This window comes from Thalassospira lohafexi, from assembly GCF_002844275.1.
In the GTDB taxonomy this organism is placed as follows: Bacteria; Pseudomonadota; Alphaproteobacteria; order Rhodospirillales; family Thalassospiraceae; genus Thalassospira; species Thalassospira lohafexi.
Genome location: NZ_NXGX01000005.1, coordinates 115,344 through 173,014, shown reverse-complemented (window position 1 = coordinate 173,014; position 57,671 = coordinate 115,344). Strand labels below are relative to the sequence as shown.

The following is a 57,671-nucleotide window of genomic DNA, read 5'->3' as shown; positions in this document are numbered from 1 at the left end:
CATTTCCTCTACGGTGGCGTTCAGGCCCTGTCCTTCGTCAAGGCCACGTGATTCAACCATATAGACCGGTTGTTGCGGGCCAAGGGCGCGGGCGAGTTCCTGATAACACAGGATGTTGCCGCCAACCGGATGGAAGCAAACCATCGGAATGTCTTTACCTTCGGGGTTGACCGAGACAATCGGGTTTTTGGCCTTGTCATCGCGCAGACGGCCTTCAATGCGGGCGGCAATTCTGCCAACAGTTGCGCCGGCAAACAAATCGCTGAGCGGGATTTTGACATCAACCGATTGAGTGAGTTTGGACAAGAATTGAACCGCCAGAACACTGTGGCCGCCAAGCTCGAAGAAATCGGCATTGGCATCATCGACCGAACAATCAAGCACATCGCCCATCAGCGCGGCGACGGTGCGTTCGAGATCGGACTGCAACGGTGCTTTTGGCTTGTCGGCTACAGTTGATTGGGTGGTCGACGGGGCCGGGAGTTTTGATTTATCGACCTTGCCGTTTGAGGTCAGCGGGATTTGATCAAGACAGATGATGTAGCCCGGAACCATATAGGGCGGTAGCGATTGTTCGAGTTGTATGCGGCAAGAGGCAATGTCAAAACCGGCATCGGTGGTGAGATAGGCGACAATATTTTCGGCCCCCTGACCAACTGCTTTGTGCAGGATCACCGTAGCGTGGCGCACGAGCGGGTGTTTGGTGATGGTGTTTTCAATTTCGGCCAATTCAACCCGGTTGCCACGCACTTTGACTTGACCGTCTTCGCGCCCGACAAAGACGATTTCGCCATCATTGCGCCGACGGCCGATATCACCACTGCGATACCAGCGCGTTCCGTCGGGGCGGGTGATGAAGCTTTGATTGGTTTGAGCATCGTCATTGAGATACCCCCGCGCAACGCCAGCCCCGCCAATCAGGATTTCACCCGGAACGCCGTCAGGAAGGGGACGGTTTTTATCATCGCAGATGTTGATTGTGACACCATTGATCGGTGATCCAATCGGTGGCGGCAGGATTTGGCGGAAGTTGTTGGACGTCATGACATATTGGGCGGCTGAAACGCAGCATTCGGTTGGGCCATATGCATTGACCAGCTTAATGTTGCCATGACCGGGTAAGGCAAAAAACCGTTCGACCAAATCCGATGCAACCGGTTCACCGCCAAGCACCACCATCTGTGCGGGGCAGGATTGGCCGGTTTGCTGCCAATGGTTGACCAGCAGGAAAAACAAGCTTGGCGTGGCATCAAGCTGATCAATTTTGTGGTCAGCGATAAAGCCCTGCAGGGCTTCGGGATCGGTTCGGGTTTCGAGGCTGGGAATGTGCAGGCTGTGACCGTGCAAAAGGGCAGCAAAAATCTGAACGACCGATCCGTCAAAGGCAAAGGGTGCAACACAGGTCAGGTTCAGGCAGGTATCGGAATTATCTGCACCGATCAATTTGAGCTGCGTCTCAAGAACCGACTGGGCAAGATTGACCACCGATCCATGTTCGATCATGACCCCTTTGGGCATGCCGGTCGTGCCGCTGGTGAACAGAACGTAGGCAAGGTCCGAGGTGTTGGTGGAGACTGCCGGTGCGTCATCCGATATGGCCGTAAGACTGGAAAGGTCATGGCGCATGCGAGTACCCGAAGACGATGTGACGTCGTTATCTGGCGACAGCACAAGATCAAAGGTGTAGGGGGCCGGATCAAAGCCGGGGGCATCGATGGCGGACCGGGTTACCTTGAACCCGCCATGTTCAAAAGCCCAGTCGGTCAGGAAGGCCTCAGGGACAAACAGGTCTTCGAGGAAATCAAGCCGGGTGTCATATCCCATACCGACATTATCAGACGCAAATTGCGCGAGATCGCGAAGATAGGCATCGCGGCGGTCCGCATCCCAGATGTTGCCAAGATATATCGCGCCACCGGGGGCCAGAAGTTTTGCCGCCTTGGCCAGAACCTGACGCAAATAGCCGAAGCCCGGGAAGTTTTCAATCACACTGTTAAGGATGATCAGGTCAAAGGAGCCTTCCTCAAACACGTCAATGTCATGGGCGGCAAGCTGACGGCCCATCACATGTGTCATGCCCGAATGAATTGCCAGTGCTTCGGTGCGTTCGACGTTGCGACGAGACAGGTCGGTTGCGACATAATGCCCGACAACCGGGGCAATATGTTTCATCGTGAAACCAGATGCGCAGCCGATTTCAAGGACATTGGCGTCCTTTGAAACAAGGCTGGACACCTTGGTCCGCGCATTGTTGCCAAACGCATCCATTGCCGTTGGGGCAATCGGCTGACCGGTAAAGGCGCTTTTCCAGCCACCGGCGAGCACGTTATCGGCCGTATCCCCGGCAAGGTGATCCCAAAGTTCGGTCGACATCAGGGAGCCGGGCATTTCGGAGATGCTGTCAATCGCATCATGATCAAGACACATGACATGTTTGACGCAATCACACCGCCACTGCATTTGATGAAGATCGCCAACATGTTTGGCATCAGCCAAAATAAGCGGGGTCACGGCATTGCGCGCAATGGCAATGCGCCGTATTAACGGAACATTGGGATCAAGGGGCACAAAGGCATGGCCGGATTTCAAAACACCAAGAATGGCAGCAATATAATGGCGGTTGCGCCCGGTCATCACACCAATCATTGCCGCGTCTGGCAATTTTAGCCCAACGATGAAATTGGCAATCTGATTGCTTTGGCGATCAAGCAGACCGAAGGAGACGCTGTCCTCCTCGTCCTCAATCGCAATGCGGTTGGGATACTCAGACGCAATGGTCGCAAACTGTGCAACGATACTGCCAAGGGATGCCGTGGACGCAGTTTCGCCGTTGGGATTGGGCGTTTCCAAACTGTCGAAGTCAAAGTCGGCGATTTTCATTTATGCATCCCTTTGGGCGTTTTTGTTCGTGTGGTTTTGTGCCGCTGCTGCGGCAAATTTTGTCAGGAAGCCAAGCCATTTCTGCATTGTTTCCGCCCCGAAAAGATCGGTGTCGTATTCCAGTGTAAAACGGGCCTGATCGCCGTCCTCGGTCAGGAACAGGATAACGTCATGCTTTGCCGTCGTGTTATCGACAAAGGCATCCATGTTGTCAGGCAGGAGGCTGTCATGATCGGCATTTGCGATTGGCAGCCCGCCGCTGGTGTCATCCGTACTGGTCAATGCGCCGAACCGCTGATATTCGAAAACGACATTCACAAGTGGCTGGCGGTTGGCGTTGCGTTTGGGGGCTACGGCACGCACAAGTTCGTCAAACGGATAGTCTTGACGATCAAGGGCGGCGGTAACATCGCGATGGATTTCGTCAATCAATGTATCGAGTTCGGTATCGGCATCAAGTTTGACCCGGATCGGCAGAACATTGACGAAGAAACCAATCAGGCCCTCCGTTTCGGTTTTCTCGCGACCGGCAACACCCATGCCGATGACCATGTCATCCTGTCGGGTAAGACGATATAGCATGGCGGAAAACAGCGCCATACCAACAGATGATAATGTTGCTTTGTGAGCGCGTGCCAGCGCGTGCAATCCGCGCAGGACATCATCGTCGATCATCATATGGGCATGTGCCCCGCGATAGGATTGCACAGCGGGTGGCTGATAATCTGTGGGCAGCATGATTTGGTCCGGCGCGTTTCTAAGCTTTTCACGCCAGTAGGTTGCGGCATCGGTCCAGTCTTGTTGCGACTGCCAATGGGCAAAGTCCTTATAGGTGATGGGCAAGGCGGCCAGATCGGGCGATGTTTGAGTGAGGGCCGCCTGATACAGAACGCCCAGTTCTTGGGTCAGAATACGCGATGACCAGCCATCGCCGACAATGTGGTGGGTTGCGATCAACAGCAAACATTCGTCATCAGTAACCTTGATCATGTGGGCGCGGATCAGTGGCGGTTGGTCCAGTTTGACCGGCTTTGCCGCTTCCTCACGGGTTAGGCGCAGAGCTTCACGTGCCGGATCAGCAAGGGTCGACACATCACTGTTGATGATGTCGGGAGTCGATGTCGGGTGAACGCGCTGTTTGATAACACCGTCATGTTCTTCGAATGCGGTGCGCAGCGGTTCATGGCGATCAACAAGATTTCGAAGTGCTGTTTCCAAGATTGGACGTTGTAATGAACCGCTACAGCGCAGCACAAACAACATGCCATATGCGCCGGTATCGCCGGCCATCTGTGACAGAAGATAAAGGCGTTTTTGCGCGTGGCTGGCCGGATAAAGATCCAGTTCGGGCGCGGATGGTATTGTCGTATTTTGTGTCGTTGTGTCGGTTGTCAGCGTTTGGTCGATCAGTCTTGCCAACCCGGCGATGGTTGGAGTGGCAAAGAAATCAGCCATGCTGATGCGTGTGCCGGTTTTGTCGGCAAGACGGTTCACAATGCGGATCGCCAGCAAACTATGTCCACCAAGAGTAACGAAGCTGGTGGCAGGATCACTGATCGGCTTTTTGAAAACCTCGGTAAAGATGTCCGCAACGACAATTTCTGTACCAGACGGTTCCGCCGACTGGGAGCTAGAAACCTCGGTCGATGCTTTCGGTTTGGCCGCATCATGATGCCAGTGTTTAAGCGCTTCAATTGGGGTGCCAGATAGAAGGTCAATGCCGCCAATGGGCTGCGTTCCCGATTGTATCAGGCGTTCAAGGGTGGCGGCAAAGACCTGACCAAGGGCGTCGATCGATGCGCGATCAAACATGTCGGCGTAATAGTCAAAGGCGACCGTCATTTTACCCGGCAGGTCGCGTATGAAGATACCGAGATCATTTTTACAATGATGGCGGTCGACGATCACCGGTTGCGGCGCCTGGTCGTTCAGGCCAGCCGCATGTGTGGTTGCTTCGTAGTTCATGTAGGAAAGTGATACTTCCGAAAGCAATGTGCGATCTGGTGACGCAGGTGGCGTGAGATCATCAAGCAATTGATCAAGGAAGTAAGCGCGGTGGCGCATGGCGCTGACATGATGTTCTTGCATGCGTGCCAGAAGGTTTGAGACGGTTTCATCGCCATCAAGGTGCATGCGCAAGGGTAGAAGCGAAACCATCATCCCGGCGACATCGCGGAAACCGCCGGCATCGCGGGCACTGACCGGGACACTAATGACGAGATCATCGGTCTTTGCCATCCGGCCCAGCACGGTAAACCACGTTGCCATGACAAGTGTGAACATGGTGACACGGTTACTGGCAGCGAACTTGCGCGCGTTGCCAAGCAGTTCTGCGTCAACAGCGAATGATGTAATCTCACCATTGAAGGTGTGATAGGCGGGTCGCGGACGGTTTGATGGCAAGTCAAGCTTTGGGAGGTGATCAGTGTAAAGTGATTGCCAATAGTTCCGGGCCGCCGCCAGACGTTGGCGGCTGTCGTCGGTCTGGCTCCACCATGCATAGTCTTTTAACTGATATTTAAGTGGCGGCAATTCGGTGCCGGTATAAAGTCCAAAGAGTTCCCCAAGAAGACGTTCGGTGGTGAAACCATCGGCCAGCACATGGTGAATATCAAAGAACAATAATGTTTTCCCAAATTGATCTTGCAGCAACGCCCAGCGGACAGGGAATTCAGTATCAAGATCGAAGGGCGCCACCAGTGCAGTGCTGGCATCTTCAAGTGATCCGGCGATGGTGCGCACGGTCAAATCCGGGAGCGCTTGATCCACGGGCAAGATTTCCATCTGCCAGCTTTCCGTGGTGCTGTCGGAAATAATCCGGGTCCGCAGAAGATCATAGCGCTCGGTCAGTTTTCTGATTGCAGCAGCAAGCTTGTCGATATCGAACTGCGGACTAAGGATATAGGCATGGGGCAGGTTGAAGGCGGTTCCCATGTTGCCTTTCTGCGCGGCGTTCAAGACCGAAGTTTGTTCAGCTGCAAGCGGATAGCGGTCAAGCGTTGGCGCGCGGCGCGGGTCATCCGTCGGACCGGCAGGAGCTGTTTTCGGCTCTGGTGTGAAGTGGGATGAGGCCTCGTTTAATCCTGTGGCTGGTTTGGGTGTCAGGTGCAATTTTTGGGCGAGCTTTTCGACGCTGGAATGTTCAAACAGGTCGGTTAGCGTGAGATTGTGCCCAAGTTCACTGGTCATGCGATCAATGATTTGCATGCCGGTAATGGAATCACCGCCGAGTGCATAGAAATCGTCATCCGGTTCAACAGCGGTATATCCAAGCGTTTCTGCCCAGATTTTACAGATGGTTGTTTTCGGATCGCTGACATCGATAGAGATGTCGGTACGTGCCGTTGTCGTCGGGGGGATTGAGGTGGGTACCAGTTTTGAGGCCGGTTGGAGATCGGCCAGTTCGACAATGGATGCGACGTTTGGTGCGGAAAACAGGTCCGAGATGGTCAGGGAAACGCCAAGATCATTGTTCACCCGGTCTACGATTTGCATGCCGGTGATGGAGTCACCGCCAAGGGCAAAGAAATCATCATCGTGGCTGATATGTTCATAGCCCAAGGTTTCGGCCCAGATTGACGCGATAATTTCGCTGGCCGTTTGGGCATTGGGGGCATCTACCTTCGTTTGATTCTTGGAAGCTGCTGCAATGTCATTGCTGTTGGCCACAGAGGACGGCGCCTTGTGCAGGACCGCGGGATCCAGAACGGTCAGCTGTGCGGTGGCATGCGAAATTGCCGAACGCCACAATGGGATGGCGTCTTTGGGAGAAATCCATGAACCGTCTTCAAGCCGGACCTTATGGCGTGCGGCCATGCCCTGTTCGCTCAACGCACACCAGTCGATAGTCAGCGCCGGGCGTGTGTTTGCCGCACGATAATGGGCAAGCCCATCGAGGAATGCATTTGCCGCACAATAGGCCGTTTGACCGGGGGCACCCGTGATGGCGGTCAGGCTGCCAAACATGACGAAGGCCTCGAGGGGATCATCGCGGGTAAGTTGATCAAGATTGCGCGCCCCGATCATCTTTGCCGCAAGGACGGCATCAAAATCCGCCATATCGCGCCGTGCAAGGAAGCCGCCATCAGCAATACCCGCAGCATGAACGATGGCCGTGATCGGTCCCATCCGGTTTCGTATGTCGTCAAGGGTCGTGCTGAGTGATGCGCGATCTGTGATATCGCAGGGGAGCACCGATAGCGTGAAGCCCTGATCGCGCAGGGCCGCGATCTCGGACTTGGTGGCGTCATCAAGCATGGTTTCGCCGCGCCGGCCGAGCAAGGCCAACTGCACCTTTCCGTTCGAAGCGAATTCTTTGGCCAGTGCGATGGCAAAGCCACCTGTTCCGCCGGTGACAACGCAAACACCGTGATCTGGCCATGTGCCCGCCGGGCTTTGTTGGTCGATTATCGGGGTGGCAAGGTCACGCACATGGCGCGCGCCATTGCGATAGACGCTGACTGGATCCTGTGCGGCACTGTTGGACAGTTCTGCGCCAAGGTGTTCGAGGGCCTCATGGGCGGGCAGATCGACAAAGCTGATATCAAGCTGCGGTTCTTCCTTGGCAATCGCAAGGATGAGCCCCGCCACCGCCGATTGATCCGGGTTTGGCGTGATCGGATCGGAGGCAATGGTAAAGGCGCCGCTGCCAACAACAACCAACCGTAACCGACCCTGCATGTTGTGCAGAATGGTGCGCAGGGTATCGGCGGTTCGGCGTGCGCTGTTTTCATCTGCGGACAGGGCCAATACAGCATGTGATCGCGTTGCCAGATCATCCTTGGACAAGGCGTTGGGGTGGATGTGTTTACATCCATCGGGGAGAGGCCAGAAGTCAGTGTTGCTGATGAACAGGCTGTCCGATGGAATGGGGGCAGCGGGCAAGGGGGATTGTTGCCAAACAGTGGCAAGAAGTTCGGGGCGACCCTGCGTTTGGGCCTGCCCGGTTTTGACGAAGTTAACACCGGTGGCCAACAGAACAAGCTGACTGGTTTTGGCGTCATACAGGGCAATTTCAAAGATGCCATCAGCGCGTTCTTCGCTGCAGGCATAAACGTCACCGGTTGGAATTCCGTGGAGGGTTATCTGATCAATGTCGACCGGGACATATCCGGTTCCCAGTTTCATCAAGGGCATGCTGCACGCAACATCACCAAGTGCAGGATGCAAAAGCCAGTCGTTGATATCGTGCAGATAGGCGGGCTTAAGTTGCAGGTGCTTCAGTGCGACTGTTTCGGTGCTGTCGAACTGTAGCGACAGGGTGCAATCCCAACGGTCACTGACGTTGATCGCGCCAAACTGATTGGAAAATGATAAATCAGGCACGCTATTGATGGTGCGAAGGCGAATGTCCTCAAGCGATGATGTGGGTGCCATTGTTATGGCAGGGGCCGCATGCCAAGAGGCGGTGGCAAAGACGCGCCAAGTACCATTTTTAAGGCGTCCTGCGAGCTCAACCTTACCATCATCGTCAAACGACAGGGTCACTTTGCCGTCTGGTAAACTGTTTTCAACCAGTGCCGAGTGCCAGACAAGGTTGGACAGACAGATTGGTTGATTTGGCGTGGAGGCAAGGCTGGCCGCGGCCTTTGCCATCAGAGCCGGAACAGCCATGCCGACCAGTGTCGGATGGCCATTGAGTTTGTGTTCGTGCAAAGGCCAGAAAGCAGGATCATTGATGGCGATGCTAAAGACGCGCGTGGTTGGTGTTTCGACCGGCCCCTGCAGGATGCCTTGTGATGTGGTTTGGGGGCGTGTTTCGAAAACAGGTTTGCATGTCTTACGGACAAACGGGGCCGGAGGCAGCGAAACGCGCCGTGCCTTGGCATCGGCGGGCCATAGCAAGTTTCCACCGTTAAGGTAGCAATCAATTTGGCTTTGTGCCGTCGCCGGGTTGTTAAGTACGACCTCGCAATTGTCGTCTGTTGGGGTTTTGACACTGCTTGGCGTTTCAATCCCGGTGGCCAGTCCAAGCAAATGATCAAGAAGCTCTGTACGGGTTTGCGCGATAAAGGCAAAGCGATGTTTTAACGCATCACGCCCGGATGCGAGTGTCAGGGCAATGTCACATAGGGCCAATGACGGATCGTTGCTGATACGGTGATGAAGGTTTGCGGCATATTGGCGCAGGGCATCAACGCTACCTGCCGACAGGGCAAAGACAAACACCGTATCGGGTTTGAATTCTGATTGCGGACGGTTCGTCCGCTCTGGTGCGGTTTCGATCACTATATGCGCGTTAATGCCACTAAGCCCGAACGAACTGATGCCAGCCCGGCGCGCAGTACCCTGATCGGGAAGTTTCGCGCGTTTTTGCGCGACCTGAACCGGGGCACGGTCAAAATTGATCTTGGGATTTGGGGTTTCAAAATAGGGCTGTGGTGGGGCTTGATCATGGCGCAGGGCCATGATGGCGCGGGCCAGACCAAGTGCGCCTGCGGTGCCGTCAAGATGACCATAATTGCCCTTGCCCGATCCGATAAAGGCGAGATATTTTTGACCCGATATTCCCGCAAAGGCGCGTGTCAGGCCATCAATCTCAATCGGGTCACCAAGGGATGTGCCGGTTCCGTGGGCTTCAAAATACGACACACTGGCAAGATCAATGTCGGCGGAACGTGCCGCGTCCTTGATAACTTCGGCCTGCATCACCGGATTGGGGGCGGCAGCCCCGCTTGAGGTGCCGTCCTGATTGACCGCACTGCCGCGAATAACCGCGTGGATAGGGTCGCCATCCTTTAGTGCGTTGCTAAGCGGTTTGAGCACGAAGATAACGCTGCCTTCGCCCATGCCAGTACCGTCGGCCCCAGCATCAAAGGCACGGGTGCGGGCGGTGGAAGAGTCGATGGTAAAGCCGTTATAGGCATCCGGCGGACAGGGCAGGAGTTTGGCCCCACCGGCAATGGCCACCGTGCAACTGCCATTGCGCAGGTTCTGGCAAGCGTGATGGACGACAACCAGTGAAGACGAACAGGCGGTATCAATGACATTGGCCGGACCGTGCCAATCCTTTAAGAACGACAGGCGGGTGACAATGTTTGACGGCACGTTCAATGCAAAGGCCTGTTCGGCCTTGGCGGGCGGGATGCGATCCATGGCCATACGCCAAACCGGATTGGTGCCACCACCGGCAAACACACCGACCTTTTGGCCCTTAAGTGCTGCACCGCCATAGCCGGCATCTTCCATCGCCATTAAGGCTGTTTCGATGAACAGGCGTTGATCGGGATCAAGCAGTCCGGCATCTATTGGGGCAAGGCGGAAGCGTTGCGCATCAAATTCAAACAGGGTGTCGAGATAGGCGACTTCGCGGAAGCGTGCCGGGACGGGTTTGCCGATTGCGCTATAGAGTTCGCGCGCATCTGCTTCGCGGGCGGCGGGCAATGGGCGGACAAGATCACGCCCGGCGGCGACATCGGTCCAGAATTGTTCTGGCGTGTCTGCACCGGCAACCTGAAGCGCCATGCCAATCACTGCAATCGGTTCATCATTGGCAAGAATGGCACTTTCGGATTTGGTCAATCCGCTGTCGGTCGGGATGTTTGCATCACGGGTAATCAGGCCGGCCTGACCGGCAATCGACGGATTGGCAAACAGATCGACAATCGCGATTTTGCCGGGCCAGCGGGCATCAATTTTTTCAAACAGACGAAGTAGCAACAGCGAGTTACCACCAACGTCAAAGAACCCGTCGTCCCGCGTCGGGGTCACGTCGGGCAGAACTTCTGCCCACAACCGCGTAATGTCGGCTTCGATGGTGCGGGTTGCAGCCTGGGTCTTTTGGGCGGGCTGCGCAGCAGATTTTGCAGGTGCGGTGCTTTTGGCCAAATTGGCGCGGATCGGTTTACCGGCAAGAGCCTTACGGTCAACCTTGCCGCTGCTGGTCAGAGGCAGATGATCAATCGCAAAAAAACGTGCGGGGATCATGTATTCGGGCAGGCATTTGCGCAGGTGTTCGCGCAATGTTGCAACGTCAAGATCCGTCGTGCCCAGAACAAACGCATGCAGTTCATCAAGGCCCGCGACCTTGACGGCCTTGATCGGTGCGCGTTCGACATTCGGGTGGCTTTCAAGGGCGGCTTCGACTTCGCCGCACTCAATCCGGTATCCACGAATTTTGACCTGATGATCAATGCGGCCCAGATATTCGACGGTGCCATCTCGACGCCAGCGCCCCAGATCGCCGGTGCGATACAGGCGGCTTCCCGGTGATGTTGGATCGCTCGGGAATTTTTCTGCACTGAGTTCAGGGCGGTTGCGGTACCGAAGTGCGATTTGCGGGCCGCCCAGAATGATTTCACCGGCAACCCCGATGGGAAGCGGTTTGAAATCGCCAGACAGAATATGCACCGTGGTATTGGCAATCGGTTTGCCAATCGGAACGACACTACCTGTGTGATGAGGCGAACATGCCTGCCAGGTGACATCAACCGTGGCCTCTGTCGGGCCATAAAGGTTGTGAAGTTCGGTGCCGAATTTATCGAATAGCAAAGCGTTGAACCGTTGCACAACAGCCGCGTCAAGGGCCTCGCCACTGGCGAAAACACGCCTGAGCGTTGCCAGCTTTTCGATATCAACCATCCCGCTTTCGATGGCAAACAGGAACGTTGCCAGCATCGACGGCACAAAGTGCATTGTCGTTACACGGTTTTGGCAAATGGCATCGGCAATTTGCCGGGGATCGCGTTCAGCACCGGGGGCGGGCAAGACAACTTGCGCACCCGTCCATGACCACCAGAAAAGTTCCCAGACCGATACATCAAAGGTGATCGGTGTCTTTTGCAAGATCACGTCATCGGGACCCAGCGGGAAGGCATCCTGCATCCAAAGGATACGGTTCAGAACCCCACGATGGGCGATCTCGACCCCCTTGGGGCGGCCGGTTGAACCGGATGTAAATAAGACATAGGCCAGATCATCCGGGCCGCTTGTCAGGGCGGGAACATCGGCATCTTCATTGCCATCAAGAACAATGGTCTTGGCTGGGTCAAACAGATCGGTCAGATCGGGCGTTGTGATTACGAACCCGTCGCCAAGATCATCAAGCATGTCTTTGCGGCGTTGTTCGGGATGATCGGGATCAAGCGGGCTATAGGCCGCACCGGCCAGAAGAATCCCGTGAATGGCGGCCAGCATGTTAACCGAACGGCGCACCGCAACGCCGACGACATCGCCGGGTTTGATTGATTTACCACGCAGTATTTCGGCGATCCCGGCTGCACGTCGGGCAAACTGTTGGTAACTGAGCGCATCAGTATCGTCGCGAACGGCGATGGTATCGGGCGTTGCTGCAACCTGATCAAGGAACGGTTCGGAAATGCTGCGATCTATCGGCAGGTGTTTTTGGGTGGCATTGAACTGGTCAATCCGGGCGTGTTCTGCATCAGGCAGGATCGACAGAGCTGATAGCGGCGCATTTACCATCCCAGACAGAGCAGCATGGCACAGCGTTTCAAGCCGTTCGACAAAGGCGACGATCGTTGCGCGGTCAAACAGTGCGGTATCAAACTCGATATGGCCGGAAAGCTTTGCGTTTTTGCGGAAAAAATAGAAACCCAGATCAAATTTGGCAAAGGGGAATTCGGTTTCGCGCAGCGAGATTTCCATGTCGCCAAAGGTGCGGATTTCGGGCATGTCGTCCTGCCAGGCAACCAGCACGTCAAACAGCGGATTGCGTGACAAATCACGCGGCGCATTGACGGCATTGACGACGTCCTCAAACGGCACAGCCTGATCGGACAGGGCCTGCATGATGGTTTTTGTGGTGGTGGCCAGATGGTCGTCAAACAGCGCATCCGGATCGACCTTCTGTCGAAGAACGACCGTATTGACGAAGAAGCCAATGACATTGTCCAGCGACGCATTATCCCGCCCGGCGACCAGCATACCCATCGGGATATCGGTCTGCCCGCAGTGACGATAAAGCAGAACCTGTGTGAGGGCGGTCAGGATGCTAAAGGCTGTTGTGCCATACCGTTCGGCGGCTTGGTCAATCAGTTGCGATGTCGTGTTGCTAAATGCGACGGCCTGAAAATCACCGGCAAAGCGCCGTTCGGCCGGACGCGGATAATCTGTTGGCAGGTTTAGGGGCTCTGCCAGCGGAAGAAGGCGATCTTTGCAGCGCGTCAGGGCAGCTTTGCCGGCGTCCGTTGCAAGATAGGCACGTTGCCAGCTTACGAAATCCTCATAATGATGGGTAATCGGGGGCAGTGACGGGGTGCCGCCATTGAGTTCGGCTTGGTAAAAGGCGGTCAATTCGCCGAGCAATACCGGCATCGACCAGCCATCGCATATGGCGTGATGCAGCGATATCATCAACAGGTGATGGTCCGGGGTAAGCGTGATCAGATCAGCACGTGCCAGCGGCTGATCCTCAAGATCAAACGGGCGAGCGGTTTCGGCTGCGACAAAGTTGTTGGCCGTTGCTTCATCCATATGATGATGGCGCAACACCCATGATCCGGATGGTGCAAGGACCTGAACAACGCCGTCCGGGTGGTCCGGGTCGGATGTAAAGCGTAAACGCAAAGCATGCTGGCGGTCTTCAAGGTGGTTGAATGCGCGCTGTAACGCGGATGCGTCGATTGTGCCGGTCAACTCAAACGTGATCGGAACCGAGTAAACGGCCAGTTCGGGCTGCATGCGTTGCAAGACCCACAAGCGCGCCTGTCCACTTGAAAGGGCAAAGCGGTCTGCGTTTGTCCGGGGCAGGATTTCCTGTGCAGACGCATATTTTACATCCCCGACCAGTGTGGCGATACTTGCGACCGTGCGTGCGGTAAAGATGTCTTGAATTTTCGGGCGCTGGCCTGTGTGGGTTTCGATCATGCCAGCAAGACGCATGGCAAGAAGACTATGACCACCAAGGGCAAAGAAATCAGACGATGGCGTAATTGCCTTGCCGGGGAACAGTGTTTCAAAATGGCCCGCGATCAGGTCTTCGGATGCAGTGCTTTGCGTTTTTTCGACAGCACGAACATGATCGGCTTGGGCAATGGCCGCTTGCAGATTTTTACGGTCGACCTTGCCATTTGCGTTCACGGGAAGATGCGGGAAAACAACGAAACGTTCGGGGACCATATAGTCGGGGAAATCGCGTGCAAGGGCGGATACCCAAGCGTCCCTGTCATCATTGTCCGCGGCAATGGCGGCACCGAGAAACGCGTTTGCACCGGTACCAATCGGTAAGACACAGACGTTGCGAATGCCCGCAAGGCTTGAGAGTTTCTGTTCAATGGCTGTCAGTTCAATGCGGTGGCCGCGGATTTTGACCTGTCCATCCCGGCGCCCGCCAAATTCGATGGTGCCATCCTGGCGCCAACGTACCCGGTCCCCGGTTTTGTAAAGGCGCTCTTCGTCAATGCCATCAATCTTTACAAATGATTTTTCGGTGCGTTCGGGGGCACCGGTATAGCCAAGTGCAAGCCCGTCGCCAGAGGTGTAAAGTTCACCCCAGACATCGACCGGGGCCAGTTGGCCCTCGCCATCGACAACATAGATGCGGGTATTGCCAATCGGCTTCCCAATCGGAATGTGACCTGTTCTAAGATCACTTTCAGTGATCAAGTGTGTACAGGTAAATGTTGTGTTTTCGGTTGGGCCATAGCCGTTGATAAGCATGACGTCAGGGCAGGCCGCACGGACCTTGCGCAAATGGGCAGGGCTCAGGGCCTCGCCACCGCTCATCAAACGTTTGAGCGATTTGAACGATTCTGGTGTTTCGTCAGAAATGAGGTTGAACAGGCTGGCTGTCATCCACATTGTCGTGACACCGGCATCGGCAAGCGTGGTGCTCAGTGTCGAGAGGTTAAACAGGGCCTCATTGTCAAGGACATGTAAGCGCCCGCCGTTCAAAAGCGGTGCCCAGATTTCAAGTGTAGCGGCGTCAAAGCCAAGAGAAGCTGCCTGTGCAATTACGTCGTTTTCATCAAACGGAAGGGCGGGGTTGTTCAAAACAAGGCGTGCAACGGCCCGATTGGGTACAAGAACGCCTTTTGGTTTGCCCGTTGATCCGGATGTGAACATGACATAGGCAAGATCATCACCTGACCGTTTCGCAGGGGATTTGAATTTGGCGGTGGCCCCATTGGTCTGTGCGGTTGGCAAAGGCGCAACATTAAAACGTGCAGCCAGTTCCGCCAGACGATCCTGCTCGTGGGGGCTACAAAGAAGCGTATTTGCGCCGCATTCGTCCATCAAATCGGCAATTGCATTTGCCGGTAGGGATTTGTCGATTGGCAGGTAGGCATTGCCATGCCAGACCAAACTCAGAATGGCGATAATCGCATCGGTATTTCGCTCTGTGGCAAGGGCGACGGTTTGGCCGGGTTGGACACCAATCTCGTCGAGTTTGGTTGATTGTTCTGACAGCAAGACGCCAAGGTCGCGGTAACTGATTCTGGTTTTGCCATCGCTAATTGCAATGCGATTGGCACAGGCGGGATCTTGAATGCGCAACGCAAGTAATTCACCAAGCCCCGTGTCGCGCGGGTATTGGGAATGTGTTGCGTTAAGGTCTTCGATTAAAAACTGCCGTTCGTCACTTGGCAGAATATCAATCTCACCCAGTGGTTTATCCGGTTCTGTGGCCAAGCTGCCAAGGAAGGAGAGCAAGCGTTCGGCAAAGCGCTCCGCCCAGTGGGGGCCATAAATTGATGTTTTATATTCAATTGCGATAAATGTTCCGGCACCGCATTTGAGAAGTGTTGCCATCAGCGGGAATTTTCCCGCACCGAAATCAATATCGTTGATGTCGTTAATATCTTCGTTGATTTCGATCGTGCTGACCGCATCAAACGGCAGGTCGACCGGCGCTTTTGCCATCTGTGACAGATCTTTGATCAAACGCGATAACGGATAATCCTGGATATCGAGCATCGATAGTATTTCGTGGGCGACAGTGCCGACCAAGACGTCAAAGCCTGCCTGCAGGTCGACCTTGATCGCGATTGGCAAAACGTTGGCAAAACAACCGATGATATGTTGGTTGTCGCGACCATGTCGCCCGGAAAACGGTTGCCCGAGAACCGCGACGCCATGTTCCTTGTGGCGTGCAATCACAGCCAGAATGAGTGCGTTCCAGATGGCGGTCGGCGTCGCGGTTTTAATATGGCGCGATAGCGTCGTAAAGGCGTCAACCTGCTGGCTGCTCAGCTTCTTAAACAGGCGTGTGGAACGACCAGGATGTGTCGCATCTGATCCGGCAGGCAATGGTGTTGCTAGCAGCAATTCACTGCGTTCTTTCCAGAAATTATTTCCTGTTTTCCCACGGTTACCAGCCAAATCCTCATGCCCGCGCCTCGCAATGGATTCTGCCGTTTCGGGACGGGGTGTCTTGATACCATGTAGGGCGTCGAGAAACGCGCGTTCGAGGGTGGGGGCGGATTGTCCGTCAAAGCAAATGTGATCAATGGCAAGTGCAAGGATCGGCGGACGGGAGCTATTTTGCGCAACATAGCCAGCTCGGGCCAGCGGACCGTTTCGCAAATCAAACAGGCCAATTCGGATGTCTTCAACGCGATCAAGTTCTCTAACCGGGACCGGCATAGTGGCGTGAACGCGATGCTGCAGCTGACCTTGGTGCTCGTCAAATGTGGAACGCAGGGCGTCATGGCGCTCTATGACTTGTTCAATGGCGCGTTTGGCGTCTTTAAAGTCGGTGTTTTGAGGCAAGCGGAAGCTGACAATAATGTGATGGCTGTTGTCTGCTGGCTGATCGCGACGGGCCAGCCATTGCCCCTCGACTGCAGGATGGGCCGGAAACGCAGACACGATGGGGCCGGGTTTTAGATCTTCCTCGTCATTTGAGGTTTGAGCCGGTTTCTGTTGTGTTTCTGCGGAGCCGGTTGTTTCAGAGCGAAACGCAAGCTGTGCGCCATGTGCCCACATGGTTGCCAGGCCATGGGCGAGTGCATCCTGTCCCCGAAGCGTTTTCTCTAATGTGCTTTCGGGCGGTGAGGCAGATTGCAGGGCAATGCAGTGTTCTGCCTTGACCCCGTTCACCGCTGCCAGACGGGTTGCCGTCTGGCCCGGGCCGCATTCAATAAACAGACCTGTGGGGGCGGATGACAACAGGCCATGAATATTGTCGGCAAACCGGACACCATGACGCAAATGGCGCACCCAATAATCCGGGTTTGTCGCGTCTTCATCGGTCAGCCATTTTCCGGTCAAGTTCGACTGGATCGGGATGTTTGGTGCGTGCAGGCTAACTGTGGCAACTTCATCACGGAATGCCGCAAGGATAGGATCCATCAGATCAGAATGGAAGGCGCGTGAGACCACCAGACGCCTGCCAGATTTACCCGTCGCTTTCAGATGACTTTCAAGGCGATCAATAGACGCGATATCACCTGCAACCACATGCTGGCGCGGTCCGTTTTTCGCCGCCAAGGACAGCTTGGAGCCAAAATGCGTCAGAATATCGGTAACGTCGTCTTCGGGCATGGAAAGGGCGTACATCGCACCGGGGGCGGTTTGGCGCATGAGTTTGCCGCGCATCACAACAAGGCGCAGGGCATCTTCAAAGGACATGACGCCTGCGATGCAAGCTGCGACATATTCACCGATACTATGTCCAGCCAAACCTGATGGCGTGACGCCATACCGCATCAACCAGGTCGCAAGTGTATACTCAAAGATAAACAAAGCCGGTTGAGCATAGTCGGTGTTGGCAAGTTGTTCTGTTTCGGCATGCGTGGGGGCGGTCGATAAAAGCAAATCCCGCAGGTCAATCGGGCCGGAAAAGCCGATAACTTCTTTACAGGCGCGATTGATCAGTTCGGCGGACTCCGGGTCCGCATCAAACAGGGCACGGGCCATCCCCGGACGTTGCGATCCTTGGCCGGGAAATAGCAATAAGGTTTCGATTGGATCGCCCGAAAGGGTTGCGTCGATGCGCATTGGCGAATGGTTAGACGTAAGTGCGTCAATGGCTGATGCCGTATCGTGCGCGAGGATCACGGCACGTTCTGAATGAGGTTCGGCTACTGCCAGTTCCGTCGCCAGAAGGGAGAGATGGTTAGCTGAGCCATCATAGCTTAGTTGCGCGGAAGCATGTGCGGTAATTGCGTCGAGTTCGCTACGGGTCGGGGCGCTGAACGGCAATATGTGAAGGCCATTTTGCCAGATAACCGGGATTTCTTTTGGTAAAGATCGAACGGGGGCACTTGTTTCTTCTGACAAGGGGGGGGTGGTGATTGCGTTTTCATGCACCGTCTTGAAATTGGGGCAGGTTTCGCAGATACGGTCAGCAAGGGCATTGATTGATGCACACTCGGCAATCTCAAGCAGGGACATATCAATCCCGAAGAGTTCCGAAAACTCGTACTGCACGCGGGGCAGTAGCAGCGAATGAGAACCCGCTTCGATCAGATTTTCATTCGGCCCGATATCGTCATTTTCAAGCAACACGGCCCAGATACGGGTGATGTTAGCGACGATCTGTTGTCTATCCTGAACGATCGGCTCAGGAGTGCCTTGGTGCGTCCCGACAACGGTGTTTGTGTCTGGTGCGCCGTCGATACCTTGACCGTGGTTAGCCGAGGCCACCTTAACATTGGGAAAGGTATCGCAGATATGACGTGTGAGGCCATTTATGGTTGGGTGTTCAAAAATCTCAAGCAGGGAAAGATCATGACCTACAAGTCGCGACAGTGCATATTGCGCGCGGGGCAGCAGCAGCGAATGCGCGCCAGCTTCAATCAGGTTGTCATCTGGCCCAATATCGTCATTCTGGATCAACCCGGTCCAGATGCGGGTGATGTCTGTTGCAAGTTGCTTTTCATCTTCTGATGCGAGAACCGGGACTTCATGCGAGCTGGCGGACAGTTTTTGGCTATTTGGCGTGTTCTTGTTCAGACCGAGGCTTTCTTGGTCAATCGTCACAAGATTGCCAAGGGCCACGATATCCTGATCGGGATTGGCCAAAACTGCTTTAAGAAGCAGTTCAAACTGATCTGCAATTTGTCTGACGGCAGGCTCATCAATGCGATTGGCGTCAAATTGCCAGATCAGTTCTGCTCTTGATTGCGTGGGGGATATTGCTTCGCTGAAAAATGCCAGACTAAGGTCGTTGGCCGGGCCAACCTGAATGTTGATGCGTCGGGTTAAAAGGCCGGAAAATGCAATCGGTGTTGCAGAATCAAGACTGTTGAAATTAGCACCTGACGCCGAAAGGCTTTTTGCGCCAATACTGGCCATCCGTAAACGCAGCGGGGTTATGCGGGCATGACGCACGTCTCGGCGGGATGTGGCAAAGATGTTTTTGCCCAGTTCCGATATGCTTTTATGTTCACTTAAACTTGTATCGTAGGGGGCGACGCATGTGAATGTGCCGGGTGTGTTTCGCTCAGCTTTACCAAGCCGATTGAGCATCGGCATATTCCAGACCGGATGATTTTGATGTGTAATCCGCCCGAGCAGGATGGCAAAAATGCTCGTTGTCATCGCGGTTGCTGACATGCCGCATGCGCGTGATACGCTTTGTAATGACTTTAGCGTCGCGTCATCAAGTGTGTCGGTAAATTGTGCGCTTTTCTGTGCCTCTCCAACCGGGTAGGCCGAAAACGTGGATGGTGGCCTGTCGGGTGTAAGGCGTTCGCGCCAATAGACCAGATCATTTTGATATGCAGGCCCATCAGAATAGGAAGCGTCGGCTTTAATAAACGCGCGGTAGGAATGGAATGGGCATTCGGGAATATCGGTTTTTGCGCTTAGCGCGTTATAGATCGATGCTGTCCGTTCGGCGATCAAGTGACCCGCGTATCCGTCACACACAAGATGGTGATAAACACGGACCCACCAGAAAAGGTCGTCGTTTAGCTGCAGGACCTGATGACGACAGTTCTCGCCAACCTCAAATGCAAGAGGGCGGGTTTGAAGGGCTTTGGCTTCGACGAAGGCGGCTGCCTTTGGATCGTCCTCAGAGCGCAGATCAATGACACCAAAGTCTGTTGGTCGGCATTCATCAACAAAGAACTGAGTGACCTCGCCTTGATGACTTGAAAAATGCAGGCGCAGGGCATCATTTTCACCGTCACACTGGACAATGGCCCGGTGCAAAAGGTCTATATCGAGTTTTCCAGCGAACTCAATAACATTACAGATATTATATTGTACGGGATCACGGCCTTTGGCCAGATCCAGCCAAATAGCTGCTTGTGGCGATGTAAGAGGATAATGGTCCTTATCCTTCCCAGCCATAATATTTGCTTGTTCTTTTTGCAACGTCTGGCCCTTCAAACGTTGGTGCTGAAATCAAAATGCTCGCTCAAGAAACGTGTCTTTGGGTGTTTTTTTGCGTTGAACTTTTTGATTTCCCCCGAAACCTTGAGGTTGGAATATGACGTTGTTTAAGCATGGTTTTCAAGTGGTACATGAAAAAAAAACTGTTAAAGTTTAATGGTGTTATGCAATTTTTGGTTGGGCGGTAATTTCGCTGAAAGGAAGGGACCTTCTGCGCGCCGGATTTATGTTTGTTGTGAGTGATTTCGCGCTTGAGCGATAACCGATCATTCTAAATTCAAGGTTGATCGAATTTCGCTCTTTATAACGCAATTTTTCCCGGTTTCCCTTGTTGTTTTCTTGGCATGTTAGTTGCCCATCCTTGAGTCCTTATCAACTTAGGGAGGAAACAATGCAGAAATCAAAAATCCTGATCGCAGCGTCGGTTATTCTGGGCATGGCCTGTGCCAATGCTGTTCATGCCGAAGGCCGGTTTGCCTCAAAATTTGGTCCGAATGACCAGATCGGGGCGGCCAATAATCTAAGTGCAGAAACAACCCTGGCGGCGATCAAGCTGATCTCAACGGGAAAGGTCTATTCACTGGGGATGGAAATATCACGCGAAACACCGGCCTTTGCGCCGCGTGGTGTTGCGGTAACAGTATTCTCGCCCAGTCAAAGCGGGAATAAAACCATCGGCAGCAATTCCGGAACATATAACGACGATATGTTCACGGGCTGGCTCGGCGTTGGGACCCAGATTGATGGCCTTGGTCATCTTGGCGATCATCACACCTATTATAACAACAACCATGCCGAGGACTTTGTCATGGCCACCGGCTTGACAAAGCTCGGCATTGAAAATGTGCCACCGATTGCGACGCGGGGGGTGTTGCTTGATATCGCAGCGATCAAGGGAACAGATCGTCTTGACGGCGGGTATGTGATTACCCTTGATGATTTGATGAAAGCGCAAAAAGCGGCTGGAACGGAAATCCGCAAAGGCGATGTGGCCCTGATCCATACCGGGTGGCTTGATCTGGTGGGCAAGGATGATGGGCTTTATGGCCGTACCGAACCGGGTCTTGGGCTTGCCGCCGCGTCCTGGCTGGCTGATCAGGGTGTCGTCGCCGTTGGGGCCGATACATGGGGGCTTGAAGCCGTCCCGCATGAAGACCCGGACGCGTTTTTCCCGGTTCACGTCAAACTTCTGGCCGAAAACGGGGTTTATATCCTTGAAAACATTGTCACCCGCGACCTTGCGGCGGATCGTGCGCATGAGTTCCTGTTTGTACTGGGTCAGGCCAAGCTTAAAGGTGCGGTACAGATGATCATTAATCCGGTGGCTGTCCGTTGAACTGACAATCGGCTTTGATGTTAAACATAGAAACCGGCGGTCCATCAGGATCGCCGGTTTCTGTCAGCCTGCGTTAAGTCAGGTACTTGTTGAACCAGTCGATGGTGCGTTGCCATGCCAGTTCGGCCGCGTCTTTGTCGTAGCGCGGGGTGGTATCGTTGTGGAACCCGTGATTGGCACCGGGATAGATGTGGGCCTCATAGACCTTATCATTGGCTTTGAGCGCCGCTTCATAGTCGGGCCAACCGGCATTGATGCGTTCATCAAGCTCGCCGTATTGCAGCAATATTGGGGCCTGAATGCGTGGCACGTCTGCGGCGTCTGCCTGACGGCCATAAAACGGTACAGCAGCCCCCAGTTCCGGGTAGGCCACCGCCGCGGCGTTGGCAACCCCGCCGCCATAGCAAAAGCCGGTAATGCCGATTTTGTCAGTGGTGGCATCATGGGCGGTAAGGAATTCAATGGCGGCGAAAAAGTCGTTCATCAGCTTGGTCGGGTCGACTTCGCGTTGCAGTTCGCGGCCTTTGTCATCATTGCCGGGATAGCCGCCGACCGATGTCAGGCCATCGGGGGCAAGGGCGATAAAACCCGCCTTGGCAACGCGGCGCGCGACGTCTTCGATATAGGGGTTCAAACCGCGGTTTTCATGCACCACGACAACGCCGGGAAGTTTGCCGGTCGCGTTGGCGGGCTTGACCATATACCCGCGCACATCCCCGTGGCCGTTGGGCGATGGATAGGTGATGTATTCGGGGACGATATCGGGATCGGTAAATTCAACCTGATTGGCAAGCGCGTAATCCGGGCTCATGGCACTTAGAACCGCCGCAGCGGTAATGCCACCCACCATGTAACGCCCGGCTCGGTCAAGGAACTCGCGCCGGGAAATAATCCCGTGGGCGTAAAAATCATAAAGCTCCAGAAGCTTTGGCGAAAAATCCTTGGCAGTCAAACGTTTCATCGTGTGCTCCTTGTCGGCATGACGTAGGCGGTAGCAAAGATGGTGACGACGATTGAAATCAGACGTTAGAAATTTCGCAGACAAGCCACTGGTCCGTCTGCTTTGGAGCCGTGATTTGAGCGATCCTTGACGGTGGGCGAAGATTGCACATATAGCAAGCTCCTTTGGCGATCGTGCCGCCAAACTGTGAGCATGATTACATCAGCCGACATGTGTTTTTAGAAAGGTGAGGCTCCTTCAAGACTTCGATGTGATGGAATTTGCAGGCGGGCATTAGGCCGTAATCACACGGACCGGTTTTCCCGCAAGCCATGCGAGGATGGCCTCAACCGTTTCGCCGTAAAACACATCCCACGTATGGCGTGTGACATAGCCAAGATGCGGGGTCAATAAAAGACCATCGCATGTGCGTAGCGGGTGGGATGCAGGAAGGGGTTCGATGTCATAGACATCCAGTCCGGCTCCGGCAATCTCGCCATTGTTAACCGCCTCAATCAGGGCCGCGTCATCGACAATCGGGCCACGAGATGTGTTGATCAGATAAGCGGTTTTTTTCATGCATTTGAATTCATCGGTGCTCATCATGCCAGCGGTTCGCTCGGACAGGCGTTGATGAATGGTGACGAAATCGGCATCTGCCAAAAGGTCATCCTTACTTGGCATATATTCGACGCCAAGTTCGGCACAGCGTTCCTTGGTTAAATTCTGGCTCCAGGCGGTGATGCGCATGTCAAAGGCCTTGGCGATGGTTGCAACCTTTGCACCCAGCCGACCAAGCCCGATGATGCCAAGGGTCGATCCGGCAAGGTCCTGCCCAAGCCCGACCTGCCAGCCGCCGGTGCGCATGGACGTGTTTTCCGGCACAACTCCGCGCGCGAGACCCAGCATAAGCGAGAATGTCAGTTCCGGTGTTGCGGTAGAGGGTGAATTGGTGCCGCAGACTGTTATGCTATGACAGTTGGCATAGGTCACATCAATCGCATCGTTGCGTTTGCCGGTGGTGACAATCAGTTTGAGGTTGGGAAGGTTTTCCAGCAGGGATGCGGGCAAGGGTGTTCTTTCGCGCATAACACAGAGAACATCAAACGGTTCAAGGCGTTTTGCCAAAGCCGCGCCATTGGTAAGCGTGTCATGAAACACGGTAATGTCGCCATGCGATTTGACACCGGACCAGTCGGCAGAGGCCAGGGCAAGGTTTTGATAGTCATCAAGGATCGCAATGCGCATTGTCAGGCGTTTCCCGTGAGGTGAGGGCTGGTGGTTGAGGCCTATGGCAGCGTGAAAATCAGCGATGTGTTGATGCCGCCAAAGGCGAAATTGTTGCTCATCATATATCGGGCCGACAGGCTGCGCGCGGTGTCCTTGATATAATCAAGCTCCGCACAGGCCGGGTCGGGCGTTTTAAGGTTTGCGGTCGGAACAAACTTTCCGTCGCGCATCATTTCCAGTCCCAGCCATGCCTCAATCGCACCACAGGCACCGAGCGTATGGCCAAAGTGGCCCTTAAGGGTATGGATCGGAATGGCGCGGTCAAACACGGCACGGGTGGCCTTGCTTTCGGCGAGATCGCCGTGGTCGGTGGCGGTGCCATGGCCATTGACGATATCGATGTCAGATGGGCTCAGGCCCGCATCCTCAAGCGATTTACGCAGTGCAATTTCCATTTTGCCGGCTTGTGGCTGGGTGATATGGGCGCCATCGGAATTCGACGCAAACCCGACGATTTCACCATAAATGGTCGCCCCGCGCGCCTTGGCATGTTCGTATTCTTCCAGGATCAACGTCCCAGCCCCTTCGCCAATCACCAGCCCGTCCCGATTGGCATCATAGGGACGTGGGGTGATTTCAGGGTGGTCGTTATTGTCGCTGGTGGCAAACAGGGTATCGAACACCGCGACCATGGTTGGGCAAAGTTCCTCGGCCCCGCCGGCAATCATCAAATCCTGCATGCCGTATTTGATGGCTTCATAGGCATAACCGATCCCCATGCTGCCCGATGTGCAGGCGGTCGATGTTGGGATGATGCGCCCGCAAATGCCGTATAAAACGCCGATGTTGACCGCCGAGGTGTGGCTCATCATCTGAATATAGCTGGTCGCGGTGATGGCGTTGCTATCGCCAGTTTCCATCAGTTTGGTAAAGCCCATCACCGGCGGGGTGCTGCCAAAAGATGACCCATAGGCAATGCCAAGGCGACCGCCCTGCAAGGTGGCGGTATCATCACGAAGCCCCGCCATTTCAAGCGCCTTGTCGGTGGCGGCAACCGACATCTGGGCAACGCGGCCCATGCTGCGCAATTGTTTGCGGGTAAGCTTGCCCTTAAGCGTGAAATCCTCGACCGGGCCCGCAAGGCGGGTGCGCAGATCATAGCGCCCATCCCAGTCATCCATGCGGCGAATGCCGGTCTCGCCCGCATACATCCGCGCTGAAATGGTGGGCCAATCATCGCCCAAGGCCGTAATTCCGGCCATGCCGGTAACAACGACGCGCCGGGTCATAGCATGCCCCCGTTTACACTGATGACCTGACGGGTGATATAGGCCGCATCATTCCCACACAAAAACGCAATGGTCGCGGCAACTTCATCGGCCGTACCGTAGCGGCGCATCGGGATCATTTTTTTGACCTCATCGGCGGGCAATTCATCGGTCATCTGGGTTTCAATCACCCCCGGCGCGACGGCATTGACGGTGATTTTGCGTTTAGCCAGTTCAAGTGCCAGCGATTTGACCGCGCCAATGATCCCGGCCTTGGACGCAGCATAATTGACCTGCCCGCGGTTGCCAGCCAATCCGGCGATGGAGGTCAGTGCGACAATACGACCGCCCTTGCGCCGTTGGATCATCGGCATGATGAGGGGCTTTATGACGTTATAAAACCCGTCCAGATTGGTATGCAGTACGGCATCCCAGTCATCATCTTCAAGGGCGGGAAAGGCGGCATCGCGAGTCAGGCCCGCATTCAGCACCACACCAAACGGCGCGCCATGTTCAGCAATGTTGGCTTCAAGTGCGGTGCGGGTGGCATCGCGGTCAGCAATGTCAAAGCGGATAAGACGCCCGGTGCGTCCCATTGCAGTGACGTCATCAAGGACCCTTTGCGCGCCATCGCGGTCGGAATGATAATGAACGATGACATCATATCCATCGCGCGCAAGGCGTTTGGCGGTGGCGGCCCCGATGCCCTTGCTGGCACCTGTTACCAGAATGGTTTCTGTCATGGCGTTGTCGTTTCTTGGTTGTGGGTCGTGTGGGATGTGGCAAGAGTGGCGTCTGTGTCACCGGGTTGAAAGACGTTGATCTGGGCAGCGACAATCACATCATTTCCATCGCGAATTTCGCCTTTGAAGACGCCCATTTCGCCATCTTCGAAAACATTTTCGACATATATGTTTAATCGGGTGCCCGGTTCAAACCAGTCGCGGGTCATGGTCATTTTGCGGGTGCCAAGCAAATAGCCGATGCGCGGAGCTGCGGCAGGATCGGCAGATTTGGCACGCCAGCCACCATAGGCGGCGACAGCCTGTGCGATATATTCAATCCCGACATAGGCGGGCACACCGTGGTCTTTTTCAAAGAACATACTTGTTTGTTGAATTGTGATTTCAGCCCGAAGGTGATCAGGCCCGGCATCGCAGACCCGATCAATCAACAGCATCGGGGCGGCATGCAGGACCAGTTCAGCAATGGCGGGCATGGTTGTGATCTGCGTATGGGATGCCTTGGTCATGAAGGTGTCCCTGCAGGGATAAAACCACGTCCGAGAATGACTGATACGTTGCTGCCGCCAAAGGCGAAGGAATTGCTGATCATGGCAAGCCTATCGTTCGTTGCAAGTCGCTGCCCCGTTTGTTCGACGAGATTCATTTTGGCAACAGCCGGGTCAGTAACACCATCCCAATGATGGCGGGGCAATGGCGCGCCATCATGCGACTGTTGTAGTGAAAGCCAAAGAATGGCGGCCTCAATCGCGCCTGCCGCACCCAATGTGTGACCGGTCATGGGTTTGGTTGAGCTGACCGCGACGGATGGGCCAAATATCTGTGCGATGGCGGTGCTTTCCATGCTGTCATTAAGTGGCGTCGCGGTGCCGTGCATGTTGATATAGCCGATATCATCAGGTGTCAGACCGGCATGTACCAGTGCGGATTTCATCGCGGCGATTGCCCCGGTCCCATCGGGGTGCGGGGCATTGGGATGATGGGCATCGGATGTTTCGCCAACCCCCATCAGGGCAATGTCGCCTGCGTCCCGGCGCAGCGTGAACAGCGCACAACCTTCACCGATATTGATGCCGTCACGGTTTTTGCTGAGCGGATTGCAGACGCCCTCGGAGATGGAATTAAGCGCATCAAATCCGCGCACGGTCAGACGGCACAGACTGTCGACCCCGCCAACAATCACGGCATCACACATGCCCGCATCCATCAATCGCAGGGCGGATGCGAAGGCCTTACCGCTTGAGGAGCAGGCGGTCGAAATCACATATGCCGGACCCGACAGACCCAGCGCATCGCGCAAAAACGCGGCAGGCGATCCGATTTCCTGATGCTCATAGCGAAAACCGGGGGCCCATGTGCCGGTTTGCAGCATGTCCTGATACCCGGTGGTGCCTTCTTCGATGCCCGAGGTGCTGGTGCCCAGAATGATGCCGATGCGGTCTTTGCCAAAGGTTGCGATCATATCGTTAATTTCAGAGGTAATCTGAGCCGTGGCAGTCCATAGCAGGCGGTTGTTGCGGGTATCATATTGCGTAAGATGATCGGGCACGGGGGCAAGCGGCCCGGTTACGGTGCCAAGCATGGTGGTGCGATCAATCAGAAAATCGTCATGGGAAATCATGTCCGCCGGGCGGTCGCCAAACAGGGTGCGCGATGTTTGCTCTATCCCCTGTCCAAGGGCGGAGACAATACCAAGGGCCGACAGAAAGGTCGAAGTCACCGACATCATCAGGACCCCAGTCTTTGCGATCTGATGGTCAGGGTATAGCCCAGTTTCATATTGCGCAGGGTTGCCACACCCTGCCACGGGTCGCGGATCGGTTTTTCAATCGTAACAAACACCAATCCATCACCGTTGGTGCGGATGGTGCGTTGACCCATGGTTTCCTCGACGGTCATGGATTGGTCGACCACGTCACTGACAACATCGTCGGGCCAATAGGTCATGACGATATCGCCAAGCAACCGTTCAGGGTCAAGGGCATCTGGCACCCAGTCGGCCTTGACGATGTTGAGCCCATCAAGGGTCCAGTCAATGGTCATGGCCCGGCGACCGAGATCATCAAGCACGGCAATCCTGACCTGACCGGGCTGGGCCGAAATTCGGGCGAGGAAAGTGGCCGTGCTCGGCTGACCGTTTTGGGGGCGCCATTGTGCAGTGACCTGTTGGGTTGCCTCAAGGCTTTGGGCCGTTTCCCACGGGTTTTCCGGTAACTCGATGGCGATATCCGGTGTCAGTGCAACCGTATACGCAGGATTGGACGCAAACGGGTTCGGGACCGACAAGTCGGCAAGATCCGTAACACAGGCGTTCAGAGACAGGGTCATGAATAGGATCAGGATGGATCGCATAGGTCGTGCAACATCTCCAGATAACGGTCAGTTTTGCTTACCAGCGGATTGTCGAGGTTCCAAGCGTATCCTGCAAGGATCGAAACAACCATACGTTTGAGTTTTGTATCATCATCGGGCTGATTGAAAATAATCGTTTGTAGACGTCCGTCATACCATGCATCGACATATGAACGGAACGTTTCCACACCCCGGTTAAGCGGAATGGCGTAATCCGCATCCCAATCGACGGCCTTACCATTGTGACGCGCAATAAGCGCCTTTGCCGCCAGTTCGGCGGAATGCATGGCAATGGTCACTCCCGATGAAAAAACCGGGTCAAGAAAACCGGCAGAATTGCCCAGAAGGACATAACCGTCACCAAAAAGGGTGTCCGATTGTGCGCTGTATCCGGCAATGGCATTAAGAGGCCGGGTCGGTTCGGCCTTGGCCAGAAGGGGACCAAGGCCGGTATCACCAATCAACCGATCAAAGATGGCCTGATCATCAAGACCATCAAATTCCGGGTCCAGATCGGGATAAATCACCCCGACAGAGGACGTGCCATCGGAAAACGGAATCAGCCAGTACCAGATTTCGGAACGGGTCGGGTGGACCGTGATCAGGATTTTTTCCCGGTCATAATTGGGGTCGGAGATGTGGTCGCGCAGATGGGTAAACAGGGCGCGCCGTTCGGCCGATTGGCTTGATTTTACAATGCCGAGCATTCGGGGCAGGACCCGGCCATAACCACTGGCGTCGAGAACAAACGTCGATCTTATCCGACCGGTTTGACCCGCATCATTTTCATAGTCGAGAGTACAGTCACCATCGCATAAGACCGCATCGGTGACCTTATGCCCAAAACGGATATCGACCCCGGCATCGATGGTGGTTTGGGCCAGGATGTGATCAAACCGGCTGCGTTGAACCTGAAAGGTGGTGCCCCATCCGCTGTCTTCGAAATTTTCGCGAAAATCAATGGATTGATAAAGTGATCCGCGTTCAAAGACGGCCCCGTTTTTGTGCTGGAAACCGGCCTTTTCAACCGCATCAACCAAACCGGCCCGCTCAAGCACATTCATGCAGTGAGGCAGAAGGCTTTCGCCAATGACAAAGCGCGGGAAGGTTTGCGCTTCGAGCACAATCACGCTTAATCCCGCATCACGAAGAAATTTGGCGGCAACCGTTCCGGCCGGTCCGGCACCGATAATGGCGATGTCACAATCGGTCATGAGGTGGCTTTCAGAATGATTGTCAGGCATCGGATTGGTCGGCTTTCACAGATGTGGGGCACATGGCATAGGAAAGCACCCATGCAGTTGGAAGTCCAATGGCCATGATGGTTCCGATGGCACTGACCACGGGAACAGAACTGCTGGCGAGCAGGCCAAAGGCCAAAATGCTGCTGATCAGCGATAAGAACACGGCAAACCGGGTCGCATCCTGTTGGCCGTGCTTTTGGCTTTCGGAAAAGAAGATCACGTAATCGGCCCCGATGGCAAACACCAGAAACAGTGCCATGATGGTAAAGAAATTGATTGTGATCCCGATTGCAGCCGCCCCGCCAAGGGCAACAAGCATCGCCCCTGCTGGCGTTCCTAAAACACATAGCCCACGGATCACGCCATAGCGTGCCATGGCAAGAATCCCGGCAATCAACAAGGCAATCGCCAATCCCGCGGTTGCCCAGTTGCGATAATGGGCGAACTGGTCGGTGATGGTGGCGCGCGGGTTGATTAAACGGGCGGCGTCGATGTCGGCAATTGCCGTGGCAACGGCATTGGCATCGGTCACGGCGTTTAGCCGGACGATATCGGTCATGCCATCATGCAGGTTTGCCAGTTCCGGGAACTGGGCAAAAGCATCTGCGTCGGCGTGTAAATAAGGGGCGTCGGGGTTGGGCGTTTGAATGTTAATCGGAAGCAGCGGTGCCAGTTTTGGTGCGTAAGTTTCAAAGAGCTGATCTTTGATCAGGGTACGGTTTTCGTCCTGCCGTTTGATTGATGGGATCATGTCCGACAAGCCAAAGCCAGACCCGACAGTGCCGTCTTTGATCAGGGGGCGGAGTGCGTTTTGTACGGCCTCGCCCGTTTGAAGGCGGGTTTGGCTGTCTGCGCCATCAATCCGGATAAAGACGGGGTTACCGCCCATGCCCATGGTGTCGCCGATCAGGCGCGCCTGCGTTGTCAGGGTGTCGTTGCCATGCCCGAGATGGCGGATGTCATCATCGGTTGGTATGAACAGAACGCAGACCGCAAATCCACCAAGGATGGCAAGCGCACCCACCCCCCGGACCAACCGGGGCAGTTGTAGGCGGCGCAAGGTATCATCAAATTTCTGATACGCACGCGGGATGAGCGACCGGTGCTTGACGCTTCGCACCGGCAAAAGTGGGAGGATGAAAAGCACGGTGACATAGGCCGCGATAAGCCCGGCGATGGAATAAACCGCGATTTGGGCCAGAAGGATGGCCGGGCTGATGGCCAAAACCGCAAAGCCGCAAACCGAGGTCAAAAGGCCAAGGCTTAGGCCGGAACGGATCGTCGCAACCCGGGCCGTTGGTGATTTCCCATCGGCGGGTAGCACCAGATAATGCAGCGCATAATCGACCGATATCCCGATCAGACTGGCCCCGAAGACCAGCGCAATGGCATGAATGCCATCGAAAATCAGGGTGACGGCAGCAATACCGGCGATCAAGCCGCTGCCGACCGTGATCAAGGTGCCGATCAGGGGGAGTGGGGAGAAAAACACACTGAGCACCATGGCAAAAATGCCAAGGGTCGCAATGATGGCGATGCGCTGGACATCGGATTTCGCCGCAGTTGCCTCGGCCACGGCGAAAAAGACTTGCCCGGTTTTCGCGATGGTGAGTCCGTCAGATTGATCTGCGGTGCTTTGGGCGTTGGCGATGGCGTCATTGACCTTGCCCACCCATGCGATGTCCGGTCCTTGACGCCGAAGGTCCGGGGACAGGGATATGATGATCGGGGTGTGGAAGTGGTTGTCTCTCTGCACGATCCCGGAAGAGCCAAGTTTGTTGCCCAGCTCGGCCAGAAAAACGGGAAGCAGGGAAAACGGATCAGCACGGAGCGATGCCGCACTGAGCATTGAAGCCGGCGCATACAGCGTTTTGACAGCGTTTTGATAAACCGCTTCACCGTTGCCGTCACGCAAAAGTGCCCGGTCCCTGTCCGACAGCAGGCTTTGAGCATGGGGCAGGTAAAAATCTGAAAGCCGCGCAAGGTTTCCCGCGTCATATCCCGGTAGTGAAACCGACTTTGTGCCCGGAATGTTTGTGATGTCAGAAGCCAACGCACGGGTTGCCGTTTCAAGCATATCTTGCTGGTTGGCCGACACCATGATGATAGCCTGATTGGCATCATTTGCCAGTAAGTCGCGCACGGTTTCGATATCGGGTTTGCGGGCAGTGTCGTCGGTTTTTTCCAACCCGATCAGGGACAGGACATCACCATCAATCCGGGCTTTGCCCGATGTGACCTGCCAGATGGCAAAGGTCGCCATGATCAAAAGCAAAATGCCCCATATGCCCCCGCGTACTGCCATCAATCAGAGTTTCCCGAAAGCAGATTGGCAAGATCATCGGGAAGTGGCAGGTCGTGGCGTTTTTGATTTCTCAACGTGATTTCGTCGCGATCACTCGATGATTTATGCAGGGTAACGTGGCTGACAAACTCATCGCCCTTAATAACGATCTGGCTGACCTGTTCGGACAATCCATTGTTGTCTTTTGGCGCCAGTGTGACCTGCCAGCCCGGGTCGTCTTGTGCGGTCTTGGTTTTGGTAGGCGTTACTGTGAATTGATCAGACAGCGGGTCCCAGTTTCCGGCAAGAACGGCTGAAATCAGCGCGATGAACTGATGAAACCGGGCACCAGATGCAATGGTTTCAAATGTGCCGTCATCATGTTTGCGGGTGATCCCCTGATCGTTCATCACGGTGGTATCGGGAAACGGTTTCAGGTTTTGCCATATCAGACCTTTGCGGGGCGACAGGGCAAATTCACCGGTCGAGGTGAGCGGGGCGTCAAAGCCGTCCAGATGGCGTTCAAGGGTGAAGCTGCCGGTCAGATATTGCTGATCGCTGATCGGGGTCGGCGTGGCGGCGGACGGCAAATCTGCCTTGGGCGCGGTTCCGTCGGCGCGTGCTGGAATTACCGACAGCATTGCGACTAGGAACAGGGTCAAGGCGGATACTGCCAATGATGCAAACCAGCGGTGGGTCATTGCGTCATGGCCTCCAGCCTCTCAATCAGGAAGTCGGGACTGCGAAACAGCATTTCGCCGGTGTCTTTTTCCACGGCGACCTGAATGGTAAAGCCCTTGGTCAGTTTGGTGCCGGTTTTTGCATCCGTGATCAGATAATCAATTTTCAGGCGATTTTCGAATTCGCGTAAGGTTGCTGTGATGGTGATTTTTTGCCCAAAGGTGCACGGGCCAACATATTTGACCCGCATGTCAACAATCGGCCAGACATAGCCCGATGCATCCATTTGCGGATAGTTGTAGTCAATCTTTTCCAAAAGCGCACAGCGCGCATTTTCAAAGAACTGCACGTAGTTGCCATGCCAGACGACATTCATCGGATCAAGATGATAAAACTGGATCGTTTCGGTGACAGATGCACTGATCATGATGCGATTTCTTCATCATAGAGCGCCCAGTGGCGGTTCTGAATGCGCGACACCAGAAGGCGCAAGGTGCCTTCAAGCGGTTGGTCTTCGGCGATGAAAGGAATGTCTTCCTTTAGGTTGTCGATAAAGGCCGAAACCTTGGGGCCGAGTTGTTCCTTGGTTAATTCACCAGATTTTTCGCGCAACGCGATGGCCTGACCAACCGCCAAAAGGTTTGCCGCCACGACCTGTTCGGTCAGTTGCAGGACGCGCAGGCAATCGCGTGCGGCAATCGTGCCCATGCTGACCTTGTCCTGATTGTGACATTCGGTGGAACGCGAAAAAACACTGGCGGGCATGGTTTGTTTCAATGCCTCGGCCGTCCAGGCGGACGCGCCGATTTGCACGGCCTTAAGTCCGTGATTAATCGATGCGCGGTCGGGATCAGCCCCCGAAAGGTTCGATGCCAGACCATGGTTGAATTTGGTATCGACCAGAAGCGCCATCTGGCGATCCATCAAATCAGCCAGATTGGCCACCAGCGTTTTCATGCCATCGGCCACAAAGGCGACATGCCCACCATAGAAATGCCCGCCGTGCAGGATTGTGTTTTCCGTGACATCCAGAAGCGGGTTGTCATTGGCACTATTGAGCTCAATTTCGAGCGTTTTGCGGAAGGTCTGCATCATGTCGGCCAGAACCCCGATCACATGCGGTGCGCAGCGTAGCGAATAGCGATCCTGAAGCCGGGCTGGTTGATAGTCATCGCCCAGTGATGACAGATCGTCTTCGATCCATGCGGCGATTTGGGCCTGTCCGGGGTGGGGTTTGGCGGCAAAAAGACGCTTGTCGAAATGGGCGGGATTGCCAAGTAACCCCATGCTGGCAAGGGCGGTAATACGCGATGTCAGTTTACACAGATAATTGGCACGGACAAAGGCCTGACACATCAACGCGGTCATCACGGCCGTGCCGTTCATGATGGCAAGCGCCTCTTTGGGGCGCAAGGTCAGTGGGGTTAATCCGGCGGTTGCCAAGGCGTCTTGAGCGGATGTTTTCTGACCGCGATAAAGAACGTCACGTTCGCCGATCAAGGCCGCAGCAACATAGGAAAGCGGGGTTAAATCGCCGCTGGCACCAACCGATCCTTCTTCGGGGATCAGCGGGGTAATGTCATGGGCAAGCAGGTTTGCCAGTTGATTGAGCAAGTCGACACTGACACCGGAATAGCCGGTGCAAAGCGATGCCAGACGCACGGCCAAAACGGCGCGTGCCTGTTCGGGGCCAAGAATATCGCCGAGCCCACAGCCGTGAAAGCGGCTCAGATGAAGTGGTAGTTCCGCAACCAGTTCGGGTGGCACGCGGCGTGAAACAGAATCACCATAGCCGGTGGTCACACCGTAAATATGGCCCTTGTCGCGCAGTTGCTGATCCAGGAAATCAGCACCCTTTTGAATGCGGGCGCGAAAATCGCGATCCCCTGACAGCACAGGCTGGGCGCGTTGTTCGGACAGGGCAATGACATCTTCGACCGTAAGATCGTTTTCGCCAAAGATTACATTGATGCGGTTATCGGTCATCACCGTCCTTTTTCTTTGCCCAGAAGTCATGGAAATTGAACCATTGCAGCGGTTCAGTAACAACTATCTTTTCAAGCCATTGCGCATATTGGCTGGCGTAGCCTGCGATGGCATCGGTTCGGTTCTTGCGCGGCAGGGTCAAGCTGTCGGCCAGTTTTTGCCATTCGATTTTAAATCGTTTTCCCGTGCGCCAGGCCGCCGCCATATAGACCGGGCATTGTAGCAGATACGCCAGAACAAATGGTCCTTGCGGGAAATTGGCATCTTCACCAAGGAAGGGAACCGAGACGAACTTATCGCGTGCGCCAATCGCAACCCGGTCAGCGGCAATGACAATCCATTCTCCACGTTCAACCCGTTCGCGCAGCATGATGGCGGTATCGGGGCCGATATCGGTGACCTCGATCAGGTCAACCTGACTTTCCGGGGCCAGTTTTTGCAGCACGCGGCCAAACCGGGCGGCATTTTTTTGATGTAGCAAGACATTGACGCGGAAATCGCGGTCGCGGCTGGCAATGGCACGCACCAGTTCCATATTGCCAAAATGCGATACCAGCAGCACTGCGGCCTGATCACGGGGCATATAGGCAAACAGATTGTCGGCGTCGTCGGGCAATTCGAGATCATCTATTTTTAGCTCGCCACACCATGCGGCAATTTTATCAAGCGCACTTTCGCCAAAGCGCAGGAAATGACGGAAGCTGTTCCAACGGGTGGGAGTAACGGGTGCACCATTTTGGTGTGCGCGGGTCAGAAAGGCACGCGATGCCCGCCGTGCAATGCCGCCGGTAAGATAAAAATAAGTAATGACGGGGAGCATGATGGCAAGGCAAACCTGCCGTCCGGCAATGCGGTAAACCCAGCCAAGAAACCGCACGCCAAAATACATGCCGCGCTCGTCGATTTCGGACCAATGGTTTGAGGCATCTGTGCTGGGCTTGGCAAATTTTCCACCGCGCCAGATAAAGCCGGGCAGGCGGCCAAGCATACCAAACACCAGCCTTGTGTGCATCGCACTGATCAGAAGGTTATCTTCGAACATGCGAAAGTTTGACGTATTGCCTTCGGGGTAGGTGACCTTTGTCGGCATATGAATGATGGGAACCCCGCGCCAATACATCCGCACCATCAGTTCGGTGTCGAAATCCATTTTGTTACCCGCACCTTCGTCGTGCCAAACCGCGAGGCTTTGCTCGACCGGATAGACGCGAAACCCGCACATGCTGTCGCGGATGGTGGTCGACAATGTTTCGATCCAGACCCAGACATGGGTGACCCAACGGCCGATTTTTCGACCCAATGGGATGGTGTCGTCATAGATCGGAAGGCCCGTGATCAGCGCGTTTGGATGGCGGCGGGCCTGTGTCAGCATTTCCGAAAGCTGCTCGAGGTCGTGTTGACCATCGGCATCAATCTGAACCGCATGGGTAAATCCCGCCGCACTGGCATGTGCCATCCCCTGCATGACGGCAACACCCTTGCCGCTGTTGATTGCCAAGCGGTGGCAGGTTACCCCGTTTTCCGGATCGTGCAGGGATTGGACTTTTTGTTCGGTCGCAATGTCGGAGCCATCATCAATGATGAACACATGCAGGTCATGGGTGCGTACGCGCTCAACAACATCGGCCAAAACCTGATGGTGGTTATGGGTCGGGATCAGGGCGCATATTTTCACGGTGCGGTTTCCTGATCCTGGCTGGCGATGCGAAACTTGACTGTACCGGAGCTATGAACGCCAACCGCGTCGGAATGATAGCTAAATCGCACCTTTGGCCCGGTGGCATCAAAATCAAGATCAAGTTTAAGATCGTCCTCGGGCGATATTGGTCGGCGGAACTTAAGCTGGCTGACCTCGCCGACCGTGTTCGAGCTGCCAAAAAGGGTGGCGGCGGTTTGAACCACCCAGTGCAGTTGAACAACACCGGGAAGGATCGGATGATCTGGAAAATGTCCCTGAAAACAGGTCATATCGCGACGAAGGGTTAAGCCAAGAATGGCCTTTTGCCCATCACGGGTTTGGCTATGAATGACCGGCCCAAGATCGGCATTTTTGGTGAAAAGGGCGCGCAAAAGATGCAAGGGGCGTTTGCCCTGACTGTCGGTCGGGAGTTGGTCGACAAAGCGCCAGCGTTGCGGCAGTGCTGCGTCGTCTTCAAATCGGGCAACTTCACGGCGCAGCAACCGGCCCATGCGAAATGGGCCGCGTTTTTGCAAGTGATCCTTGCCGGGTTCGGTCAGGACCGCGACAACCGCCAAGCGGCGATCATTTTCGTCGGCTAGTAAGGCAACGGCGTCTTGAACCAGATCGCTTTGGCGGAGATGTTGTTCAACCGCGCCAAGGGATATGCGTTTGCCTTCGACCTTCACCACCCGGTCGGCACGACCATGCAGGGTGAAACATCCGGTATCACTGTCAATTGTTGCGCGGTCTTCGGTTTGATACCAGTCATCCCCGGCAATATGACGGGCGCAAACGCGCAGGCATCCTGCATCATTAAGGCTGGTTTGCAGGCCGGGTAATGGGGTCCATGCAGACGATGGCCCGGTTTGTTGACGCCATGCGATCCCGCCGGTTTCCGTGCTGCCATAAATCTCGGTCGGACAAATGGCCAGAACGCGGGTGGCTTCCTGTGCAGTGGCAAGATCAAGCGGCCCGCCCGATGACAGAACCAGCGACGGACGCGGTGCAGTCTCAAGATCGGGATGCAAGTTTTTTAGCTGGGCGGGACTTGTGATCAAAACATCACCCCGTGCCATGTCAGGAATGATCATGTCCCAGAACGGCGTTGGGTCTGCACTAAAGGTCTGTTTGGTGATGACAGGCCAGATGATGCGAAAGATCAGACCGTAAATATGTTGATGCGACACCAGCCCGATCATGCGGGCACCCTGTGGCATTATGGGGTGCCAAAGGGGAATTTGGGTTTGAATTTCGTCTTCGATCTGGGCGAGTGATTTTATGACAGGCTTGGGCTGTCCGCTCGACCCTGATGTAAAGAAGATGGCCGCGCATGCGGTGCTGGTTGGTAACCGCATGTCAAAGGCGGAAACCTTCGCATCGCGTGTCAGACGGGCATTAATGGCATCATCATCAAGATACAAATCGAACTGCTGATTGATCTCATCAAGGTAACCGGGTTTGTCGGTTGCGGGCAGGATGGCTGTACCGCCACTGCGCCAGATCGCGGCAAGCGCAATCAGAAACCGGCGTGCGGATTGGCAGTAAATTGCGATGCGTTGCCCGGTCGAGATGGACGCAGCCAAATGATCAATGTCGCGAACGATATCCGTAACGCAATAGGTCACGCCGTTTTCCAGACACAGGGGCGTCTGCGCGTTTTTGTCGTCATATAGATTTTCGAAAAAAACGCTCATACCGGTTCCTGACGGGGACGGTTTTGGGTGTGACGGTCGTGACGGGCGCGCAGAAACCGACGCACGGGCCATTCACCAACAAACAAAATGCCGATCAGAACATAGGATATCAGCCCGTTATAGAGCGTCCATGTTTCCAGACTGGCATAAAGGGCCGTCCATCCGGCAATAAGCCCATTCGCAATGAAAAACCCGATCCAGACCTTGGTTAGCTTGCGGGTATAGGCACGGGCAAAGCCATCTAGTTCTGCCGACCGCATGCGGGCAAACCGCTCAATGATCGGCATGCCCGAAAACAGCGAGACGGTAAAGACCGCCGCAAGGGAGCCAGCAACAATGACCGGGTAAAAGCGGATGGCAACCAGTTCACTTGCAATGCCAGCGACCGACAGGATTGCAGCGACCAGCAAGGCCAACCCGGCTTGCGCATATTTACGGTTGATCAGATACAAAATGGCGCGAACTACAACGGCGGCCAAAAGCAAAAACAGGATAACGCGCGGCGAGAACGACGATAGTCCAAAATAGACCAGCACCGGATAGCCGATACCCAGCACTGACAGGACGATTGTAGCGATGCGGTTAGGGGCTGACCAGGGCATGAATCTTCTCGACCACGTCATCGACCGTTCGAACCGATTTGAATTCTGTTGCCGGAATTTTTTTGCCTGTGAGTTCTTGAAACTTCACGATGAGGTCGACGGCGTCGATACTGTCAAGATCAAGGTCTTCCATCAGGTGCGCATCCGGGGTGATGTCTTCTGCCGGGACTTCAAACAGGTCAACGAGGTAGGTATGCAACTGGTTGTAGATTTCTTCGCGGCTATGCATGACTAGACCTGTTTCCCCGATGCCTGAATAAAGTTCGCAAGATTACGGACGGACGCAAAATGGGTTTTGACGTTTTCATCCTTGGCATCAATGCGCACATCATACTTCTTTTGAAGGGCAACCCCCAGTTCAAGGGCATCAATTGAATCCAGCCCCAAACCGTCAACGAACAAGGCTTCTTCGCTGTCGATATCGTTGACGTCAACATCTTCGAGATTGAGGGTTTCTATGATGAAGGCTTTAAGTTCGGTTTCCAGCGAAGTCATTTTCAAGTCTGTCCAGAATGTAATCTTTGATAAACCGGGTTAAGGCGCGGGACTGTTTGGCGCGCGGCAAGTCCGGATCATTAATGTCTTTAAATAATAACGGATGATCGACGTCCAGTCGGTAGCGAATTTTTGACGGTGGAATGCGATACCACGGGACCCCTTTTTTCAAGGTATCGTGATTACAGTGCACAACCACAGGAATCAAGTCGGCTTGTGTCTCTATCGCAATGTTTGCGACGCCGCGTTGCAATTTTCCAAGCCTTTTTTTGCTGGGTGTGCGGGTGCCCTCGGGGAAGATCATAATATTTGCCCCTTCGCGCAAATGTTGCCGGGCCTGCGTGATCAGGTTTTCCGGGTTGTCATCATTGCGAATAAACCCGGCAGCACGGACAACTCCAAACAAAAACGGATTGCGAAACAGTTGATGTTTAACCACGCATTGGCAGCGATCAAGTTGCGAGAGGATCATCACCACATCAAGCAAGGTCGGATGGTTGGCGATAATCAAAACACCGCTGGCATTGCGCAGACGGTCTATATGCTGGGTTTTGACTTCTGCAACGCCGATTACATCAAGCATCCAGACAAACAGGCGAAACCCTCGGCAAATCACCAGTTGGGCATATTTCCGCCGCTTTGCGCGGTCGCGCAAAATCACCATCAGGGCCGGGAAAATGGTCAGAGCCATAAATAGGCCCCCCAGCCCGAAGATGGAAAACGCCAAGCCGGTGCCAACAAGACGCCAGTACCAGTTCAGGTTCCTGTGTTGGGTGCTTTGCACTATTTCGGCGCAGGCAGGCTTAGTCATGACGCGAAAGGGTCCATGCGGTGGTGCTGCTGCCAAGAGTTAGGGGGCGGGCAGAGGGGGATGTAAAAAAGGCCGTCAGGTTTTTGATCTGATCATATGGAGATGTGGCAGTGGCCTGTGCCTGATCTGCTCCGCAGGATGAGAATGTGAGGGCTTTGCCTATGCCCGGCGGCTCAGGGGTTATGGCTTTATCGGGATCAAGGCGCATGGCAAAGGCAACCCCGGTCTGGGGTTCTGCAAAACTATTGGTATAGACGTCGGGTAACGGCAAATCGACATAGCACAGAATAACGGGGCTTTGCGTTGCCATCATTTGACATATGGTTTCGGTCAGTCCGGCGATCAGGCTGTCATTGCCCGCGGCAATGGCCGTGTGGCTTTGGGTGATCGACCAGTTGATCGACGCAATACCGACAAAGGCATTATGCACCGACATGCTGAAATCCGCCGGGGACAGGGCCTCGTTGGTTGCGACCTGATGGAGAAGCTTGACCGTGCGGTTAATGTTGCCGTGCCGGGAACAGAAAACAATATGCGGGTTGTCGGCGGGTGTGATCATCTGGGTAAGCGTTTCGGCGGCGGCGCGACCAAACAGGTCAAGCCGCCGCCGCCAACCGGGTTTAATGCTGCGCGCCAGATCGTTCTGGACCGACGGGTGGGATACAGCCGACGTGTTTTCGGATGTGTGCAAGGTCAGGCTGGCCTGACCGTTGGTATCTTCCCACAAAGCCCAACGTGACAGTCGGGCGCACAGCAAAGTCATTTGGTGTCCTAGTTGGCAAGTGCCGCACGGGCCGAAACCGCGCGCAGGATGTCCTGTCTCAGGTTATTGACCCACCGGTTATAGTTCCGATGAATCGTTGTACCATTATATTGGAGATTACTACTATCGGCGTAAATGATTGAGTACTGTTTCTGATTAAACGAGATAGCAACCTTTGCACTGTGCGACCGTGGAGCATAGGTCGCGGTCAACTGGCCTTCGCCTTCGCGCTGAACAATCCATTCGCGTGTCGAAGCGGTTTCAATGATGGTTTCTTCAATCTCGGCCATGCTGAGTTTGGCGACATCGGCGGGGAAGGGCTGATTGGAGAAGTTCTGAACGGTTGCCGAGCATGCTGCAAGCACTGCGACAACGACAAAAACAGAAGCAAGTTTCAAACTACGCATTTTGATCTGCCTTGATTAATGGGTGGAAAACTGACTCAATCATGTCGGTTTGGGTCAAATTGCCCCGTGACCAGTGCGGGGGCGTCCAGGCACCGCCCAAAAGCCGTTCTTGGAACGATTTTACCGACGATGCAGGGCGCGTGATTGTAATTCAGCAATAATGGATTGTGCAGGTGGCGGCAAGTACCACTCTTGGGAAGTGTAACTCATCGGACACGAGGCGCTTTTCCCACTTTAATGGCAAGGTTGTTTCGGCCATTCACAAACTTGAAGATATGCCGTTGAAACGAAGTGCAGCACGCCAAGCGTCGTCATTGTTGGCGTGGGATATGCTGTGCGACCTTGTTGCCGATGTCGCAAAGGGTAACGACGCAACATGCCTTAAGGACGAGGACGGTCGTCCTTGGGCAGAAATTTCCGGTCATCGCCACGGCGTAAGCATTAGCCATAGTCGCGGTTGGGTGGTGGTGGCGGTTGCGATTGATCCGGGGCTTTTGATCGGAATTGATCTTGAATATCGCGATGAAGGCCGTTCTATTCCCCAAATGGCAGAACAGCTTGGTTTGCCAGGCACGACGTCCGTCTCTGACTTTTACGATGCCTGGTGCCGGTATGAGGCGATCTTTAAGGCGACGGGGGAAAGTGACCCCGTTGTTCAGCTTGATTTATCCCCGGTCGTGCTGCCCGTGCCAGCGGATTTTGCCAGCAGTTTGGTCATGGTAGACGCTAGTTAGAAGCTAGGGAAAAGTCGCATCAAGAGTCGATTAATAGGTAGGGTTAAACCCGCATCGTCTTGCAAATTCTCAGTGTCCCTGTGTGTCGCCGTGAGTGATCAGCGGAACTTGGGCGCTAGACAGCTGATTTCACAAAAAGTTTACATTACATTCGTCTGACTTTTGCCTGTCGGCGGTGGTTTTTGGCGCGTGCCAATTGATGTGATCTATCTGGCTGTAACTAAATAATAAAATAAAAAATCGGATTTTTTGGGCGTGCTGAATTCCCGGCCAACTGACCGACAATTCAGCTATGATGGGCGCGGTGCAGCAAGTTATTTTCGCGGTCTGACTTGCGGTGGCGCAAATTCGCAACATTTTCTGTTTAATCGAGATCAATTTCGGCGTAATGCTTTCATATATTATTGACCATCGGTCACTATTGTTGCGCGCATACGAAGCATGGTATTCATGTTAAGCGATAATTCAAACCATGCCGGGTGCGATGTGATGTCAGGTGATGATCAGGGTTCCATCAACGTAAAGACTGCGGTCGACACGGATGACAAGGAAGCCGGCTTGGTGGATCAGGAAGGCAAGAATACGTCTGGGAATACACAGTTGTCTGAAGTCGGATTGGATCAGAATATGGACGCCAACTATTGTTTTGCAGATATCTATGTACGTAATGCACCCGTTTATTTAAAGGGCTTTACCGGCGAGCCGGATGGTTCTGTGCAGGCGGAGTTGCGTGACAGCAACAAGGGTCTTCTTGCGTTCGAGCAGGGTGTGTGTGAAATCACCGCAAGCTCGTCTTTCCTGACGGTTGCCATGTCGGCGTCTGACAACGCCGGGCTTGACCAGATCCGCGATTATTTTGAACAGACTTTACGCAAGATGTCGGCTGAAAAAGCCATTGAATTTGATTGGCGCAAAATGTGACCAATAGTCATCTGATCAAGTGAGTTTCTGCTGTCGCCCTAACAGGGCAGCGACCGCTTGATAAAAGATGGGACACAAAAACAGGCGCAAGGAATGATATCCTTGCGCCTGTTTTTGCATGCTGTCAGGCAACAACAAACCGATCACGCGCCGCACGCACAACACGGGTAAGATGTTCGGCAACGGCGGCGACACTTCTGGTGTCTTTGGTGTCGGGATGTTGCAGCATCCAGTAATTGCGGGTGAACCGGATTTCAGGCAGCAAACGGATCAGGTCAGGGATGCCCTGGGTGGCGTAATCATGCAGGATGCCGATGCCGTGACCGTTGCGCACGGCCTCCATCTGGGCGACCACACTGCCGCATTCAAAGCGACGGCGCATCAGTTTGCCAAGGCGCGCAGCATAATCAAGAGCGCGGCTGTAAATCAAATCTTCGATGTGCGTGACAAACAGGCGGTCGGTCAGGTCGGCTTCGGTTTCGACGGAGCCGAATCGGTCTACATAGGCCCGTGTGGCATAGACGCTAAGGGTGTAATCGGTCAGTTTCTTGATCACCAGACGGCCCTGTTTGGGGCGGTCAAGGGTAATGGCTATGTCGGCTTCGCGTTGGGACAGGGAAAAAGTGCGCGGCAGAGGCACAAGCTGAATGACAAGATCGGAGTGTTGGGCGGCAAATGCCGCCATTTCGCTTGCAAGGAAATAGTTCCCCAGCCCGTCAGGAACGCCAACACGGACCGTGCCGCTGATGGTTTCGGTCTGGTTCGACACTGCCGTGCCAGCACGTAAAAACGCAGATTCAGCTGTCTCCGCCGCGATCATCAGTTCCCGCCCGGCCGTGGTCAGCTCCGACCCGGTTGTGCGCCGCTCAATCAGCTTCGTGCCAAGGTCATGTTCAAGCGCGGTCAACTGCCGCCCGACGGTGGCATGGTTGAGGCCAAGCTGACGGGCAGCGGCAAGGATTTGTCCCTGCCGGGCGACGGCAAGAAAAATGCGAAAGCGATCCCAATCCATGATCAAATCCTTATGAGAACTGTCGACTTTAAAAATTGCACATCGAATTTGCATAAATGATAATTGATGTGCATCGATGTGCATACCCATAATGTCGCCACTTTGCGGATGGTATCGTCACGCAATCAACAAATCAGGTTTATCGGGAGGAACCCCCATGTCCAACCAGCTTACCCACTATATTGGCGGCAAACGCGTTGCCGGAACATCTGGCCGTACGGCGGCTGTTTTCAATCCGGCGACCGGTGCGCAAAGCGGCACCGTCGATCTTGCGTCAAAATCCGAAGTCCGGGCGGCGGTTGAGTCGGCGGCGGCTGTGCGTACGGAGTGGGCGAATACAACCCCGCTGCGTCGGGCGCGTATCCTCAATAAATTTCTTGGCATTCTCGAAGACCGGTCCGAAGAACTGGCCGCAGCCATCACCGCCGAACACGGCAAGGTGTTGTCCGACGCGCTGGGCGAAGTCACCCGCGGGATCGAGGTTGTTGAATTCGCCACCGGCGCGCCGCAGCTTTTGAAAGGTGAATTCACCGAAAACGTCGGTACCAAGGTCGACAGCCATTCGGTGCGTCAGCCGTTGGGTATCGTTGCCGGTATCACCCCGTTCAACTTCCCGGCCATGGTGCCAATGTGGATGTTCCCGGTGGCCCTTGCGTGCGGTAACTGCTTTATCCTCAAACCGTCAGAACGTGATCCGTCGGCGTCGCTTTTGATGGCGGAATGGCTGACCGAGGCCGGTTTACCGGACGGCGTGTTTAACGTTGTTCAGGGCGACAAGGAAGCGGTTGATGCGTTGTTGTTCGATGCCGACGTCACCGCGATCAGCTTTGTCGGGTCGACCCCGATTGCGAAATACATCTATGAAACCGCAACCGCGCAGGGCAAACGCTGTCAGGCGCTGGGTGGTGCGAAAAACCATATGATCATCATGCCCGACGCCGATATGGATCAGGCGGTTGATGCCCTGATGGGCGCGGCTTATGGATCGGCAGGTGAACGTTGCATGGCGATTTCGGTCGCAGTGCCGGTCGGTAAGGAAACCGCCGATACCCTGATTGAGAAGCTCGTACCGCGCATCAATGAACTGCATGTCGCACCGGGCACCGATCCGGCGGCTGAAATGGGCCCGCTGGTCACCGCGATGCATCGGGACAAGGTTGTTGGCTATATCGACAAGGGTGTCAAAGAAGGTGCCAAACTGGTTGTTGATGGCCGTGGTATCAATCTTCAGGGCTACGAAGACGGCTATTTCGTCGGCGGCACCCTGTTTGATGATGTCACCCCGGATATGAGCATCTACAAGGAAGAAATCTTTGGCCCGGTTCTGTCGGTTGTTCGTACCGATGATTTCGAAACGGCTGCGGATCTTGTTGATAGTCATGAATACGGTAATGGTACTGCGATCTTTACCCGTGATGGCGATACCGCCCGCGAATTTGCTGCACGTACCCAGACCGGCATGGTCGGCATTAACGTACCGATCCCGGTTCCGATGGCGTTCCATTCGTTTGGCGGCTGGAAGGCATCGCTGTTTGGCGATCATCACATGCATGGCCCGGAAGGTGTTCGGTTCTATACCAAGCTTAAAACCATCACGTCTCGCTGGCCGACCGGCATTCGCAAGGGTGCTGAGTTTGTGATGCCGACGATGAAATAAGCAATCGGCTGATTGCAGAAAGAAAGCCGCGTAAGGAAACTTACGCGGCTTTTAGTTTGCGTGGATGACAGGGAGCCATAAGTCCACGGCAAGAAAGGCTAATGCGTGATCGGCTGGGTCAGGGTGACGATATTAAAACCCTGTCGCGCGAAGATTTTTGATTGCTGGGAAATGCTTTCGCGTTTGCGTTCGGGGTGTTCGTCAAGCGTGATGCAGCCAATCGGGATGACGGTGGCGTCGCGACGCGCAAGGGTCAGGATGTCATCGGCAATGTGATCTTCGTGAAAGACGATGTCGGCGGTTTCAATCGCACGCGCAATGCCATGCGGCAGGTCAAACGCGTTATCAACATGAACATCCGCCATAAGTGTTTGGCCGCCGGGGACGGTTGCCGAACTGCCATCGGGCACGAACTGACGAAGGGCAAGATCGACGTCTTCTGGGCAAATGGACCGTGCAGAGTGGGTTTGTAATCCACGCTGGAAAAAATGCGTCCAGAACCGTTGGCGCGATACATTGTCATGCAAATGATCTGCAACCTTTTGCCGGGCATCGCGCGCGATCCGGGCAAGCTGCGACATGGTTGTCGGCAGAACCGTTTCAAGACGCTGACGAATGATGCGGGCCAGTGCGGGGGCACAGGCCCCGGTCGAGATCGTGATCATCACCGGCGAACGATCAAGGATGGCAGGCACAATGAAATCACACTGTGCGGTTTTATCGACGACATTCAACAGGATGTTGCGCCGTTTGGTTGCCGCCTTTACGCGTGCGGTAAGATAGGGATCGTCGGTGGCGTCAAACACCATCGCGGCGCCATTGACCATGGTGTCAACGAAGGGCGTGCTTTCCCAAACAATGCGCCCTTCGTCCACCATCACGGCGATATCGTCACAGATTTCGGGTGCGACGACCGTGATATTGGCCTGACTTTTAATTAAAATGCGAAGTTTGCCGGTGGCGACTTCACCGCCACCAAGAACAAGAACCTTCTTGCCGGTGACATGAATGAAAGCCGGGAAATAGGCATAGTTTTCGGTCCGGTCAGGGTTGGTGGTCCCCATGCCGGGATCACGGATGCGATCATTCAGCGGCGCGCGGTAATGCGTCATCGAGAATCTCCTTTATTTCCGGCAAACAGGAACCACATCCCGTTCCAGCCTGAAGCAAGCGGCCGATATCGGTTGGGGAAACGGCGTTTTGGTCGACAATGGCCTTGCTGATCGCGGCCAACCCGACCGAGAAGCATGAACAGATCAGACGGTCATTAATTGCACCGGCATCGGGCATGCGTCCGGCCAACAAGGAGTTGCGTTCCGGCGTTGCAAGGGCATCTGCCGCCAGCAGGTTTGATATCCAGTCGCGCCCAAGGGCCGGGCGGTCTGGACCGATGAACAGCGCACCGGTGATGCGGTTGCCGCTCAATCTGGCGTAACGGTGAATGCCTTTTTTGCTGTCGCTATATTCAATGATCTGTTCATCGTTGGTGTTGGCCGCCATGGGTAGAAGTGATTTGAACATGCATGATTGTTCGCCGGCGATTTCATAGATCATGCTGCCTTGTCCGGTTGCCCCGACCCAATAGGGCAGGTTGCCAAGATCAACCGGGGTGTTGGAGAACAGCAAACCTTGCCATTTCGCGACAAATGGTTCGACGGATACCGGGGTATATTTGGTTTCGGGTTGGCCGGAGTGGGGGTCGACATTGGGGGGCGTGAGCCGACCAATCCCACCCGCGGCCGAGTAGACATCGTTCCAGTGCATGGGAACGAAAACCTGTCCGGGGGCTTGTGCGTCCGTAATTGCAACACGCATCAGCGATGTGCCGTGTTTGCTGTTGATCCGGGCGAGGCCGCCATCTTTGACCCGGTAACGGGCGGCATCCTCAGCACAGATTTCAAGCAGCGGTTCGGGGCGATGGGCCGACAGGCGTGCTGCCGTTCCAGTGCGTGTCATGGTGTGCCATTGATCGCGGTAGCGACCACTGTTGGCGACCAACGGGAAATCGGCACTTGTTTGTGATTGCGGGATGATATGTTCAACCCCGATCATTTTCGCACGGCCACTTGATGTGGTGAAAATGCCATTGCCATAAAGGCGTTCAGAGCCGGTAATAGGCTGGTTCTTGCGCGATGCGGGCCATTGGAAGGGCTCCATTGCGTCATAGGCGGATTTTTTTGCCTTGTGCCAGACGCCAATGTCAAAGGCGCGCAGCCCATCATTTTCAAATTCTGACAGGGCGGCATGTTCGGCGAAAATATCACTTGGACCGCTATATTTGAACGATTTGCCGTATCCCATGGATTTGGCGACTTCGGACATGATCCACCAGTCGGGTTTGGCATTGCCCTGAGCATCACGGAATGGGCGCTGGCGTGAAATACGGCGTTCGGAATTGGTCACGGTGCCCGATTTTTCCGCCCAACCGGATGCGGGCAATTTGATATGGGCATGGCGTAATGTGTCGGTATCACTGACCACGTCCGATACAATCACCAACGGGCAGCGCGACAGGGCCAGGCGCACGCGATCCGCATCGGGCAGGCTGACGGCGGGATTGGTGGCCATGATCCAGACGGCCTTGATCTCGCCGGTTTCAATCGCGCGAAACATATCAACCGCTTTAAGGCCTTCGCCCGGTTCCAGAACGTCTGATTTCCAGAACCGTTTGACGCGATCGACATCAACCGGATCGTTTGGGTTCATATGGGCGGCGAGCTGATTGGCAAGGCCGCCAACCTCGCGCCCGCCCATGGCGTTGGGCTGGCCAGTGACGGAAAACGGGCTGGAGCCCGGTTTGCCGACACGACCGGTTGCCAGATGGCTATTAAGGATCGAATTGACCTTGTCCGATCCGCTTGAGGATTGGTTGACCCCTTGTGAAAACACCGTCACGGTGCGATCAAAGGCGGCAAACCAGCTAAAGAACGTTTCCAATTTCCCCAGACCTGAGCCGAATGCATCAGCACTGTCATGGGTGTCGAGCCCGCATTTTTTTGCGGTTGTCTCGAGATCGGGGCAGTCGGCACGGGCCTCTGCCACGGCCTGTTCATAGCCGCTAACATGGCGGGCGACGTATTTAAGGTCGGTATTGCCGGTCTGATCAAGCCATGCCAGCAACCCGTTAAACAGGGCAACGTCGCTGCCCGGTTTGATCGGCAGGTGCAAGTCGGCAATATCGCAACTTGCCGTGCGGCGTGGATCAATCACGATAATCTTCGTGCCGTGCTTTTCCTTGGCCGCGCGCAGGCGCTGATTAAGCACCGGATGACACCATGCCAAATTTGATCCGGTCAGAATGACCAGATCAGCGATTTCAAGGTCTTCGTAGCAGCCTGGCACCACGTCCGCACCAAACGCACGTTTGTGCCCGACCACTGTCGATGCCATGCACAGGCGCGAATTGGTGTCGATATGGGGCGATCCGATGAAGCCCTTAATCAGTTTGTTGGCGACATAATAATCCTCGGTCAGAAGTTGACCGGAAACATAAAACGCCACCGATTTTGGCCCGTGCTGCGCGATGGTGTCACGTAGGCGGTCGGCGGTTGCGGATATGGCGGTGGACCAATCGGTTTTTGCGCCGTCGACTTCGGGGTCGAGCAAGCGGAAATCACGTTTGGTTTCCGCCGTGATCGTATCAATCAGCGCGGCCCCTTTGGAGCATATCCGCCCAAAGTTGGCCGGGTGATCGGGATCGCCGCCGACAGCAAATCCATCACGGGTTGGCGAAATGATCAGGCCACAGCCAACACCGCAATAGGGGCAGGTTGTTTTGACCTCATCCCGCATGGCGCAGTCCGGCTTGCAGTTCGGTTAGTCCGACACGCACGGTCCCGTTGACGATTTTGCATTCGACCTTGGCCGCACAGCCATCATCAGGCCCCTGTGCCTCGCCGGTTTCAAGCGAGAACACCATGTTATGGAGCGGGCAGGTCACGAAATGACCATGGACAATGCCCTGTGCCAGCGGCCCCTGTTTGTGCGGGCAACGGTCGAGCAGCGCGTAGACCTGATCATCAAGAGTGCGGAAAATGGCAATCCGGTCGGTTTCGGTTTGCAGGGTGCGGGCACCTTGGCGCGGGATGTTGGCAACAGGCCCGACATCAATCCAGCTTAGAATGTCTGTCATTTTCCTACTCCGCTGCGACCATGGGAAGGGGTGTGAATTCATGGGCATCAACGCCTTGGCTCGCGCGTTCTGCCCATGGGTCTATTTGTGCTTTTTGCTGACTGACCTTAAAGCGGTCAAACAGCGCCTTGCGGTTGGCGGCATCATCGACCATCTGGTCCTGAACGTGCTTCAGGCCAACCCGCTCGATCCACGGTGCGGTGCGCTCAAGATAGCGGGCTTCTTCGCGGTATAGCTGGATGAAGGCGCCGCAATATTCCATGACCTCCTCGTCAGTGGTGACCTTGCACAGAAGCTCGGTCGCCTTGACGTGAATGCCGCCATTGCCGCCAACATGAAGATCCCAGCCGCCATCGGTTGCAACCACACCAAAGTCCTTGATCGTGGCTTCGGCACAGTTACGCGGGCAGCCCGAGACGGCCATCTTGAATTTATGGGGCATCCATGATCCCCATGTCATTTTTTCAAGTTCAACCGCCATACTGAGCGACATCTGGGTACCAAAGCGGCACCATTCCTGCCCAACGCAACTTTTGACGGTACGCAGTGATTTGCCATAGGCATGGCCCGATACCATGCCCGCCGCATTCAGATCGGCCCAAACGCCCGGAAGGTCTTCTTTTTTCACACCCAGAAGGTCAATGCGTTGCCCACCGGTGACCTTGACGGTCGGGATTTCAAACTTGTCGGCAACGTCGGCGATGGCGCGCAATTCGCGCGGGTTGGTCAAGCCACCCCACATGCGCGGAATAACCGAATAGGTGCCGTCTTTTTGGATGTTGGCGTGAACGCGTTCGTTGATAAAGCGCGATGCACCGTGATCAACATATTCGTTCGGCCAGGCCGCCAGCAGATAGTAATTCAACGCCGGACGGCAGACATGGCACCCATCCGATGATGCCCATTCGAGCTCCTGCATGACTGCGGGCATGGATTTCAGTTTCTTGGCAACGATCAGACGGCGCACGCTGTCATGATCATGTTCGGTGCAGGTGCAAATCGGTTTGACGGCTGCGACCTGATAATCGCCGCCCAAGGTCGCTGCCAGCAGGTTTTCAACCAGACCGGAGCATGATCCACAGGACGCGGATGCCTTGGTATGGCCCTTGACCTCATCAAGGGTGGTCAGCCCCTTTTCAGTGATGGCCGAAACGATGGATCCTTTGCAAATGCCGTTGCAGCCGCAAATTTCTGCATCATCTGGCAGGGCGGCAACGGCATCAAGCGGGTTTCCGGCAGCACCCCCGGCGAATGCCTGACCAAAGGCAAGCGTGTCACGTAATTCGGTGACGTCCTGCCCGTCTTTCATCAGCTGGAAGTACCAGCCACCATCTGATGTGTCGCCATAAAGGACCGCACCCTTGATCTTGCCGTCTTCAAGAACGATACGCTTGTAAACGCCACGACCAGCATCGCGGAACACGATTTCTTCGGTGTCACCGCCGCCGGAAAAATCCCCGGCAGAGAAAACATCAACGCCGGTCACCTTCAGCTTGGTCGAGGTGACCGAACCGGCATAGCCAAGGGTTTCGATTTCAACCAAATGATCGGCACAGGATTTGGCCATCTCAAACAATGGGGCCACAAGGCCATAGCATTGACCACGATGCTGTACACATTCACCAACCGCGAAAACGGCTGGGTCACTGGTGGTCATCACATCATCAACGACAATGCCGCGTTCAACGGTAAGCCCGGCATCCGTGGCAAGGCGTCCATTGGGGCGAATGCCAACAGCCATAACCACCAGATCCGCCGGGATCATGGTGCCGTCCTTAAGGCGAACGCCGGTAACGTTTTCGGTGCCAACGATTTCGCCCGTATCGGCAGCGGTAATAACCTTGATGCCGCGGCGCTCGAGCTCCTGCGCAAGAAGATAACCCGCCGACGGATCAAGTTGGCGTTCCATGACATGGCCTGCAAGATGCAGGACCGTTACGTTCATGCCGCGTGCCTGCAAACCAACTGCTGCTTCAAGGCCAAGAAGCCCGCCGCCGATCACGACCGCAGGGCCACCTTTGGCGGCAGCACCCAGCATGGTATCGACATCATCGACATCGCGGAAAGTGACAACGCCATTCAGTTTGTGGCCGGGGACCGGAATAATGATCGGATCGGAACCGGTGGCCAGCAGCAGTCGGTCATATTCGGTTTCCGTTCCGCTTTTGGAAATAACAACCTTACGGTTGCGGTCAATCGAAACGACGGGATCACCGGAATAAAGGTGAATGTTGTTTTCGCTGTACCATTCCGGGGTGTTGATGACGATTTCATCGAAACCCTTTTCACCTGACAACAACGGCGACAGCATGATGCGGTTGTAGTTAACCCGGGGCTCTGCGCCGAAAACGGTGATGTCGTATTTGTCCGGATTGCGGGACAGGATTTCTTCTACGGTGCGCATGCCGGCCATGCCGTTGCCGATGACAACCAGGCGGGCTTTTGCGGTCTTTATTGCGGCAGGGACGTGGTTCATTTGTCTCTGGCTCCTCGTCGCGGGATGCGAAGTTGGCACAAAAAAACGCCCGATGCGGTCTGCCTTCGAAAAAGGCATGTCGCAACGGACGTCATTATCCGGGGAACCCGTCATTGGATTCTTTATATATAGGATCGGCATCTTGGCCGGAGCTGCAGGCGACACTGCCCGCGCTCATATGTTTCTGTATTCAAGTGCCGTGCCAGAATGTGAATTTCGGTAAATTATATCGTAAGCAACTGAGATATATGAAGGATCATGGGAAGTAGCGATTGCCTGATATTCGAGCAAAGCCCTAAATCGCACAAAAAATAAACAGTACAAAATGTGAGTGATTTATTTTTGTGCATATTTGCCTGATTTTCAGACGTTCCATTTTTTACGTTGCAGTCGCGATCAGTTAAAATTGTTATATTTCAGTATGTTGAATGTTTTATCCCGCATCGCGGAAAAATTGGCGCGGTGTTTGCACATCCTATTTCCGTGTGAGCAGCTTTGACGAAAGCAGGCCCAATGACGGGTGGCTCACAGTTCTTCGTCCAACGGCGGACGATCAGACGTTTGGAACTGCCGCGCGATGACCGCGCAGCGCGTTCGATCCGAATGACGGGCCGCCTGCGGAATCCATCTGATGAAGCATGAAGGCCCATAGCAAAAACCGTCGGTTGTTCACGGCACTCAAGATGCTCTGTTCGGCCAAAACGAAGGGCTTCACCGTTATGGAAATCAAGAACAAGGCTACACGCATAAACCTGTTCAGTCTCAAGACTGTCCAGATGCGCACTTTTCACCTGACCTGGCTTTCATTTTTCCTGTGTTTTTTCGGCTGGTTCGGGATCGCACCGCTGATGCCGCTGGTCCGCGATGATCTTGGCTTAAGCAAAAGTGAAATCGGCAGTACGATCATTGCATCGGTTGCCATCACGGTTCTTGTGCGACTTCTGATCGGCCCACTGTGTGACAAGATCGGTCCGCGCAAAACCTATACCGGCTTGCTGGTGCTTGGGTCGCTGCCGGTGATGCTGATCGGGCTTGCCGACAGCTATGAAACCTTCCTGCTTGCGCGTCTGGCGATTGGCTCAATCGGCGCATCCTTTGTGATCACGCAGTATCATACCTCCACCATGTTTGCGCCCAATGTTGTCGGTACGGCCAATGCCACGACAGCAGGCTGGGGGAACCTTGGCGGTGGTGTGACGCAGATGGTCATGCCACTGATCCTTGCCATGATCCTCGGGTTTGGGCTTTCCGAAACCATGGGCTGGCGTTTGGCGATGGTCTTCCCGGGCGCGATCATGCTTGTGGTTGCAGTGCTTTACTGGGTCTTCACCACCGACTGCCCGGAAGGCAACTATGCCGAAATGCGCAAAAGCGGTGCGCTGTCAGCCGAGGATGATCATGCCGGGGCGACCAAAGGCATGATGGCCGCGATGTCTGATTACCGCGTTTGGGCCTTGTTCCTTGTTTATGGGGCGTGCTTTGGCGTTGAGCTGACCATCAATAATATTGCGGCGATCTACTTCTTTGACCGTTTTGATCTGAGCCTTGCCACGGCGGGTGTGATTGCCGGTCTGTTTGGCCTGATGAACATCTTTGCCCGGACGCTGGGTGGCGTGTTTTCCGATAAGTTTGCCGCCAAAGGCGGCCTTTCGGGTCGGGTCAAATTCCTGTTTTTCGCATTGTTTGTCGAAGGCATCGCTCTTGTTGCCTTCTCGATGATGGATGCCTTGGTCATTGCCGTTGCCGTGATGATTGTCTTCTCGCTGTTTGTTCAGATGTCAGAAGGTGCGACTTTCGGTATTGTGCCGTTCGTTAACCGCAAGGCACTTGGATCGGTTGCGGGCATTGTCGGTGCCGGTGGAAATGCCGGTGCGGTTGCCGCAGGCTTTTTGTTCAAGTCCGAGGCGCTTACCTATCAGGAAGGGCTTTTTTATCTCGGTTGTGCCGTGATTGTGTGCTCTTTTGCGGCCTTGGCTGTCCGTTTCTCGGCAGCAACCCAGGCCGAAGAACAGCAACGGTTTGATCGTGCGCATGCAGAACGCATGGGCACATCTGGATCGGGTCAGCCGGTACCTGCGGAATAAACGCATAACAATGATTTTTCGGGATGCGGCCTGTGTCGCATCCCGGTCCTTCAACCGGTCGAAAAAAATGCCGGAGAAGATAACACAGACAGAGAGGCCTCGGCCGTCAGGGAGTTTGGGATAACTTGGTAAGGACAGAAGACTTCAATATTCTGGTGATTGACGAAGATCCTGACCGTGCGGCGATTGTCGAGCGCGGACTGGTTGAAAGTGGCTATACCCGTGTGGCCCGGATCGGGACGTCTCACAATCTGGTCGAACGTATTCAGGCACTGGCACCCGATATCATCATTATTGATCTGGAAAACCCGGATCGCGATACGCTCGAACAGATGTTTCAGGTGTCGCGTGCCATTGCGCGCCCGATTGCCATGTTCGTTGATAAAAGTGATTCAAGCATGATCCACGAAGCGGTTGCCGCCGGGGTCAGTGCCTATGTGGTGGACGGGTTGCGCGAAGACCGCATTCGTCCAATTGTTGAAATGGCAATTTCGCGGTTTAATGTTTTTGATCAGTTGCGCCGTGAACGCGACGAAGCAAAAGCCAAACTCAATGAGCGCAAACTGATTGAGCGGGCCAAAGGTATTTTGATGAAGGAAAAGGGTCTGACAGAAGAAGATTCCTATAACCTTCTTCGAAAGAACGCCATGAAACAGAACCGCAAGATCTATGAGATCGCGCAAAGCGTCATCACCGCGTTTCAGTTGGAGTTTTAGGGGATGGGGAACAAGGTTCGTCTGGGCTTCGTGCCATTGGTTGATTGCGCCATCCCGGTTGTTGCGCGCGCCATGGGATTTGCCGATCAGGAAAATATCGAACTTGAACTGATACGCGAAATGTCGTGGGCGGCCATTCGTGACAAGCTGTCATATGGCGTTTATGAGGCCGCCCACCTTTTGGCCGGTATCCCGATTGCAGCGCGCCTTGGATTGGGTGGCGTTCCGGTGCAGCATCTTGTTGTGCCGATGGCGCTTGGCCGGGGTGGTAATGCGATCACGGTGTCCACGCGGCTATATCAACGGATGCTTGAGGCCGATCCTGCGGCGATGCATGGGCCACGTGGCTTATCGGCGCGTGCGTTGAAAAAAGTCATCGACGAAGACCGGGCATCGGGCCGCCCGGTCATGTCTTTTGCAACTGTTTTCCCGTTCTCAAGCCATAATTACGAACTGCGCTACTGGATGGCAGCCGCCGGGATTGATCCGGACAAGGATGTCAATATCGGGGTGATTGCGCCACAACGCATGTTTGACAGTCTGCGCAATGGCTGGGTGGATGGCTATTGCGTCGGGGAGCCGTGGAACCAGCGGGCGGTTTTTCATGGTGACGGGGTCATTGTCGCGTTGAAAGACGACATCTGGTCGCGCAGTCCGGAAAAGGTCCTTGGTGTGCGTCAGGACTGGGTGGATTCAAATCCTGATACGGTTTCGGCCCTTGTTCGCGCCCTTGTCCGGGCGGCGGAATGGGCCGATGAGCCGGGCAATCGCGCGGAACTTGCGCAGATGTTGTCAGAAGAATCAAATGTCGGTGCACCCTATGATGTGCTTAAGGCGTCACTTGACGGGCGTCCGGTTCTGCGCCCCGGCGAAGCCCCGACTGAGGTGCCCGATCGGCATGTTTTTTATCGCTATACCGCGACCTTCCCGTGGTTGTCACAGGCAAGCTGGGTCGGCGCACAGATGAAACGATGGGGGCAGGTGCCCGCCAACACCGACCTTAATCAGGTGATCCGGCAAGTCTATCGCCCGGACTTGTATCGTACGGCAGTTAAGGGGCTTGATGTTGCAGTCCCGGCACATGATTGGCGGGTAGAAGGCACGAATGGTGCCGAGGACCGCGCGTTTGTCGGACCGGACAGTTTCCTTGATAACTCGGTATTCGATCCTGATCTGGCCAGATGATGCATCAAATCAGGTGATAAATAAGCAAAGGGCAGCTTGATCGCTGCCCTTTGTCTGTTTAGTAGCGTGTGTTTGGCGTTAGTTTGACTTTTTCTGTTCAAACAGTACGCCCGGGTTCATCCGGTTGTCCGGGTCAAAGCTGCGTTTGACGGTCTGCATCAGTTCATAGCGCAGCGGATCACACAGGCGTTTTAATTCGTCGGTCAGTTTACGTCCGACACCGTGTTCGGCGCTAAACGTGCCACCGAAACTTGCGGCGATATCATGGACACACGCCTGAACATCGTGGGTCACAGCATCGGGGTCGGCCAGATTGTTCCAATACTCATGCGGGAACATCAGGATGTAATGGACATTGCCATCGCCAAGATGGTTGACCAAAATTGGTGTCGCCATCGGGAATTTTTCTGCGGTGACATCCTTGGCCTTGGCGATGAAGGCCGGGACTTTGGACACTCGAACCGCAACGTCATGGACAAGGCCCATACCTTCGAGTTTGTTGGCTTCGGTCACAGAATGACGCACATGCCAGATCTGTTCGGCCTGTGTGGAGTTGCTGGCGATAAAGGCATCAAGAACCGATCCGTTTTCAAGGTTTTCGCCGAGAATTTCCTCAAAGACGCTATTGAGGTCAACGGAGGTGTCGGTTGAGGTCAGTTCAATCATCAAGGACCAATCGGGCACGGCGTCAAACGGCACATGTATGCGGTCAATGTGGCGGATAACCGCGTCAATTTCAGTGCCTGATAACAGTTCGAAGGCTTCGATATAAGGGCCGCATTTATCCTGAAATTCGGTAAACAGGCGCACGGCGGTTTCGGGGCTGTCAACCGACACCCAAGCATGGGCATCATTGGTGTTTTCCGGATGCAGGCGAAGTGCGGCACCGGTGACAATACCAAGGGTGCCTTCGGCCCCGATAAACAGGTGTTTGAGGTCATACCCGGTGTTGTTTTTCTTGAGCCCTTCAAGGTCGGTCAGAATCCGCCCGTCGGCTAAAACGACTTCGATCCCGCACACCAGATCGCGCATCGGTCCGTATTTTACAACCCCGGTTCCCCCGGCATTGGTTGAAATCAGGCCGCCGATCTGTGCGCTGCCCTCACTGCCCAGATACAGTGGGAACTGACGTTTGTAGGGCTTACATTTTTCGTGCAATTCAGCCAGAATCACACCAGCATCAGCGGTTGCGATATTGGCCGCTGCATCGATTTCGCGGATCTGTTTCATCCGCTGAAGGCTAATCACGATACCGGGTTTGTCTTCGGGTGACGGGCTTTCAGGAACCCCGCCATAGCAGAGGCCGGTATTCCCCCCAAGGGGAAATACCGGCTGTCCTTCCTCGGCAGCCACCTTCATCGTCCGGGAGACCTCCTCGACATTGGCTGGAAGCGCAACGCACACGGCGTTACCTTTCCTGCGATCGCGCCAATCGATCAAGTAAGGGTGCATTTCTTGAGGATCGGTGATCAAACCTTTATCGCCGAGGATTTTTTGGAGACGATCAATCATGGCTGGTCCTTGGAAAGAAAAATCAGGCTACGTTTGCAAGTGATGCGGCATCGAATGCGGTTTTAAGTGCCGTGATGGTCGGGGCTGACGGGCCTTCAAGCGGCAAGCGAACGCCACCTGCAGAATAACCAGCCATTTCCATGTATTTCTTAAGCGGCCCCGGGTTGGTTTCGCGGAAGATCGCATCAATTGCTGTATCAAGCTTTGTCTGAAGCTTAAGCGCTTCGTTCAGCTTGCCCTGGCGTGCAAGGTTAAAGACCTCAATCCAGATTTTTGGGTAAACGTTGGCAGATGCCAAAACCCCGCCTTTCGCGCCCATGGTGACATGGGTGGCAAACAGGGGTTCTTCACCACTAAGTATGGCCATTTTGTCACCGGCCAGTTTCATGGTTTTGATGAACGCTGGCATATCGTAGTTCGAGCATTTCATACCAATGATCGATCCGTCTTCTGCCATGGCCTGAATGGTTTCGGCATTGGTTGCGACAGTCGTGCGGCGCGGTATTTCATAAAGCAAAACCGGAACACCGATTTCATTGCGGTAATTGGCAAAATATTCGCGCATGCCATCCTGTGTGCCCGCTGCGTAATAGGGGGTCAC

36 protein-coding genes (2 of these 36 cut by a window edge) are annotated in these 57,671 nt (G+C 54.8%); 7 read left to right on the top strand and 29 right to left on the bottom strand.

The features are described 5' to 3' along the window. Both COO92_RS13305 and COO92_RS13300 read right to left on the bottom strand, forming a co-directional pair. Positions 1–2,880 carry the 5' portion of an AMP-binding protein gene (locus COO92_RS13305; RefSeq protein ID WP_101302846.1) on the bottom strand. It extends 624 nt beyond the left edge of the window, so only the first 2,880 of its 3,504 coding nucleotides appear in the window; the start codon lies at positions 2,878–2,880; the stop codon falls past the left edge of the window. Further along, positions 2,881–20,082: a hybrid non-ribosomal peptide synthetase/type I polyketide synthase gene (locus tag COO92_RS13300; protein ID WP_101302844.1), complete on the bottom strand. Its 17,202-nt coding sequence runs from the start codon at positions 20,080–20,082 to the stop codon at positions 2,881–2,883. 433 nt (positions 20,083–20,515) lie between these two features. Between COO92_RS13300 and COO92_RS13295 the strand changes: the two genes are divergently transcribed. Then, positions 20,516–21,460, top strand: a complete 945-nt coding sequence (locus tag COO92_RS13295) for a cyclase family protein (RefSeq protein WP_101302842.1) — start codon at positions 20,516–20,518, stop codon at positions 21,458–21,460. Positions 21,461–21,533: 73 nt separating this feature from the next. Here the strand turns inward: COO92_RS13295 and yghX are convergent, their stop codons facing one another. The 20 genes from yghX to COO92_RS13195 all read right to left on the bottom strand — a co-directional run bounded on the left by yghX (position 21,534) and on the right by COO92_RS13195 (position 40,641). Next, a complete protein-coding gene (gene yghX, locus COO92_RS13290) occupies positions 21,534–22,421 on the bottom strand; it encodes a YghX family hydrolase (protein ID WP_101302840.1) in 888 nt (295 codons plus the stop codon). A gap of 273 nt (positions 22,422–22,694) precedes the next feature. Beyond that, positions 22,695–23,648, bottom strand: coding sequence for a D-2-hydroxyacid dehydrogenase family protein (locus tag COO92_RS13285; protein WP_101302838.1), 954 nt, complete (start codon positions 23,646–23,648; stop codon positions 22,695–22,697). Positions 23,649–23,689: 41 nt separating this feature from the next. Next, complete coding sequence (locus COO92_RS13280; RefSeq protein WP_101302836.1) at positions 23,690–24,919, bottom strand: beta-ketoacyl-ACP synthase; 1,230 nt, start codon at positions 24,917–24,919, stop codon at positions 23,690–23,692. After that, on the bottom strand, positions 24,916–25,641 hold the full coding sequence (gene fabG, locus COO92_RS13275; RefSeq protein WP_101302835.1) for a 3-oxoacyl-ACP reductase FabG: 726 nt from the start codon (positions 25,639–25,641) through the stop codon (positions 24,916–24,918). The genes COO92_RS13280 and fabG overlap by 4 nt, the downstream gene beginning before the upstream one ends. Next, on the bottom strand, positions 25,638–26,150 hold the full coding sequence (locus COO92_RS13270; protein WP_101302833.1) for a hotdog family protein: 513 nt from the start codon (positions 26,148–26,150) through the stop codon (positions 25,638–25,640). Before COO92_RS13270 ends, fabG begins: the two co-directional genes overlap by 4 nt. Then, entirely contained in the window at positions 26,147–27,370 is a 1,224-nt protein-coding gene (locus COO92_RS13265; RefSeq protein WP_206186412.1) for a beta-ketoacyl-[acyl-carrier-protein] synthase family protein, read from the bottom strand. The genes COO92_RS13270 and COO92_RS13265 overlap by 4 nt, the downstream gene beginning before the upstream one ends. Continuing rightward, positions 27,370–27,969 carry a DUF3261 domain-containing protein gene (locus tag COO92_RS13260; protein ID WP_165792358.1) on the bottom strand — a complete coding sequence of 200 codons (600 nt, stop codon included), beginning with the start codon at positions 27,967–27,969 and terminating at the stop codon, positions 27,370–27,372. Before COO92_RS13260 ends, COO92_RS13265 begins: the two co-directional genes overlap by 1 nt. 8 nt (positions 27,970–27,977) lie before the next feature. After that, positions 27,978–29,237, bottom strand: coding sequence for an NAD(P)/FAD-dependent oxidoreductase (locus COO92_RS13255; protein ID WP_101302830.1), 1,260 nt, complete (start codon positions 29,235–29,237; stop codon positions 27,978–27,980). Beyond that, positions 29,230–31,542: an MMPL family transporter gene (locus COO92_RS13250; RefSeq protein ID WP_101302828.1), complete on the bottom strand. Its 2,313-nt coding sequence runs from the start codon at positions 31,540–31,542 to the stop codon at positions 29,230–29,232. The genes COO92_RS13255 and COO92_RS13250 overlap by 8 nt, the downstream gene beginning before the upstream one ends. Beyond that, positions 31,542–32,222: a LolA family protein gene (locus COO92_RS13245; protein WP_101302827.1), complete on the bottom strand. Its 681-nt coding sequence runs from the start codon at positions 32,220–32,222 to the stop codon at positions 31,542–31,544. Before COO92_RS13245 ends, COO92_RS13250 begins: the two co-directional genes overlap by 1 nt. After that, entirely contained in the window at positions 32,219–32,629 is a 411-nt protein-coding gene (locus COO92_RS13240) for an acyl-CoA thioesterase (protein WP_101302825.1), read from the bottom strand. Before COO92_RS13240 ends, COO92_RS13245 begins: the two co-directional genes overlap by 4 nt. Next, on the bottom strand, positions 32,626–34,188 hold the full coding sequence (locus COO92_RS13235; RefSeq protein WP_101302823.1) for an HAL/PAL/TAL family ammonia-lyase: 1,563 nt from the start codon (positions 34,186–34,188) through the stop codon (positions 32,626–32,628). Before COO92_RS13235 ends, COO92_RS13240 begins: the two co-directional genes overlap by 4 nt. Further along, positions 34,178–35,863 (bottom strand): glycosyltransferase family 2 protein, encoded by a 1,686-nt coding sequence (locus COO92_RS13230; RefSeq protein ID WP_101302821.1) that lies wholly within the window; start codon positions 35,861–35,863, stop codon positions 34,178–34,180. The genes COO92_RS13235 and COO92_RS13230 overlap by 11 nt, the downstream gene beginning before the upstream one ends. Next, a complete protein-coding gene (locus tag COO92_RS13225; protein WP_165792357.1) occupies positions 35,860–37,563 on the bottom strand; it encodes an ApeI family dehydratase in 1,704 nt (567 codons plus the stop codon). Before COO92_RS13225 ends, COO92_RS13230 begins: the two co-directional genes overlap by 4 nt. Next, on the bottom strand, positions 37,560–38,165 hold the full coding sequence (locus COO92_RS13220) for a COG4648 family protein (RefSeq protein ID WP_101302817.1): 606 nt from the start codon (positions 38,163–38,165) through the stop codon (positions 37,560–37,562). The genes COO92_RS13225 and COO92_RS13220 overlap by 4 nt, the downstream gene beginning before the upstream one ends. Further along, positions 38,146–38,394, bottom strand: coding sequence for an acyl carrier protein (locus COO92_RS13215; RefSeq protein WP_101302815.1), 249 nt, complete (start codon positions 38,392–38,394; stop codon positions 38,146–38,148). The genes COO92_RS13220 and COO92_RS13215 overlap by 20 nt, the downstream gene beginning before the upstream one ends. A 2-nt stretch (positions 38,395–38,396) precedes the next feature. Continuing rightward, positions 38,397–38,660 carry a phosphopantetheine-binding protein gene (locus COO92_RS13210; RefSeq protein WP_101302813.1) on the bottom strand — a complete coding sequence of 88 codons (264 nt, stop codon included), beginning with the start codon at positions 38,658–38,660 and terminating at the stop codon, positions 38,397–38,399. Next, positions 38,635–39,351 (bottom strand): lysophospholipid acyltransferase family protein, encoded by a 717-nt coding sequence (locus COO92_RS13205; RefSeq protein WP_165792356.1) that lies wholly within the window; start codon positions 39,349–39,351, stop codon positions 38,635–38,637. Before COO92_RS13205 ends, COO92_RS13210 begins: the two co-directional genes overlap by 26 nt. Before the next feature lie 112 nt (positions 39,352–39,463). Next, entirely contained in the window at positions 39,464–40,234 is a 771-nt protein-coding gene (locus COO92_RS13200) for a beta-ketoacyl synthase chain length factor (protein ID WP_101302809.1), read from the bottom strand. An 8-nt stretch (positions 40,235–40,242) separates the two neighbouring features. After that, positions 40,243–40,641: a hypothetical protein gene (locus COO92_RS13195; protein WP_022731460.1), complete on the bottom strand. Its 399-nt coding sequence runs from the start codon at positions 40,639–40,641 to the stop codon at positions 40,243–40,245. 281 nt (positions 40,642–40,922) lie between these two features. Here COO92_RS13195 and COO92_RS13190 point away from each other — a divergent pair, with 281 nt between their 5' ends. Both COO92_RS13190 and COO92_RS13185 read left to right on the top strand, forming a co-directional pair. After that, positions 40,923–41,375 (top strand): 4'-phosphopantetheinyl transferase family protein, encoded by a 453-nt coding sequence (locus COO92_RS13190; RefSeq protein WP_133125070.1) that lies wholly within the window; start codon positions 40,923–40,925, stop codon positions 41,373–41,375. Between the two features lie 450 nt (positions 41,376–41,825). After that, positions 41,826–42,296 (top strand): DUF2218 domain-containing protein, encoded by a 471-nt coding sequence (locus COO92_RS13185; RefSeq protein WP_165792355.1) that lies wholly within the window; start codon positions 41,826–41,828, stop codon positions 42,294–42,296. 124 nt (positions 42,297–42,420) lie between these two features. On the opposite strand, the gene COO92_RS13180 is transcribed toward COO92_RS13185, so the two are convergent. Next, entirely contained in the window at positions 42,421–43,308 is an 888-nt protein-coding gene (locus COO92_RS13180; protein WP_101303333.1) for a LysR family transcriptional regulator, read from the bottom strand. Between the two features lie 157 nt (positions 43,309–43,465). Here COO92_RS13180 and COO92_RS13175 point away from each other — a divergent pair, with 157 nt between their 5' ends. Then, positions 43,466–44,965, top strand: a complete 1,500-nt coding sequence (locus COO92_RS13175; protein WP_101302803.1) for a CoA-acylating methylmalonate-semialdehyde dehydrogenase — start codon at positions 43,466–43,468, stop codon at positions 44,963–44,965. 98 nt (positions 44,966–45,063) lie between these two features. Here the strand turns inward: COO92_RS13175 and COO92_RS13170 are convergent, their stop codons facing one another. The 4 genes from COO92_RS13170 to nirB are packed head-to-tail and all read right to left on the bottom strand — an operon-like array spanning position 45,064 to position 51,573. Further along, positions 45,064–46,077 carry a siroheme synthase gene (locus COO92_RS13170; RefSeq protein WP_101302801.1) on the bottom strand — a complete coding sequence of 338 codons (1,014 nt, stop codon included), beginning with the start codon at positions 46,075–46,077 and terminating at the stop codon, positions 45,064–45,066. Next, on the bottom strand, positions 46,049–48,757 hold the full coding sequence (locus tag COO92_RS13165) for a nitrate reductase (RefSeq protein WP_101302799.1): 2,709 nt from the start codon (positions 48,755–48,757) through the stop codon (positions 46,049–46,051). The genes COO92_RS13170 and COO92_RS13165 overlap by 29 nt, the downstream gene beginning before the upstream one ends. After that, positions 48,747–49,097: a nitrite reductase small subunit NirD gene (gene nirD, locus COO92_RS13160; RefSeq protein WP_101302797.1), complete on the bottom strand. Its 351-nt coding sequence runs from the start codon at positions 49,095–49,097 to the stop codon at positions 48,747–48,749. The genes COO92_RS13165 and nirD overlap by 11 nt, the downstream gene beginning before the upstream one ends. A gap of 4 nt (positions 49,098–49,101) precedes the next feature. After that, entirely contained in the window at positions 49,102–51,573 is a 2,472-nt protein-coding gene (gene nirB, locus COO92_RS13155; RefSeq protein WP_101302795.1) for a nitrite reductase large subunit NirB, read from the bottom strand. Positions 51,574–52,349: 776 nt separating this feature from the next. On the opposite strand from nirB, the gene COO92_RS13150 reads away from it, so the two are divergent. The 3 genes from COO92_RS13150 (at position 52,350) to COO92_RS13140 (ending at position 55,558) form a co-directional block, all read left to right on the top strand. Continuing rightward, entirely contained in the window at positions 52,350–53,657 is a 1,308-nt protein-coding gene (locus COO92_RS13150; RefSeq protein WP_240626433.1) for a NarK family nitrate/nitrite MFS transporter, read from the top strand. Between the two features lie 125 nt (positions 53,658–53,782). Further along, positions 53,783–54,373, top strand: coding sequence for an ANTAR domain-containing response regulator (locus COO92_RS13145; RefSeq protein ID WP_022731449.1), 591 nt, complete (start codon positions 53,783–53,785; stop codon positions 54,371–54,373). Between the two features lie 3 nt (positions 54,374–54,376). After that, entirely contained in the window at positions 54,377–55,558 is a 1,182-nt protein-coding gene (locus COO92_RS13140; protein ID WP_101302793.1) for a CmpA/NrtA family ABC transporter substrate-binding protein, read from the top strand. A gap of 78 nt (positions 55,559–55,636) precedes the next feature. Here COO92_RS13140 and COO92_RS13135 read toward each other — a convergent pair whose 3' ends face one another. Next, on the bottom strand, positions 55,637–57,010 hold the full coding sequence (locus COO92_RS13135; protein WP_276307568.1) for an FAD-binding oxidoreductase: 1,374 nt from the start codon (positions 57,008–57,010) through the stop codon (positions 55,637–55,639). Between the two features lie 82 nt (positions 57,011–57,092). Then, positions 57,093–57,671 carry the 3' portion of a 4-hydroxy-tetrahydrodipicolinate synthase gene (dapA, locus tag COO92_RS13130; protein ID WP_101302789.1) on the bottom strand. It continues 321 nt past the right edge of the window, so the window shows 579 of its 900 coding nt (coding positions 322–900); its start codon lies beyond the right edge, outside the window; the stop codon is at positions 57,093–57,095.

Bases quoted from the DNA above. Each gene is read 5' to 3' on its own strand.
- COO92_RS13195 (WP_022731460.1), bottom strand. From the start codon at position 40,641: ATGCGTAGTTTGAAACTTGCTTCTGTTTTTGTCGTTGTCGCAGTGCTT.
- nirD (WP_101302797.1), bottom strand. From the start codon at position 49,097: ATGACAGACATTCTAAGCTGGATTGATGTCGGGCCTGTTGCCAACATC.
- COO92_RS13150 (WP_240626433.1), top strand. From the start codon at position 52,350: ATGCGCACTTTTCACCTGACCTGGCTTTCATTTTTCCTGTGTTTTTTC.
- COO92_RS13220 (WP_101302817.1), bottom strand. From the start codon at position 38,165: ATGCCCTGGTCAGCCCCTAACCGCATCGCTACAATCGTCCTGTCAGTG.
- COO92_RS13235 (WP_101302823.1), bottom strand. From the start codon at position 34,188: ATGACCGATAACCGCATCAATGTAATCTTTGGCGAAAACGATCTTACG.
- COO92_RS13250 (WP_101302828.1), bottom strand. From the start codon at position 31,542: ATGGCAGTACGCGGGGGCATATGGGGCATTTTGCTTTTGATCATGGCG.
- yghX (WP_101302840.1), bottom strand. From the start codon at position 22,421: ATGAAACGTTTGACTGCCAAGGATTTTTCGCCAAAGCTTCTGGAGCTT.
- COO92_RS13260 (WP_165792358.1), bottom strand. From the start codon at position 27,969: ATGACCCTGTCTCTGAACGCCTGTGTTACGGATCTTGCCGACTTGTCG.
- COO92_RS13185 (WP_165792355.1), top strand. From the start codon at position 41,826: ATGTTAAGCGATAATTCAAACCATGCCGGGTGCGATGTGATGTCAGGT.
- COO92_RS13300 (WP_101302844.1), bottom strand. From the start codon at position 20,082: ATGGCTGGGAAGGATAAGGACCATTATCCTCTTACATCGCCACAAGCA.
- COO92_RS13205 (WP_165792356.1), bottom strand. From the start codon at position 39,351: ATGGCTCTGACCATTTTCCCGGCCCTGATGGTGATTTTGCGCGACCGC.
- COO92_RS13280 (WP_101302836.1), bottom strand. From the start codon at position 24,919: ATGACCCGGCGCGTCGTTGTTACCGGCATGGCCGGAATTACGGCCTTG.
- COO92_RS13295 (WP_101302842.1), top strand. From the start codon at position 20,516: ATGCAGAAATCAAAAATCCTGATCGCAGCGTCGGTTATTCTGGGCATG.
- COO92_RS13215 (WP_101302815.1), bottom strand. From the start codon at position 38,394: ATGCATAGCCGCGAAGAAATCTACAACCAGTTGCATACCTACCTCGTT.
- COO92_RS13245 (WP_101302827.1), bottom strand. From the start codon at position 32,222: ATGACCCACCGCTGGTTTGCATCATTGGCAGTATCCGCCTTGACCCTG.
- COO92_RS13165 (WP_101302799.1), bottom strand. From the start codon at position 48,757: ATGCGGGATGAGGTCAAAACAACCTGCCCCTATTGCGGTGTTGGCTGT.
- COO92_RS13270 (WP_101302833.1), bottom strand. From the start codon at position 26,150: ATGACCAAGGCATCCCATACGCAGATCACAACCATGCCCGCCATTGCT.
- COO92_RS13225 (WP_165792357.1), bottom strand. From the start codon at position 37,563: ATGAGCGTTTTTTTCGAAAATCTATATGACGACAAAAACGCGCAGACG.
- COO92_RS13210 (WP_101302813.1), bottom strand. From the start codon at position 38,660: ATGACTTCGCTGGAAACCGAACTTAAAGCCTTCATCATAGAAACCCTC.
- COO92_RS13285 (WP_101302838.1), bottom strand. From the start codon at position 23,648: ATGCGCATTGCGATCCTTGATGACTATCAAAACCTTGCCCTGGCCTCT.
- COO92_RS13135 (WP_276307568.1), bottom strand. From the start codon at position 57,010: ATGCACCCTTACTTGATCGATTGGCGCGATCGCAGGAAAGGTAACGCC.
- COO92_RS13265 (WP_206186412.1), bottom strand. From the start codon at position 27,370: ATGATGTCGGTGACTTCGACCTTTCTGTCGGCCCTTGGTATTGTCTCC.
- COO92_RS13175 (WP_101302803.1), top strand. From the start codon at position 43,466: ATGTCCAACCAGCTTACCCACTATATTGGCGGCAAACGCGTTGCCGGA.
- COO92_RS13140 (WP_101302793.1), top strand. From the start codon at position 54,377: ATGGGGAACAAGGTTCGTCTGGGCTTCGTGCCATTGGTTGATTGCGCC.
- COO92_RS13180 (WP_101303333.1), bottom strand. From the start codon at position 43,308: ATGGATTGGGATCGCTTTCGCATTTTTCTTGCCGTCGCCCGGCAGGGA.
- COO92_RS13240 (WP_101302825.1), bottom strand. From the start codon at position 32,629: ATGATCAGTGCATCTGTCACCGAAACGATCCAGTTTTATCATCTTGAT.
- COO92_RS13200 (WP_101302809.1), bottom strand. From the start codon at position 40,234: ATGACTTTGCTGTGCGCCCGACTGTCACGTTGGGCTTTGTGGGAAGAT.
- COO92_RS13255 (WP_101302830.1), bottom strand. From the start codon at position 29,237: ATGCCTGACAATCATTCTGAAAGCCACCTCATGACCGATTGTGACATC.
- fabG (WP_101302835.1), bottom strand. From the start codon at position 25,641: ATGACAGAAACCATTCTGGTAACAGGTGCCAGCAAGGGCATCGGGGCC.
- COO92_RS13170 (WP_101302801.1), bottom strand. From the start codon at position 46,077: ATGACGCATTACCGCGCGCCGCTGAATGATCGCATCCGTGATCCCGGC.
- nirB (WP_101302795.1), bottom strand. From the start codon at position 51,573: ATGAACCACGTCCCTGCCGCAATAAAGACCGCAAAAGCCCGCCTGGTT.